The 57295-nt window shown below is 55.9% G+C and carries 53 protein-coding genes (2 of these 53 only partly in view); 33 read left to right on the top strand and 20 right to left on the bottom strand.

Annotated elements, in window-relative coordinates; translation table 11 throughout:
• The 11 genes from mutL to rlmB form a co-directional block, all read left to right on the top strand.
• On the top strand, positions 1-1823 hold the 3' portion of the coding sequence (gene mutL, locus FOY96_RS19715; RefSeq protein ID WP_094935124.1) for a DNA mismatch repair endonuclease MutL. It extends 22 nt beyond the left edge of the window; the window shows 1823 of its 1845 coding nt (coding positions 23-1845); its start codon lies beyond the left edge, outside the window; its stop codon occupies positions 1821-1823.
• Entirely contained in the window at positions 1816-2766 is a 951-nt protein-coding gene (miaA, locus tag FOY96_RS19710; RefSeq protein WP_023310135.1) for a tRNA (adenosine(37)-N6)-dimethylallyltransferase MiaA, read from the top strand. Before mutL ends, miaA begins: the two co-directional genes overlap by 8 nt.
• Before the next feature lie 85 nt (positions 2767-2851).
• Positions 2852-3163, top strand: a complete 312-nt coding sequence (hfq, locus tag FOY96_RS19705; protein ID WP_023334248.1) for an RNA chaperone Hfq — start codon at positions 2852-2854, stop codon at positions 3161-3163.
• Positions 3164-3237: 74 nt separating this feature from the next.
• The gene (gene hflX / locus FOY96_RS19700) at positions 3238-4518 is read left to right on the top strand and encodes a ribosome rescue GTPase HflX (protein WP_023310136.1); all 1281 of its coding nucleotides are present in this window, start codon (positions 3238-3240) and stop codon (positions 4516-4518) included.
• 56 nt (positions 4519-4574) lie between these two features.
• Positions 4575-5834: an FtsH protease activity modulator HflK gene (hflK, locus tag FOY96_RS19695; protein WP_094935126.1), complete on the top strand. Its 1260-nt coding sequence runs from the start codon at positions 4575-4577 to the stop codon at positions 5832-5834.
• A 2-nt stretch (positions 5835-5836) separates the two neighbouring features.
• On the top strand, positions 5837-6841 hold the full coding sequence (gene hflC, locus FOY96_RS19690) for a protease modulator HflC (RefSeq protein WP_023334250.1): 1005 nt from the start codon (positions 5837-5839) through the stop codon (positions 6839-6841).
• A 71-nt stretch (positions 6842-6912) separates the two neighbouring features.
• Positions 6913-7110 carry a DUF2065 domain-containing protein gene (locus FOY96_RS19685; RefSeq protein ID WP_003855996.1) on the top strand — a complete coding sequence of 66 codons (198 nt, stop codon included), beginning with the start codon at positions 6913-6915 and terminating at the stop codon, positions 7108-7110.
• Positions 7111-7214: 104 nt separating this feature from the next.
• Positions 7215-8513 (top strand): adenylosuccinate synthase, encoded by a 1299-nt coding sequence (locus FOY96_RS19680; protein ID WP_024907332.1) that lies wholly within the window; start codon positions 7215-7217, stop codon positions 8511-8513.
• A gap of 192 nt (positions 8514-8705) precedes the next feature.
• Entirely contained in the window at positions 8706-9131 is a 426-nt protein-coding gene (gene nsrR, locus FOY96_RS19675; RefSeq protein ID WP_023334253.1) for a nitric oxide-sensing transcriptional repressor NsrR, read from the top strand.
• A 38-nt stretch (positions 9132-9169) separates the two neighbouring features.
• Positions 9170-11614, top strand: coding sequence for a ribonuclease R (rnr, locus tag FOY96_RS19670; RefSeq protein WP_087823502.1), 2445 nt, complete (start codon positions 9170-9172; stop codon positions 11612-11614).
• Positions 11615-11680: 66 nt separating this feature from the next.
• Positions 11681-12415: a 23S rRNA (guanosine(2251)-2'-O)-methyltransferase RlmB gene (gene rlmB, locus FOY96_RS19665; protein WP_010427468.1), complete on the top strand. Its 735-nt coding sequence runs from the start codon at positions 11681-11683 to the stop codon at positions 12413-12415.
• Between the two features lie 90 nt (positions 12416-12505).
• Here rlmB and FOY96_RS19660 read toward each other — a convergent pair whose 3' ends face one another.
• Positions 12506-13780: an MFS transporter gene (locus FOY96_RS19660; protein WP_143347625.1), complete on the bottom strand. Its 1275-nt coding sequence runs from the start codon at positions 13778-13780 to the stop codon at positions 12506-12508.
• A gap of 192 nt (positions 13781-13972) precedes the next feature.
• Here FOY96_RS19660 and FOY96_RS19655 point away from each other — a divergent pair, with 192 nt between their 5' ends.
• On the top strand, positions 13973-15595 hold the full coding sequence (locus FOY96_RS19655; protein ID WP_143347624.1) for an isovaleryl-CoA dehydrogenase: 1623 nt from the start codon (positions 13973-13975) through the stop codon (positions 15593-15595).
• Here FOY96_RS19655 and FOY96_RS19650 read toward each other — a convergent pair.
• The 3 genes from FOY96_RS19650 to bsmA all read right to left on the bottom strand — a co-directional run bounded on the left by FOY96_RS19650 (position 15592) and on the right by bsmA (position 18449).
• The gene (locus FOY96_RS19650) at positions 15592-17523 is read right to left on the bottom strand and encodes a methyl-accepting chemotaxis protein (RefSeq protein WP_143347623.1); all 1932 of its coding nucleotides are present in this window, start codon (positions 17521-17523) and stop codon (positions 15592-15594) included. The two genes, FOY96_RS19655 and FOY96_RS19650, sit on opposite strands and share 4 nt — an antisense overlap.
• Before the next feature lie 172 nt (positions 17524-17695).
• Complete coding sequence (gene yjfN / locus FOY96_RS19645) at positions 17696-17983, bottom strand: DUF1471 family protease activator YjfN (RefSeq protein ID WP_032645202.1); 288 nt, start codon at positions 17981-17983, stop codon at positions 17696-17698.
• Between the two features lie 136 nt (positions 17984-18119).
• Positions 18120-18449: a biofilm peroxide resistance protein BsmA gene (gene bsmA / locus FOY96_RS19640; protein ID WP_029740376.1), complete on the bottom strand. Its 330-nt coding sequence runs from the start codon at positions 18447-18449 to the stop codon at positions 18120-18122.
• A gap of 137 nt (positions 18450-18586) precedes the next feature.
• Between bsmA and yjfP the strand changes: the two genes are divergently transcribed.
• The gene (yjfP, locus tag FOY96_RS19635; protein WP_143347622.1) at positions 18587-19309 is read left to right on the top strand and encodes an esterase; all 723 of its coding nucleotides are present in this window, start codon (positions 18587-18589) and stop codon (positions 19307-19309) included.
• A gap of 164 nt (positions 19310-19473) precedes the next feature.
• Here yjfP and yjfY read toward each other — a convergent pair whose 3' ends face one another.
• A complete protein-coding gene (yjfY, locus tag FOY96_RS19630) occupies positions 19474-19749 on the bottom strand; it encodes a DUF1471 family protein YjfY (RefSeq protein WP_010427445.1) in 276 nt (91 codons plus the stop codon).
• Between the two features lie 341 nt (positions 19750-20090).
• On the opposite strand from yjfY, the gene rpsF reads away from it, so the two are divergent.
• The 4 genes from rpsF to rplI are packed head-to-tail and all read left to right on the top strand — an operon-like array spanning position 20091 to position 21530.
• Complete coding sequence (rpsF, locus tag FOY96_RS19625; RefSeq protein ID WP_014068637.1) at positions 20091-20486, top strand: 30S ribosomal protein S6; 396 nt, start codon at positions 20091-20093, stop codon at positions 20484-20486.
• Between the two features lie 6 nt (positions 20487-20492).
• Positions 20493-20807, top strand: a complete 315-nt coding sequence (gene priB / locus FOY96_RS19620; protein ID WP_008502895.1) for a primosomal replication protein N — start codon at positions 20493-20495, stop codon at positions 20805-20807.
• A gap of 4 nt (positions 20808-20811) precedes the next feature.
• The gene (gene rpsR / locus FOY96_RS19615; protein ID WP_000135199.1) at positions 20812-21039 is read left to right on the top strand and encodes a 30S ribosomal protein S18; all 228 of its coding nucleotides are present in this window, start codon (positions 20812-20814) and stop codon (positions 21037-21039) included.
• A 41-nt stretch (positions 21040-21080) separates the two neighbouring features.
• Positions 21081-21530: a 50S ribosomal protein L9 gene (gene rplI, locus FOY96_RS19610; RefSeq protein WP_023310148.1), complete on the top strand. Its 450-nt coding sequence runs from the start codon at positions 21081-21083 to the stop codon at positions 21528-21530.
• A 67-nt stretch (positions 21531-21597) separates the two neighbouring features.
• Here the strand turns inward: rplI and FOY96_RS19605 are convergent, their stop codons facing one another.
• On the bottom strand, positions 21598-22242 hold the full coding sequence (locus FOY96_RS19605) for an OapA family protein (protein ID WP_143347621.1): 645 nt from the start codon (positions 22240-22242) through the stop codon (positions 21598-21600).
• Between the two features lie 233 nt (positions 22243-22475).
• Between FOY96_RS19605 and bamJ the strand changes: the two genes are divergently transcribed.
• Both bamJ and cycA read left to right on the top strand, forming a co-directional pair.
• Complete coding sequence (gene bamJ, locus FOY96_RS19600; protein WP_008502892.1) at positions 22476-23096, top strand: BamJ family beta-barrel-assembly machinery protein; 621 nt, start codon at positions 22476-22478, stop codon at positions 23094-23096.
• A gap of 311 nt (positions 23097-23407) precedes the next feature.
• Positions 23408-24817 (top strand): D-serine/D-alanine/glycine transporter, encoded by a 1410-nt coding sequence (gene cycA, locus FOY96_RS19595; RefSeq protein ID WP_048977313.1) that lies wholly within the window; start codon positions 23408-23410, stop codon positions 24815-24817.
• 96 nt (positions 24818-24913) lie between these two features.
• On the opposite strand, the gene ytfE is transcribed toward cycA, so the two are convergent.
• The gene (ytfE, locus tag FOY96_RS19590) at positions 24914-25576 is read right to left on the bottom strand and encodes an iron-sulfur cluster repair protein YtfE (RefSeq protein ID WP_143347620.1); all 663 of its coding nucleotides are present in this window, start codon (positions 25574-25576) and stop codon (positions 24914-24916) included.
• A 244-nt stretch (positions 25577-25820) separates the two neighbouring features.
• Here ytfE and FOY96_RS19585 point away from each other — a divergent pair, with 244 nt between their 5' ends.
• Positions 25821-27470, top strand: coding sequence for a methyl-accepting chemotaxis protein (locus tag FOY96_RS19585; protein ID WP_045888470.1), 1650 nt, complete (start codon positions 25821-25823; stop codon positions 27468-27470).
• 87 nt (positions 27471-27557) lie between these two features.
• Here FOY96_RS19585 and FOY96_RS19580 read toward each other — a convergent pair whose 3' ends face one another.
• The 3 genes from FOY96_RS19580 to FOY96_RS19570 all read right to left on the bottom strand — a co-directional run bounded on the left by FOY96_RS19580 (position 27558) and on the right by FOY96_RS19570 (position 30515).
• A complete protein-coding gene (locus FOY96_RS19580) occupies positions 27558-28523 on the bottom strand; it encodes a DMT family transporter (protein ID WP_143347619.1) in 966 nt (321 codons plus the stop codon).
• Positions 28524-28598: 75 nt separating this feature from the next.
• On the bottom strand, positions 28599-29423 hold the full coding sequence (locus FOY96_RS19575) for an AraC family transcriptional regulator (protein WP_039261043.1): 825 nt from the start codon (positions 29421-29423) through the stop codon (positions 28599-28601).
• A 48-nt stretch (positions 29424-29471) separates the two neighbouring features.
• The gene (locus FOY96_RS19570) at positions 29472-30515 is read right to left on the bottom strand and encodes a GlxA family transcriptional regulator (protein ID WP_269473761.1); all 1044 of its coding nucleotides are present in this window, start codon (positions 30513-30515) and stop codon (positions 29472-29474) included.
• 620 nt (positions 30516-31135) lie between these two features.
• Between FOY96_RS19570 and FOY96_RS19565 the strand changes: the two genes are divergently transcribed.
• Positions 31136-32590, top strand: coding sequence for a beta-ketoacyl synthase (locus tag FOY96_RS19565; RefSeq protein ID WP_269473760.1), 1455 nt, complete (start codon positions 31136-31138; stop codon positions 32588-32590).
• An 85-nt stretch (positions 32591-32675) separates the two neighbouring features.
• On the opposite strand, the gene FOY96_RS19560 is transcribed toward FOY96_RS19565, so the two are convergent.
• The gene (locus FOY96_RS19560; protein WP_033144480.1) at positions 32676-33524 is read right to left on the bottom strand and encodes an SDR family oxidoreductase; all 849 of its coding nucleotides are present in this window, start codon (positions 33522-33524) and stop codon (positions 32676-32678) included.
• An 84-nt stretch (positions 33525-33608) separates the two neighbouring features.
• On the opposite strand from FOY96_RS19560, the gene FOY96_RS19555 reads away from it, so the two are divergent.
• On the top strand, positions 33609-33995 hold the full coding sequence (locus tag FOY96_RS19555; protein WP_143347617.1) for a winged helix-turn-helix transcriptional regulator: 387 nt from the start codon (positions 33609-33611) through the stop codon (positions 33993-33995).
• A gap of 91 nt (positions 33996-34086) precedes the next feature.
• Here the strand turns inward: FOY96_RS19555 and FOY96_RS19550 are convergent, their stop codons facing one another.
• Entirely contained in the window at positions 34087-36030 is a 1944-nt protein-coding gene (locus FOY96_RS19550) for a bifunctional 2',3'-cyclic-nucleotide 2'-phosphodiesterase/3'-nucleotidase (RefSeq protein ID WP_143347616.1), read from the bottom strand.
• A gap of 190 nt (positions 36031-36220) precedes the next feature.
• On the opposite strand from FOY96_RS19550, the gene cysQ reads away from it, so the two are divergent.
• Complete coding sequence (cysQ, locus tag FOY96_RS19545; RefSeq protein WP_023310160.1) at positions 36221-36961, top strand: 3'(2'),5'-bisphosphate nucleotidase CysQ; 741 nt, start codon at positions 36221-36223, stop codon at positions 36959-36961.
• Here the strand turns inward: cysQ and FOY96_RS19540 are convergent.
• Positions 36955-37512 carry a YtfJ family protein gene (locus FOY96_RS19540; RefSeq protein ID WP_143347615.1) on the bottom strand — a complete coding sequence of 186 codons (558 nt, stop codon included), beginning with the start codon at positions 37510-37512 and terminating at the stop codon, positions 36955-36957. The two genes, cysQ and FOY96_RS19540, sit on opposite strands and share 7 nt — an antisense overlap.
• Before the next feature lie 324 nt (positions 37513-37836).
• On the opposite strand from FOY96_RS19540, the gene FOY96_RS19535 reads away from it, so the two are divergent.
• A complete protein-coding gene (locus FOY96_RS19535) occupies positions 37837-38043 on the top strand; it encodes a DUF1107 domain-containing protein (RefSeq protein WP_008501430.1) in 207 nt (68 codons plus the stop codon).
• 72 nt (positions 38044-38115) lie between these two features.
• On the opposite strand, the gene paeA is transcribed toward FOY96_RS19535, so the two are convergent.
• Positions 38116-39453 carry a polyamine export protein PaeA gene (paeA, locus tag FOY96_RS19530; protein WP_032662457.1) on the bottom strand — a complete coding sequence of 446 codons (1338 nt, stop codon included), beginning with the start codon at positions 39451-39453 and terminating at the stop codon, positions 38116-38118.
• 254 nt (positions 39454-39707) lie between these two features.
• Positions 39708-40349, bottom strand: coding sequence for a peptide-methionine (S)-S-oxide reductase MsrA (gene msrA / locus FOY96_RS19525; RefSeq protein ID WP_029741954.1), 642 nt, complete (start codon positions 40347-40349; stop codon positions 39708-39710).
• 224 nt (positions 40350-40573) lie between these two features.
• Here msrA and tamA point away from each other — a divergent pair, with 224 nt between their 5' ends.
• Genes tamA through FOY96_RS19510 form a run of 3 tightly spaced genes read left to right on the top strand, consistent with a single transcriptional unit; the run spans position 40574 to position 46427 of the window.
• The gene (tamA, locus tag FOY96_RS19520) at positions 40574-42307 is read left to right on the top strand and encodes an autotransporter assembly complex protein TamA (protein ID WP_033144487.1); all 1734 of its coding nucleotides are present in this window, start codon (positions 40574-40576) and stop codon (positions 42305-42307) included.
• Positions 42304-46080, top strand: coding sequence for an autotransporter assembly complex protein TamB (tamB, locus tag FOY96_RS19515; RefSeq protein ID WP_143347614.1), 3777 nt, complete (start codon positions 42304-42306; stop codon positions 46078-46080). The genes tamA and tamB overlap by 4 nt, the downstream gene beginning before the upstream one ends.
• Before the next feature lie 2 nt (positions 46081-46082).
• Positions 46083-46427 (top strand): gamma-glutamylcyclotransferase family protein, encoded by a 345-nt coding sequence (locus FOY96_RS19510; RefSeq protein ID WP_014830431.1) that lies wholly within the window; start codon positions 46083-46085, stop codon positions 46425-46427.
• 315 nt (positions 46428-46742) lie between these two features.
• Here FOY96_RS19510 and FOY96_RS19500 read toward each other — a convergent pair whose 3' ends face one another.
• The 3 genes from FOY96_RS19500 to ppa form a co-directional block, all read right to left on the bottom strand.
• Positions 46743-47213 (bottom strand): hypothetical protein, encoded by a 471-nt coding sequence (locus FOY96_RS19500; RefSeq protein WP_048977042.1) that lies wholly within the window; start codon positions 47211-47213, stop codon positions 46743-46745.
• Positions 47210-47794: a hypothetical protein gene (locus tag FOY96_RS19495; protein ID WP_032662463.1), complete on the bottom strand. Its 585-nt coding sequence runs from the start codon at positions 47792-47794 to the stop codon at positions 47210-47212. Before FOY96_RS19495 ends, FOY96_RS19500 begins: the two co-directional genes overlap by 4 nt.
• A gap of 223 nt (positions 47795-48017) precedes the next feature.
• Entirely contained in the window at positions 48018-48548 is a 531-nt protein-coding gene (ppa, locus tag FOY96_RS19490; protein WP_010427397.1) for an inorganic diphosphatase, read from the bottom strand.
• A 309-nt stretch (positions 48549-48857) separates the two neighbouring features.
• Here ppa and ytfQ point away from each other — a divergent pair, with 309 nt between their 5' ends.
• The 5 genes from ytfQ (at position 48858) to FOY96_RS19465 (ending at position 55138) form a co-directional block, all read left to right on the top strand.
• Complete coding sequence (gene ytfQ, locus FOY96_RS19485; RefSeq protein WP_014882271.1) at positions 48858-49814, top strand: galactofuranose ABC transporter substrate-binding protein YtfQ; 957 nt, start codon at positions 48858-48860, stop codon at positions 49812-49814.
• 132 nt (positions 49815-49946) lie between these two features.
• The gene (gene ytfR / locus FOY96_RS19480) at positions 49947-51449 is read left to right on the top strand and encodes a galactofuranose ABC transporter, ATP-binding protein YtfR (protein ID WP_008501421.1); all 1503 of its coding nucleotides are present in this window, start codon (positions 49947-49949) and stop codon (positions 51447-51449) included.
• Between the two features lie 10 nt (positions 51450-51459).
• Positions 51460-52485: a galactofuranose ABC transporter, ATP-binding protein YtfT gene (gene ytfT / locus FOY96_RS19475; protein WP_165356711.1), complete on the top strand. Its 1026-nt coding sequence runs from the start codon at positions 51460-51462 to the stop codon at positions 52483-52485.
• Positions 52472-53473 (top strand): galactofuranose ABC transporter, permease protein YjfF, encoded by a 1002-nt coding sequence (yjfF, locus tag FOY96_RS19470; protein WP_023293434.1) that lies wholly within the window; start codon positions 52472-52474, stop codon positions 53471-53473. The genes ytfT and yjfF overlap by 14 nt, the downstream gene beginning before the upstream one ends.
• 93 nt (positions 53474-53566) lie before the next feature.
• Positions 53567-55138, top strand: a complete 1572-nt coding sequence (locus tag FOY96_RS19465; protein WP_143347613.1) for a methyl-accepting chemotaxis protein — start codon at positions 53567-53569, stop codon at positions 55136-55138.
• On the opposite strand, the gene FOY96_RS19460 is transcribed toward FOY96_RS19465, so the two are convergent.
• Together FOY96_RS19460 and fbp are read right to left on the bottom strand one after the other, a co-directional pair.
• Positions 55110-55466, bottom strand: coding sequence for a helix-turn-helix domain-containing protein (locus tag FOY96_RS19460; RefSeq protein ID WP_033144492.1), 357 nt, complete (start codon positions 55464-55466; stop codon positions 55110-55112). The genes FOY96_RS19465 and FOY96_RS19460 overlap by 29 nt on opposite strands.
• A gap of 150 nt (positions 55467-55616) precedes the next feature.
• The gene (gene fbp, locus FOY96_RS19455; protein WP_023310178.1) at positions 55617-56615 is read right to left on the bottom strand and encodes a class 1 fructose-bisphosphatase; all 999 of its coding nucleotides are present in this window, start codon (positions 56613-56615) and stop codon (positions 55617-55619) included.
• A gap of 197 nt (positions 56616-56812) precedes the next feature.
• On the opposite strand from fbp, the gene mpl reads away from it, so the two are divergent.
• On the top strand, positions 56813-57295 hold the 5' portion of the coding sequence (gene mpl / locus FOY96_RS19450; RefSeq protein ID WP_029739256.1) for a UDP-N-acetylmuramate:L-alanyl-gamma-D-glutamyl-meso-diaminopimelate ligase. Its footprint extends 897 nt past the window's final position; only the first 483 of its 1380 coding nucleotides appear in the window; its start codon is at positions 56813-56815; its stop codon lies off the right edge, out of view.

The following is a 57295-nucleotide window of genomic DNA, read 5'->3' as shown; positions in this document are numbered from 1 at the left end:
CGCAGCTCGCGAACCAAATCGCCGCCGGTGAGGTGGTGGAACGCCCTGCGTCGGTGGTGAAGGAGCTGGTGGAAAACAGCCTCGATGCGGGCGCAACCCGCATCGATATTGATATCGAACGCGGTGGCGCGAAGCTTATCCGCATTCGCGACAACGGCTGTGGCATTAAAAAAGAGGAGCTGGCGCTGGCGCTGGCTCGTCACGCCACCAGTAAAATCGCCTCTCTGGACGATCTGGAAGCGATTATTAGCCTCGGTTTTCGCGGCGAAGCGCTGGCCAGTATTAGCTCCGTTTCGCGCTTAACGCTGACCTCCCGTACCGCTGAACAGCAGGAAGCCTGGCAGGCTTACGCCGAAGGGCGCGATATGGATGTGACGGTCAAACCCGCGGCGCACCCTGTCGGCACGACGCTGGAAGTCCTGGATCTGTTCTACAACACCCCCGCCCGACGCAAGTTTATGCGTACCGAGAAGACCGAGTTCGGCCATATCGACGAGATCATTCGCCGTATTGCGCTCGCCCGATTCGATGTCGCCATCAACCTCAGCCATAACGGTAAGGTGATGCGCCAGTACCGCGCGGTGGCGGAAGGTGGACAGAAAGAGCGTCGCCTGGGCGCTATCTGCGGGACGCCGTTTCTGGAACAGGCTCTGGCCATTGAGTGGCAGCACGGCGATCTGGCTTTACGCGGCTGGGTTGCCGATCCAAACGCGAGCAGTGCTGCGTTCTCTGAAATTCAGTATTGCTACGTGAACGGGCGCATGATGCGCGATCGTCTCATCAATCACGCGATTCGCCAGGCCTGCGAAGACAAACTCGGGGCCGATCAGCAGCCAGCTTTCGTCCTTTATCTGGAAATCGACCCCCATCAGGTGGATGTAAACGTTCATCCTGCCAAGCATGAGGTGCGTTTCCACCAGTCGCGTCTGGTTCACGACTTCATTTATCAGGGCGTGGCCGCCGTGTTGCAGCAGCAGGCAGCGCCAACGCTGCCGCTGGAGAACGACGCCCCTGCGCCGCGTCCGCTGCCTGAAAACCGTGTAGCGGCAGGGCGCAACCATTTTGCTGAGCCTGCCGTCGCGCGTGAACCGGAAGCTCCGCGTTTCTCCCCGACCGGGAGCGCACCGCGTCCAACGGGCGCGAACTACCCGAATGCCCAGCCGGGCTATCAGAAGCAGCAGGGAGCGTTGTACCGCAAGCTGCTGGAAACGCCCGCCGTGGAGCGTAAAGAGCACATTCCGCCCGCTCAGCCTTCTCTGGACGGCCATAGCCAGAGTTTTGGCCGGGTGCTGACGATTATCGCGCCGGATATGGCGCTGCTTGAGCGTGACGGCAAACTGATGCTTCTGGCCCTGCCGGTCGCCGAACGCTGGCTCAAGCAGGTGCAGCTTACGCCAGGCGAAAATGCAGCCTGCGCGCAGCCGTTATTAATTCCGGTTCGCCTGAAAATATCCCCTGATGAAACGAGGGTATTGCAGCGCGCAGAGCCGCAGCTGGCGCAAATGGGTATTGAAACTGTGCTCGAACCACAACATGTGACAATTCGTGCAGTGCCTTTACCCTTACGCCAACAAAATTTACAAAACTTGATTCCTGAACTGATAGGCTACCTGGCGCAGCAAACGTCGTTTGATGCCGCCAACACCGCGCAGTGGATCGCCCGCCATCTGGCAAGCGAACACGCGCCGTGGAGTATGGCGCAGGCCATTAGCGTGCTGGCGGAGGTAGAACGCCTCTGTCCGCATCTGGTGAAAACGCCGCCGGGTGGGTTATTACAACCTGTTGATTTACAAACGGCGATGAACGCCCTGAAACATGATTGACGCAAGTAAGGCGAGCCTGCCTAAGGCAATTTTTTTAATGGGCCCAACGGCCTCCGGCAAAACGGCGCTAGCCATTGAGTTGCGTAAAGTTTTGCCTGTAGAGTTGATTAGCGTCGACTCCGCCCTCATCTACCGGGGGATGGACATCGGCACGGCGAAGCCTGACGCAGAAGAGTTGCGTGCGGCGCCGCACCGTTTGCTCGATATTCTCGACCCGGCTCAGGCCTATTCCGCAGCGGATTTCCGCCGGGATGCCTTAGCCGAGATGGCCGAGATAACGGCGGCGGGACGTATACCGCTGTTGGTTGGCGGAACCATGCTCTATTTCAAGGCGTTGCTGGAAGGGTTGTCACCTCTGCCATCCGCGGATCCGGAAATAAGAGCGAAAATTGAGCAGCAGGCGGCAGAGCAAGGTTGGGACGTTTTGCATCAGCAACTGGCGGAGATTGACCCGGTTGCTGCAGCACGGATCCATCCAAATGATCCGCAAAGGCTTTCCCGGGCACTGGAAGTTTTTTTCATTTCGGGTAAAACTTTAACGGAACTGACGCAAACGTCAGGAGACGCTCTGCCGTATCAGGTGCATCAGTTCGCCATCGCCCCGGCGAGCCGTGAACTGCTCCATCAGCGAATTGAGCAGCGTTTTCATCAGATGTTAGCTTCAGATTTTGAAGCAGAAGTGCGGGCGCTATTTGCCCGTGGAGATTTGCATACGGACATGCCTTCCATTCGTTGTGTGGGATACCGCCAGATGTGGTCGTATCTTGAAGGTGAGATTTCATACGATGAAATGGTTTATAGAGGTGTTTGCGCCACGAGACAGCTAGCGAAGCGCCAGATCACCTGGTTGCGCGGTTGGGAGGGGGTTCACTGGTTAGACAGTGAAAAACCGCAACAGGCGTTAAACGAAGTGATTGAGGTTGTTGGTGATATCGCTCACTGAATGTGTACAATTGAGACGTATCGTGCGCAATTTTTCAGAATCGCAAGGTTCTAAGTACAAAACAAGCATATAAGGAAAAGATAGAATGGCTAAGGGGCAATCTTTACAAGATCCGTTCCTGAACGCATTGCGTCGGGAACGTGTTCCAGTTTCTATTTATTTGGTGAATGGTATTAAGCTGCAAGGTCAGATTGAGTCTTTCGATCAGTTTGTGATTCTGTTGAAAAACACGGTCAGTCAGATGGTCTACAAGCACGCTATTTCTACTGTTGTTCCGTCCCGTCCGGTATCTCATCACAGCAATAACGCTGGCGGCGGCACTGGTAGTAACTACCATCATGGCAGCAGCGCGCAGGGTTCTTCAACGCCGGCGCAGGACAGCGACGAGACCGAATAAGGTTTCGCACTGTTATCCACACGGGGAGCCAGGGATCCTGCGTTCCCCGCTGATCTTTTTAGAGAGGTTTACGCTTGTTTGACCGTTATGATGCCGGTGAGCAGGCGGTGCTGGTACACATCTATTTTTCGCAAGACAAAGATATGGAAGACCTCCAGGAGTTTGAATCTCTGGTCTCTTCCGCCGGTGTCGAAGCAATGCAGGTGATTACCGGTAGCCGTAAAGCGCCGCACCCAAAGTATTTTGTTGGTGAAGGTAAAGCAGTCGAAATTGCGGATGCCGTAAAAGCAACCGGCGCGTCAGTCGTGTTGTTTGATCATGCGCTGTCTCCAGCCCAGGAGCGCAACCTGGAAGCCCTTTGCGAATGCCGTGTTATCGATCGCACGGGTTTGATTTTAGATATTTTTGCTCAGCGTGCACGTACCCACGAAGGGAAACTGCAGGTTGAGCTGGCGCAGCTGCGCCATCTGGCAACGCGTCTGGTGCGTGGCTGGACACACCTTGAAAGACAAAAAGGCGGGATTGGTTTGCGCGGCCCGGGTGAAACCCAGCTCGAAACCGACCGTCGTTTGCTGCGTGGCCGAATTACCCAGATCCTTTCACGTCTGGAACGTGTAGAGAAACAGCGCGAACAGGGGCGTCGGGCGCGAACCAAAGCCGACATCCCAACGGTGTCGCTGGTGGGCTATACCAACGCCGGTAAATCCACCCTGTTTAACCAGATAACCGAGGCCCAGGTGTATGCCGCAGACCAGCTGTTTGCGACCCTGGACCCTACGCTGCGCCGTATTGACGTTGCAGACGTCGGTGAAACGGTGCTGGCGGATACCGTAGGGTTTATCCGCCACCTGCCGCATGACCTGGTGGCGGCGTTTAAAGCCACCCTGCAGGAGACGCGACAGGCGACTCTGCTGCTGCACGTGATTGATGCGGCAGACGTGCGCGTGCAGGAGAACATCGACGCGGTCAACGTGGTGCTCGAAGAGATCGACGCCCACGAGATCCCAACGCTGTTGGTCATGAACAAGATCGATATGCTGGACGATTTCGAACCGCGTATCGACAGAGATGAAGAAAACAAACCGATTCGGGTCTGGCTTTCTGCCCAGACCGGTATTGGTGTGCCACTGCTTTTCCAGGCTTTGACAGAACGTCTTTCCGGTGAGGTAGCTCAGCACACGCTGCGACTGCCGCCACAGGAAGGCAGGCTGCGCAGCCGGTTTTATCAGCTTCAGGCGATAGAAAAAGAGTGGATGGAGGATGACGGCAGCGTGGGGATGCAGGTGCGTATGCCGATCGTTGACTGGCGTCGCCTCTGTAAACAAGAACCTGCCCTGGTCGACTATATCGTCTGATCAGAAAGGGGATGCCTGAATAATTCGCCCTTGCATAACAAATATGGAGCATATACATGGCGTGGAATCAGCCCGGTAATAACGGACAAGACCGCGACCCGTGGGGAAGCAGCAAACCTGGCGGCAACTCTGAGGGAAATGGCAACAAAGGTGGTCGCGAGCAGGGGCCGCCGGATCTGGATGATATCTTCCGCAAACTGAGCAAGAAGCTTGGTGGCCTTGGCGGAGGAAAAGGTTCTGGCTCGGGTGGCAATTCCACTCAGAGCTCGCGCCCGCCAATGGGTGGCCGCGTAGTGGGCATCGTGGCCGCTGCGGTAGTCATCATCTGGGCAGCCAGCGGGTTCTACACCATTAAAGAAGCAGAACGCGGCGTAGTCACCCGTTTCGGTAAGTTCAGCCATCTGGTTGAGCCGGGTCTGAACTGGAAGCCGACCTTCATTGACGATGTGACCGCGGTAAACGTGGAATCTGTCCGTGAACTGGCCGCCTCTGGCGTGATGCTGACCTCTGACGAAAACGTGGTGCGCGTTGAGATGAACGTGCAGTACCGCGTGACCGATCCTGAGCGTTATCTGTTTAGCGTGACCAGCGCCGATGACAGCCTGCGTCAGGCGACCGACAGCGCCCTGCGTGGCGTGATCGGTAAATACACCATGGACCGTATTCTGACCGAAGGTCGTACCGTTATTCGTAGCGATACCCAGCGCGAGCTGGAAGAGACCATTCGTCCGTACAACATGGGTATTACCCTGCTGGACGTTAACTTCCAGGCTGCACGTCCGCCGGAAGAGGTGAAAGCCGCATTTGACGATGCGATTGCTGCCCGTGAAAACGAACAGCAGTACATCCGTGAAGCAGAAGCGTACACCAACGAAGTTCAGCCACGCGCTAACGGTCAGGCGCAGCGTATTCTGGAAGAAGCGCGCGCGTATAAGACGCAGACCATCCTGGAAGCTCAGGGTGAAGTGGCCCGCTTCGCGAAGATCCTGCCGGAATATAAAGCTGCACCGGAAATTACCCGTGAGCGTCTCTATATCGAGACCATGGAAAAAGTGCTGAGCCACACCCGCAAAGTGTTGGTTAACGACAATAAAGGCGGGAACCTGATGGTTCTGCCGCTGGATCAGATGCTGAAAGGCAGTTCTGCGCCAGCAGCGAAAGGCGACACCAGCGGCGCGAACAACCTGCTGCGTCTGCCGCCAGCCTCATCAGGCAGCGCCAGCACGAACACAACGCCTTCTTCGAACGATGGTGACATTATGGACCAACGCCGTGCTAACGCGCAGCGTAACGACTACCAGCGTCAGGGGGAATAAGGATGCGTAAGTCAGTTATTGCGATCATCGTCATCGTACTGGTCGCGCTTTATACCTCGATCTTTGTGGTGAAAGAAGGCGAGCGTGGGATTAAGTTCCAGTTCAGCAGCGTCGTGCGTGACGGCGACAAACGCCCGGTGATTTACGAGCCGGGTCTGCACTTCAAGGTGCCGTTTATTCAGTCCGTGAAAACGCTTGATGCGCGTATCCAGACCATGGATAACCAGGCCGACCGTTTCGTGACCAAAGAGAAGAAAGACCTGATCGTTGATTCCTATATCAAATGGCGCATCAGCGATTTCAGCCGTTACTTCCTGGCAACGGGCGGCGGTGACGTTTCTCAGGCAGAAGTGCTGCTGAAACGTAAGTTCTCTGACCGCCTGCGTTCCGAGATTGGTCGTCTGGATGTGAAAGACATCGTGACCGACTCCCGTGGTCGTCTGACCCTGGAAGTTCGCGATGCGCTGAACTCCGGTACAGCGGGCACTGAAGACGAAGTTTCAACGCCGGCAGCAGATGATGCGATTGCCAAAGCGGCTGAACGCGTTCAGGCGGAGACCAACGGTAAAGTGCCGGTGATCAACCCGAACAGTATGGCTGCGCTGGGTATCGAAGTCGTTGACGTGCGTATTAAGCAGATCAACCTGCCAGTAGAAGTGTCCGAGGCGATTTACAACCGTATGCGCGCCGAGCGTGAAGCGGTAGCCCGTCGTCACCGTTCACAGGGCCAGGAAGAGGCTGAGAAGCTGCGTGCTGCAGCGGACTACGAAGTCACCAAGACGCTGGCGGAATCTGAGCGCCAGGGCCGTATCCTGCGCGGTGAAGGCGATGCCGAAGCGGCGAAGCTGTTCGCGGATGCCTTCAGCCAGGATCCTGACTTCTACGCCTTTATCCGTAGCCTGCGCGCTTACGAGAATAGCTTCCAGAGCAACCAGGATGTGATGGTGCTCAGCCCGGACAGCGATTTCTTCCGTTATATGAAGACGCCGACTAACGCAACGCGATAAACTCAGGCCCGTTTGAGTATTCAAACCACCGCTCCCAACGGAGCGGTGGTTTTCTTTTATAAGGAATAAAAATGAATTCAACGATCTGGCTCGCACTGGCTTTGGTCCTTGTGCTGGAAGGTCTTGGACCGATGCTTTATCCGCGTGCCTGGCGCCGAATGATCGCCACGATGAGTCAGCTGCCGGATAATATTTTGCGTCGTTTTGGCGGCGGTCTTGTGGTTGCGGGCATCGTGATCTACTACATGTTGAGGAAAACGATTGGCTGATCAAAAAGTAGGCGCAATCGGCGTATTTTGAGGTCAAAAAGTGCTGTATATCTGAAAAAGCGATGGTAGAATCCATTTTTAAGCAAACGGTGATTTTGAAAAAAATGGGTAACAACGTCGTCGTACTGGGCACCCAATGGGGTGACGAAGGTAAAGGGAAGATTGTTGATCTTCTGACTGAACGGGCTAAATATGTTGTACGCTACCAGGGCGGTCACAACGCAGGCCATACTCTCGTAATCAACGGTGAAAAAACCGTCCTCCATCTTATTCCATCAGGCATTCTTCGTGATAACGTCACCAGCATCATCGGTAACGGCGTTGTGCTGTCTCCTGCTGCGCTGATGAAAGAGATGAAAGGTCTGGAAGACCGTGGTATCCCTGTTCGTGAGCGTCTGCTGCTCTCCGAAGCCTGCCCGCTGATCCTGGATTATCACGTGGCGCTGGACGTAGCGCGTGAGAAAGCGCGCGGCGCGAAAGCGATCGGCACCACCGGTCGTGGTATCGGTCCGGCTTACGAAGATAAAGTTGCACGTCGCGGTCTGCGCGTGGGCGACCTCTTCGACAAAGCAACCTTCGCTGAAAAACTGAAAGAAGTGATGGAATATCACAACTTCCAGCTGGTGAACTTCTACAAAGCTGACGCTGTTGACTACCAGAAAGTGCTGGATGACGTCATGGCGATCGCTGACATTCTGACCGGTATGGTTGTTGACGTATCCGATCTGCTGGACCAGGCGCGCAAGCGTGGCGATTTCGTCATGTTCGAAGGTGCGCAGGGTACGCTGCTGGACATCGACCACGGTACCTATCCGTACGTAACGTCCTCTAACACCACTGCAGGTGGCGTGGCGACCGGCTCTGGCCTGGGTCCACGTTATGTGGATTACGTACTGGGCATCATCAAAGCGTACTCCACTCGCGTGGGTGCGGGTCCATTCCCGACCGAGCTGTTTGATGAAACCGGCGAGTTCCTGTGCAAGCAGGGTAACGAGTTTGGCGCGACCACCGGTCGTCGTCGTCGTACCGGCTGGCTGGATGCGGTTGCAGTGCGTCGTGCGGTGCAGATCAACTCCCTGTCTGGCTTCTGCCTGACCAAGCTGGACGTACTGGACGGCCTGAAAGAAGTGAAAATCTGCGTAGGCTACCGTATGCCAGATGGCCGCGAAGTGACCACCACTCCGCTGGCTGCTGACGACTGGGAAGGCATTGAGCCAATCTACGAAACCATGCCGGGCTGGTCTGAGACCACTTTCGGTGTGAAAGAGCGTAGCGGCCTGCCGCAGGCGGCGCTGGATTACATCAAGCGTATTGAAGAACTGACCGAAGTGCCGATCGATATTATTTCTACCGGCCCGGATCGTACTGAAACGATGATCCTGCGCGACCCGTTCGACGCATAATCTTCGTGACTGCTGGCCTGCGGGGAGACCCGTAGGCCGGATAAGCGTAGCGCCATCCGGCGACCGCTCCTGGATCTCCGCTTTTTCGCCCCGTCTGTCAAATAAATTAGCCGCTAACTATCTGGCTGGTTTATCATCATTAATGAATATCTCTGCGGTTTGACCGCGTTTTCCCTTTTTCCTGAGGTTGATGTGCAGTTAACAAGTTTCACCGATTACGGCTTACGTGCGCTGATTTACATGGCGTCGTTACCCGAGGGGAAGATGACCAGTATCTCTGAAGTGACAGAGGTCTACGGCGTATCCCGTAATCATATGGTCAAAATAATCAATCAACTTAGTCGTGCCGGATACGTTGCTGCCGTCCGCGGGAAGAATGGTGGGATCCGTCTCGGTAAACCGGCACAGAGTATTCGTGTGGGCGATGTGGTACGTGAACTGGAGCCGCTGTCTCTGGTGAACTGCAGCAGCGAGTTCTGCCACATCACGCCCGCTTGCCGCCTGAAAAAGGCGCTTTCAAAGGCCGTGCAAAGTTTTCTCATGGAACTGGATAACTACACGCTGGCCGATTTGGTTGAAGAGAATCAACCGCTTTATAAATTATTGCTGGTGGAATGAAGAAAATTTCCACCGGAGCTGACAACGGAGGAACCGACATGTCACATGATCCTTTCCAGGAACGCGAAGCCGAAAAATACGCGAATCCTATTCCCAGCCGCGAGTTCATCATTGAACACTTAACAAAACGCGAAAAACCCGCCAATCGTGAAGAACTTGCCGTTGAATTAAACATTGAAGGTGAAGAGCAAATTGAAGCCCTTCGCCGCCGCCTGCGCGCGATGGAGCGTGACGGGCAGCTGGTCTTTACCCGCCGCCAGTGCTACGCGCTGCCAGAACGCCTCGATCTGCTGAAAGGGACCGTCATTGGTCACCGCGATGGCTTCGGCTTCCTGCGCGTGGAAGGCCGTAAGGACGATCTGTACCTCTCATCTGAACAGATGAAAATGTGCATCCACGGCGACCAGATCCTGGCGCAGCCGCTGGGCGCTGACCGTAAAGGCCGCCGCGAAGCGCGCGTGGTACGCGTTCTGGTGCCAAAAACCAGCCAGATCGTCGGCCGCTACTTTACCGACGCGGGCGTGGGCTTCGTGGTGCCGGACGACAGCCGTCTGAGCTTCGACATTCTGATCCCACCTGAAGAGGTGATGGGCGCCCGCATGGGCTTTGTGGTGGTGGTGGAACTCACCCAGCGCCCAACCCGTCGCACCAAAGCGGTAGGTAAAATCGTCGAAGTACTGGGCGATAACATGGGCACCACGATGGCCGTTGATATGGCATTGCGTACCCATGAAATTCCGTACATCTGGCCGAAAGCGGTTGAAGATCAGATCGAAAGCCTGCGCGAAGAAGTGCCGGAAGAGTCCAAAGTGGGCCGCGTGGATCTGCGCTCCCTGCCGCTGGTCACTATCGACGGCGAAGACGCCCGCGACTTTGATGACGCCGTCTACTGCGAGAAAAAACGCGGTGGTGGCTGGCGCCTGTGGGTCGCTATCGCTGACGTAAGCTATTACGTCCGTCCGCACACCCCGCTGGATAACGAAGCCCGCAGCCGCGGTACCTCGGTCTACTTCCCGTCCCAGGTCGTGCCGATGCTGCCGGAAGTGCTGTCTAACGGCCTGTGCTCCCTGAACCCGCAGGTTGACCGCCTCTGTATGGTTTGCGAGATGACCATCTCCACCAAAGGGCGCTTAACCGGCTACAAGTTCTACGAAGCGGTGATGAGCTCGCACGCGCGTCTGACCTATACCAAGGTCTGGCATATGCTGCAGGGCGACCAGGATCTGCGCGAACAGTACGCGCCGCTGGTCAAACATATCGAAGAGCTGCATAACCTCTACAAAACGCTGGATCAGGCGCGCGAAGAGCGCGGCGGGATCTCGTTTGAGAGTGAAGAGGCGAAATTCATTTTCAACGCCGAACGCCGCATTGAGCGTATCGAGCAGACCCAGCGTAACGACGCGCACAAGCTGATCGAAGAGTGTATGATCCTGGCGAATATCTCGGCGGCACGTTTCGTCGAGAAAGCCAAAGAGCCAGCGCTGTTCCGTATTCACGATAAGCCGACCACGGAAGCCATTACGTCGTTCCGCTCCGTGCTGGCTGAACTGGGTCTGGAACTGCCCGGAGGCAACAAGCCAGAGCCGCGCGATTACGCCGAGCTGCTGGAATCCATTAGCGATCGTCCGGATGCAGAAATGCTGCAGACGATGCTGCTGCGCTCTATGAAGCAGGCGATTTACGATCCGGAAAACCGCGGCCACTTCGGCCTGGCGCTGCAGTCTTACGCCCACTTTACGTCGCCGATCCGTCGTTATCCTGACCTCTCTCTGCACCGTGCGATCAAGTATCTGCTGGCGCAGGAGCAGGGCCATAAAGGGAACACCACCGAAACCGGTGGCTACCATTATTCGATGGAAGAGATGCTGCAGCTGGGTCAGCACTGCTCCATGGCCGAACGTCGTGCCGATGAAGCAACACGTGACGTGGCGGACTGGCTGAAGTGTGACTTTATGCTCGATCAGGTCGGTAACGTCTTTAAAGGCGTGATTGCCAGCGTGACCGGCTTTGGTTTCTTCGTTCGTCTGGACGAGCTGTTCATCGACGGTCTGGTGCACGTCTCCAGCCTGGATAACGACTACTACCGCTTCGACCAGGTCGGCCAGCGCCTGATTGGCGAGTCTGGCGGCCAGACCTATCGTCTGGGCGACCGTGTGGAAGTGAAGGTCGAAGCCGTGAATATGGACGACCGTAAGATCGACTTCAGCCTGATCTCCAGCGAGCGCGCGCCGCGTAACGTCGGTAAAACCGAGCGTGAAAGGGCGAAAAAAACCGGTAACGGTAAACCGGGCGGCGGTAAACGTCGTCAGGCGGGCAAGAAGGTAAACTTCGAGCCGGACAGCGCGTTCCGCGGCGAGAAGAAACAGAAGCCGAAGGCGGCGAAGAAAGAAGCTCGTTCAGCGAAAAAACCTTCCGCGAAAACGCAGAAAATCGCTGCCGCCACCAAAGCGAAGCGCGCGGCCAAGAAAAAGCAGGCGGAGTAAATTCTCCCCTCAACCTGACCCTCTCCCCAGCGGGGGGAGGGGAAATACTTATTACGAGAACCATCAATGAGTGAAATGATTTACGGCATCCACGCGGTGCAGGCCCTTCTCGAGCGCGCACCGGAGCGTTTTCAGGAAGTGTTTATTCTGAAAGGGCGTGAAGATAAGCGTCTGATGCCGCTGATCCACGCCCTGGAAGCGCAGGGCGTGGTGATCCAGCTGGCGAATCGCCAGTTCCTGGATGAGAAAAGCGAAGGCGCGGTCCACCAGGGGATCATTGCCCGCGTGAAGCCGGGTCGTCAGTATCAGGAAAACGATCTGCCGGATCTGATTGCCGAGCTGGATAACCCGTTCTTCCTGATCCTCGACGGCGTTACCGATCCGCACAACCTCGGCGCGTGCCTGCGCAGCGCCGATGCTGCGGGCGTGCATGCGGTGATCGTGCCGAAAGATCGCTCCGCGCAGCTGAACGCGACGGCGAAGAAGGTGGCCTGCGGCGCGGCGGAAAACGTTCCGCTGATCCGCGTGACTAACCTGGCGCGCACTATGCGTCTGCTGCAGGAAGAGAATATCTGGATCGTCGGTACCGCCGGTGAAGCGGATCATACTCTGTACCAGAGCAAAATGACCGGCCGTCTGGCGCTGGTGATGGGTGCGGAAGGCGAAGGCATGCGTCGTCTCACCCGCGAGCACTGCGACGAGCTGATCAGCATCCCGATGGCGGGCAGCGTGTCGTCCCTGAACGTTTCCGTTGCGACGGGCATCTGCCTGTTTGAAGCGGTGCGTCAGCGCGGAGAATAAACAGCAAGGCCGTCCACAGGACGGCCTTTTGTGTTTTCTCCCTCTCCCCGTTGGAGAGGGGCGGGGTGAGGGCACCTGACGGTGACAACCTCACTCCTCCAGTGACCGCAAATGGTCGTCCTTCCTCAGCGTCATCAGCGCGAAAATACTCACTACCGCCGTCGCCATCACGTAATACGCCGGAATATCCAGGTTGCCCGTCTGCTTAATCAGCCCGGTAATAATTAACCCTGCGCATCCCGAGAAAATCGCGTTCGACAACGAGTAGGCCAGCCCCAGCCCCGTATAGCGCACGCGCGTCGGGAACATCTCAGACAGCATCGCCGGGCCCGGACCCGCCAGCATGCCCACCAGACCGCCCGCAATCAGTACCACAACAGCCTTCACCGCCAGCGTGCTCGACTCCTCCTGCAGGATTTTCAGCAGCGGAAGGGCGAGGATCAGCAGCAGCGCGGTGGCGATAATCATCACCGTGCGGCGTCCGATCCGGTCACTCAGGATCCCCGACGGAATGATGGTCAGCGCAAAACCAATATTCGAAATCACCGCTATCAACAGCGCCTGGTTGAACCCGGTGTGCAGCGCCGACTGAAGATAGGTCGGCATAATCACCAGGTAGGTATACCCCGCCGCAGACCAGACCATGACGCGCCCAATTCCCATCACGATGGCCCGGAGCGTGGCGGCAGTATCCGCCTGAGCGACAGCCGGTTTATCCTGCTGCTGCACAAAGCTGGGCGTCTCCTCCATGCTGACGCGAAGCCACAGCGCAACGACGCCCATGGGCAGCGCCAGGAAGAACGGAATGCGCCAGCCCCAGTCGTGCAATGCCTCTGGCGTGAGAAGGGTGGAGAGCAGCGCCACGATGCCTGCGCCCGCCAGCAGCCCCAGCGCCACGGTAAAGGACTGCCACGCGCCATAGAGCCCACGCTTGCCGCGCGGGGCGAACTCCGTCATCAGCGAGACCGCGCCGCCGTACTCGCCGCCCGCGAACAGCCCCTGCAGGATGCGCAGCAGCGTAATAATCAGCGGCGCGGCAATCCCGATGCTGGCGTAGACCGGCACAACGCCGATGGCGGCGGTAGCGAGCGTCATCAGCACCAGCACGATGATGAGCGTCGGCTTACGGCCAATCCGGTCGCCGATGCGGCCAAACACCACCGCACCCAGCGGGCGGAAGAAGAAGGCGATGGCAAACGAGGCGTAGGTGAGGATCAGGCTGGTCAGCCCCGCCTCTCCTTCAAGCTGGAAGAAGTTTTTCGCAATGACGGTCGCCAGAAAACCGTAGACCGCAAACTCATACCACTCGATAAAGTTACCAATGGAGCCTGCAATTAATGCTCGCTTGTGCGCGTCCGGTTGCATAACGATCCTCACTTAAGGTGTAAGAATAAATTATTCAACAAAAGCGGAGTCATGAAATAGTTTATTCTTATGTTCTGTGAGCTATTTCACGAATGATATCAGCGGGATCGTGAACGTGTGACTCCCCTCCCATGCAGCGTGCGCGCGGTCTGTCCATACTTATCGTCATTGCCACTGAAGGAGGGAGACAGCATGCACTGGCAGACCCATACCGTTTTCAATCAACCTGCACCGCTTTCCAACAGCAACCTTTTCCTCTCGGACTGCGCCCTGCGCGATGCGGTCGTGCGTGAAGGAGCCGAGTGGGATTTTGAGCTGCTCGCCAGCATCGGGCAGCAGTTGGGCACCGCGGAGTCGCTGGAGCTGGGCAGGCTGGCTAACGTCAACCCGCCCGAGCTGTTACGCTATGACGCCACCGGGGAGCGGCTGGACGACGTGCGTTTTCATCCGGCATGGCACTTGCTGATGCAGGGGCTTTGTGCCAACCGCGTGCATAACCTGGCGTGGGAAGAGGAGGCGCGTAAAGGGTCGTTTGTCGCTCGGGCCGCACGCTTTGTGCTTCATGCTCAGGTAGAGGCAGGCACGCTTTGCCCGGTCACTATGACGTTTGCCGCCACGCCGCTGTTGCAGCAGGCGCTCCCCAAAGCATTTCACGACTGGCTGACGCCGCTGCTCAGCGATCGCTACGATCCGCACCTTGCCCCCGGTGCGCAAAAGCGCGGCCTGCTGATTGGCATGGGGATGACGGAAAAGCAGGGCGGCTCGGACGTGCTTAGCAACACCACCAAAGCGGAAAAATGCAGTGACGGCAGCTACAGGCTGGTGGGGCATAAATGGTTTTTCTCCGTCCCGCAAAGCGATGCGCACCTGGTGCTGGCCCAGGCGAAGGGCGGGCTGTCCTGCTTTTTTGTGCCGCGCTTTTTGCCTGACGGACAGCGCAACGCCGTGCGTCTTGAGCGCCTCAAGGACAAGCTCGGAAACCGCTCCAACGCCAGCAGCGAGGCGGAGTTCCTTGATGCCTCTGGCTGGCTGCTGGGGGAAGAGGGCGAAGGGGTACGGCAGATCCTCAAAATGGGCGGGCTGACGCGCTTTGACTGCGCGCTGGGCAGCCACGGACTGATGCGTCGGGCGCTCTCGGTGGCGCTGTACCATGCCCACCAGCGTCAGACCTTCGGCAAAAACCTCATCGATCAGCCTTTAATGCGGGAAGCATTAAGCCGGATGGCGCTGGTGCTGGAGGGGCACACGGCGCTGCTGTTCCGCCTGGCCCGGGCGTGGGACAAGCGTGCCGATCCGCAAGAGGCCGCCTGGGCGCGGCTGTTTACCCCGGCGGCGAAATTTAGCGTCTGTAAAGCAGGCATCCCGTTTGTGGCTGAGGCGATGGAGGTGCTGGGTGGGAATGGATATTGCGAAGAGAGCGAACTTCCCCGCCTTTACCGCGAGATGCCGGTGAACAGCATCTGGGAAGGGTCAGGAAATATTATGTGCCTGGACGTTCTGCGCGTGCTGGCGAAGCAGCCGGGTATTCACGACCTGCTTGCCGACGAGTTTGCGCAGGTGAAAGGGCAGGACAGACACTTCGACCGCAGCTGGCGACAGCTTCAGCAAAAACTGCGTAAACCGCAGGAGGCGCAGGGGCGAGAGATCGCGCAGCAGCTTTTCTTGCTGGGTGCCGGAAGCCAGATGCTGCGGCACGCATCGCCCCCGGTGGCGCAGGCGTGGTGCAGCATGATGCTGGACACCCGTGGCGGCACGCTGATGAGCGAGCAGGTACAAAGCGACCTGCTGCTGCGTGCGACGGGCAGAGTTGGCTAGCCTTTTAGCTGGAACAGGCTCACCAGCTGAGTCAGGTGTGAACCCTTCTCGCGCAGCGTTTGAGCGGTTTGCTCGCTGCGTGAGATGCGGTCGGCATTGATATGCGACGCTTCGCCAATATGGGTCATGGCGAGGTTCACCTGGCCGATCCCGGCGGACTGCTCGCGTGAGGCATGGTTAATCTCGGTGACCAGCTGGCTGATGTTATCGATATGAATGATGATGTCATCCATCGCCAGGCGCGTCCGTTCAGACAGCGCATGACCCTCACTCACTTTTCTGAGCGTATCGCCAATCAGCTGTTCAATCTCCTTCACCGCATTAGCGCTGCGTCCCGCCAGCGCGCGAACTTCCTGGGCGACTACCGCAAACCCTTTTCCGTGCTCGCCTGCGCGTGCCGCTTCCACTGCCGCATTCAGCGCCAGAATATTGGTCTGGAAAGCGATGGATTCGATCACGCGCGTGATGTCTTCGATGCGTTTTGACGCTTCGCGAATATCGTCCATGGTCGACACCGCATGGGTGACCGTCTCACCGCCCTGATGGACCGCGAGCGAGGTTTCACCCACCAGCTGCTGCGTTTGCTCCATGTTGGCGGCATTTTGCTGCACGGTGGCGGCCAGCTGCTCCATGCTGGCGGACGTCTCCTCCACGCTGCTGGCCTGCTTGTTGATCTGCTCTGAAATCTCGCCAGTGTCGGCGGCCAGCGCGTTGGTGCCCAAATGGATCTCGCCTGCGGCCTCACGAACCTGCAGGACAATTTTTTGCAGGCCGCCGCCGATGCCGTTGATAGCATCGATCAGCTGGCCGACTTCGTCCTGGCGGGTCACGGGCAGGCTGGAACGGAGATCCCCTGCGGCATATTGTCGGGCAAGATGGATCACGTTGCGCAGCGGTCGGGTCAGCACGCGGCGAATAATGACCACGAACAGGCCAGCAAAAAGGATGGATAAGACCACGCCGGCCAGCAGGAAGCGATCGCGCATGGCGGTAACGCTTGAGAGCAGCACCGATTTATCCACTTCGCCCACGATAGTCCAGTTCCAGCCCGGCAGCGGGGTATACGCCATTTTCAGTGTCCGGCCGTCGTCGCTTGTACGCTCCAGCGTGCCGGGTTTGTCACCCAGAAGCTGCTGCTGCGTCGCGCCGTCCCACTTCGGCTGTTTTCCCTCTTCGCTGGCATGGAACAGGTATTGCCCGCGCGTTTTGCCGTTGCTGCGATCTAGCACGAAGAAGCGACCGCTCTCGCCCAGGCGGCGGTTGAGGATTTTCTCGCGCATGACGTTCCAGGAGTGGGTGATGTCCACCCCGACAAAGACAATCGCAATGACCTGCCCTTCGGCGTTTTTAACGGGCTGGTACTGGGTGATGTAGTGTTTGCCGAACAGCAGCGCCAGGCCGCGGTACACTTCACCTTTGTTGACGGCGGCAAAGGCCGGGCTGGCGTTATCCAGAACGGTACCCATTGCCCGATCGCCATTCTCTTTGCGCAGGGAAGTGGCTACGCGAACAAAGTCGTTACCGCTGCGTACAAACAGCGTCGAAATGGCTCCCGTACGGTTCAGGAACTCGTCCGAAAGGGTGTTATTTTCATGCAGCCCGGTTTCTCCACCTTTCAGAAGCGGAACGCTAAGTCCGTTAATCGTCTGGGGTTGGGAATTATCAATGTTCAGGGGCTGCGGTAAGAAGGTGGTAAACAGGCGGGTATAGCTCTCAACCTCTTCACTCAGGCTGGTATTAAACATCTGCACCATGTCGACCATGCCGGTGGACTGATTATGCAGATCTTCTACCGCAAGGGCTTCAAGCTGCTGGCTGGCTTTTTGGCTGAGCAGAAAAGTGAATAGCAGAAACAGCGTGGCGACACTGACGCCAGTCAGCAGCGAGAGTTTCGACCCCAGGCCCGCACGGCGGAAAAAGTTGATCATAAATTGCTCATCATTGAAAAGTTATGGTTCTTCAACGGCAGAGCGGAGATTACGTTTACTGTTTTAATGTAACAAAATGTTATTTAATTGTTCTTTATTGGTTTTATATAAGATAAAAAATTTGCAAAAACGAAAAGCCACTAAAAATAAGTGGCTTTTATCAGGAGGGAGTTTACACGTAGAGAATGGCCTGTACCCGCCAGTGGTCGATATGGTTATCTTCCTGCATCTGGATGATGCGATACCATGAAGCACCCTGCTCATCGGCCTTTAATGCCACGACACGTTCAACGTCTTGCGGGCTCCCCGAGATATTATTCACGGAGATCTGGCCAATTTCATTCAGGCCAGTCACACAATCAGCACTGGCGAATTCTGCTGACTGCGCGGTGGTGCTCAGCAGGCCTGCTGAGAGCAACAGTGAGGTCAAAGCAAGAGTTCGTTTCATCGTCAGCTCCATTTCACATATATCCGGTATCCGCCGGGCAATCCTTCGCTAATAAACTCCCTTCCATTAACGCGGGCTTGGAGTTTATTGTGGACAGGAAAATGTCTATGGACGCAAAGCAGTGTAAATCTCGTTCAAAGGAAAACCATTATTTACGGTACAAAATGGCCTGTGAATACCACTGTCCCGTTATGATGGTTTCGTCGATCATAATGATGACGTAATAATCTGCTTTGGCGGCGACGGCCTGTGCTTTTATTGCCGATTCTGCGTCATCCGGAGAACCGCGAACCAGCGCGGAGATGGTGCCCATTCGTTGTAATCCTTCCGTCTGATTACGACGAATCTCCTGTGGATGATCGGCGACCGGTGGAGCGGGTTGCGGTGTTCCCTGCAGCGCGCTACAGCCACTCAGCAGAAACACCAGCAATAAAGCAGCAAACCTGCGCATAACCATATCTCGTTTCCTGATAGCCATAGTGTAGTTGGCTGTGAATTTAGTTTTGGGGGAATGTTCCCGAAGTGTTATCTGGGACGTATATTTCGAATGAAAATGACGCGAAAGCGTAACCCAGTTCTCAACATTATGAATCATAGATTCGCACAGGGTCGACAATGATTGAAATTGAAATACGCCACCTCGGCGACCATGAAATTTTACACGCGATGCCGGCGGGTAAACGTGATAAACCGCTGCCTGTTGTCGTTTTTTATCACGGGTTTACCTCATCGAAGCTGGTTTACAGTTATTTTGCGGTAGCGCTGGCGCAGGCGGGTTTTCGCGTGGTGATGCCAGATGCACCCGACCACGGCGCACGCTTTACGGGTAATGAACAGGCGCGGCTGGGTCAGTTCTGGCAGATTCTGCACGGGAGTCTGACCGAGTTTGCCGGGCTGCGCGATGCGCTTTATGGGGCAGGGCTGGTGGCCGACAATCGTCTGGCGGTAGCCGGGGCATCGATGGGCGGTATGACGGCGCTGGGGATTATGACGCATCATCCTGAAGTGAAGTCTGTCGCCTGTCTGATGGGCTCAGGCTACTTTACTTCGCTGGCGAAGACCCTTTTCCCCCCTCAGAATTTAGCGGAAATGACGGCGACGCTGGCAGAGTGGGAAGTGACCCGGGCATTGCCGCGCGTGGCCGATCGTCCGCTGCTGCTGTGGCACGGTGACGCGGATGATGTGGTCCCGCCCGAGGGAACCTTCCGTCTGCAGCAGGCGTTAATGAATGAAGGGCTGGACGCTAATCTGACCTGCCTGTGGGAACCGGGCGTCCGCCACCGCATTACGCCAACGGCGCTGGACGCCACGGTGGCGTTTTTCCGCCAGCACCTGTAACGCGCGGGACTTTGACGCCCTTATCTTCCCGCTTCGGGAGGATCTCTGGGGGCTCTTTTACCGGGAGTATTCCGGAGCCATTCAAAAAAAGCCCCCGGGCAGGGGGCAACGTCAACTATGGCTATGTTCTCGTTGTTGGCTTTCCTGGTGCTAGCGTTAAAGCGTTATCGGTAAATATCTGCACTGGCGTGCATGTTGCCGTTGCTGCCGGGCTCACGGGTTAACATCACGTGGTAATAGGTTGCGCCCTGCGCATCGGTTTCTTCGTTTAATGCCTGATCTGCTTCACTTTCCGTGGCGAAATTATGATTGATGTAAATTACGCCCAAGCTTTGCACATCATCCATGTTTCTGGCCTGTCGGCTGTCTATCTTGATGGCTGCCATCGCGTTTGCACTGAGCAAAAGCGCCGCCATTATGGCTAATGCGATTTTTTTCATGATATGCGCTCCACGACTACGTGCTGCGAGAGGGGGGATGCTCCTTCTTTAATTCAGGCGATCTCTGATTAAAGTGTAATCACTCATCCGGCGGGGATGCGTGACCATTTCTGATGCAGTTGTTCAAAAAAACAACGCTTCCGGGTGTGACCAATTTTAAATCACCCACTTAGACCCGCTTCGCGCTTTGTGCGAATTATTTGTGCAATCAGCTTGAGTTTCCAGGGGCGCGCAAGTATTATGACGCGTCAATTTTTCAGCCGACCTTTAACACGTTCCTTGCCTCCCCGGGCCTCGGCTGACCCAGACAGGAGGCTGAATAATCCGTAAGGAGCAATTCGATGCGTCATTACGAAATCGTTTTTATGGTCCATCCTGACCAGAGCGAACAGGTTCCGGGTATGATCGAGCGTTACTCTGCTGCCATCACTGGTGCAGAAGGTACGATCCACCGTCTGGAAGACTGGGGCCGCCGTCAGCTGGCTTACCCGATCAACAAACTGCACAAAGCACACTACGTTCTGATGAACGTTGAAGCGCCGCAGGAAGTGATCGATGAGCTGGAAACTACCTTCCGCTTCAACGATGCCGTTATCCGCAGCATGGTTATGCGTACCAAAAACGCAGTTACCGAAGCATCTCCGATGGTTAAAGCGAAAGACGAGCGCCGTGAGCGTCGCGATGATTTCGCAAACGAAACCGCAGATGATTCTGATGCTGGGGATTCTGAAGAGTAATTTCTGATGACCAACCGTCTGGCGTTGTCCGGCATCGTATGCAGGGCTCCCCTTCGAAAGGTCAGTCCATCAGGAATTCCGCATTGCCAGTTCGTGCTTGAGCATCGTTCTGTGCAAGAGGAAGCCGGGTTTCACCGGCAGGCGTGGTGCCAAATGCCCGTTATTATTAGCGGACACGAAAACCAGGCCATTACTCACAGTTTAACGGTCGGTAGCGCAGTAATCGTTCAGGGGTTCATCTCTTGCCACAAGGCAAAGAACGGCCTGAGCAAAATGGTTCTGCATGCCGAGCAGATTGATTTGATAGATTCTGGAGACTAGCCATATGGCACGTTATTTCCGTCGTCGCAAGTTCTGCCGTTTCACCGCGGAAGGCGTTCAAGAGATCGACTATAAAGATATCGCAACGCTGAAAAACTACATCACCGAAAGCGGTAAGATTGTCCCAAGCCGTATCACCGGTACTCGTGCAAAATACCAGCGTCAGCTGGCTCGCGCTATCAAACGCGCTCGCTACCTGTCCCTGCTGCCGTACACTGATCGTCATCAGTAATCGGGCACGGTCCATTAATACGACTTTAAGAGGATAAGGTAATGCAAGTTATTCTGCTTGATAAAGTAGCAAACCTGGGCAGCCTGGGTGATCAGGTTAACGTTAAAGCGGGTTACGCACGTAACTTCCTGGTTCCACAGGGTAAAGCTGTTCCAGCTACCAAGAAAAACGTAGAGTTTTTCGAAGCACGTCGCGCTGAACTGGAAGCCAAACTGGCTGACGTTCTGGCGGCTGCTAACGCTCGCGCTGAAGCAATCAACGCACTGGGCACCGTTACCATCGCGTCTAAATCAGGCGACGAAGGTAAACTGTTCGGTTCCATCGGTACCCGCGATATCGCTGATGCAGTTTCTGCAGCAGGCGTTAAAGTGGCTAAGAGCGAAGTTCGTCTGCCGAACGGCGTTCTGCGTACCACTGGTGAGCACGAAGTTGACTTCCAGGTTCACAGCGAAGTGTTCGCTAAACTGGTTGTTAACGTTGTAGCTGAGTAATTTTTTACTCTGCTCACGTTGAAACGCCGGCCTTGTGCCGGCGTTTTGCTTTTTACAGATCCGGGTCTTAACGCGCCCTGATGAAACTGCCGTCTGGCTGGCGGGTAAACAGTACCTGTTGTCCACTTCCCGTATCAATCGTTAACCCTGTCACCACCCCGCTGGCATTCTGGCGAACCTGTACCATCTGTCCATTCTGCAGGTTACTGAGCGGTTTACCCGCACCTTCCACCTTCGCCATGGCATACACGTCGGTTGGCGGCAGGTTGTGGTCGCGGAACAGCTGTGCCAGCGTTTTACCCGGCTCTACGCGATAGGAACGCCACTGTTGCTCAATGCCGGTAGGCTGTTGCGTCTGAGGCTGAGACGGGGCGGCGGCTTGATCCTGCGGCTGTTCATCCTGAATAGGTTCTGGCTCAACCGGCGCGACCTGACCCGGATCGTTAGACGGGGTCACAAGCTGCGTCTGCATCGGCTGTGCGTCAGGCTGTGGCCGCGTCTGCGACTGAATATCCAGCTGAGCATTGCGGGTGACGGGTGCGGTATCGACATCATCGCCCCCGGAAGGAAGCAGGAAGCCCACGATCACCATCAGCGCGCCAATGATGATCCCTCTGCGATGCAGAGGAGGCAGCGGGTCCATGATGCGAAAATTGTCCGGCGCCTGCCAGATTTTCGCCAGGGTAGGTTTCAGTTCAAATCGCCCGGGCATGGCACTCCTCCTGCTCCGCGTATTTTTTATCCTGTGCCCCGAAGTATAGTTTGCTAACTGCCTGAACGGCGTAGTAAACCCGACATCCGTGACATCAGTTCGGGATTAATCCTGGTTATCTCTATTGTTTCTGTTTCGTCGCGGTTTGTCACCTTAACTTCAGACAAAGTTTTACCCATAAGGGCATGGCTGATATGCTGCCCGCTACTTTAAATGTGATGGAAGGAAAACCCATGACCACCCCGACTTTTGACACTATCGAAGCGCAGGCAAGTTACGGTATCGGCTTGCAGGTAGGACAGCAGCTGAGCGAATCCGGCCTGGAAGGTCTGTTACCTGAAGCGCTGGTGGCGGGTATCGCTGACGCGCTGGAAGGCAAACAGCCTGCCGTTCCGGTAGACGTTGTGCACCGTGCGCTGCGTGAAATCCACGAACGTGCTGACGCCGTGCGTCGCGCGCGCTTCGAAGAGATGGCAGCCGAAGGTGTGAAATATCTGGAAGAGAACCGTGAGCGTGAAGGCGTGAACAGCACCGAATCCGGTCTGCAGTTCCGCGTGATCAATCAGGGCGACGGCGCAATCCCGGCGCGTACCGACCACGTTCGCGTGCATTACACCGGTAAACTGATCGACGGTACCGTGTTCGACAGCTCCGTGGCGCGCGGCGAACCGGCTGAATTCCCGGTCAACGGCGTGATCGCAGGCTGGATCGAAGCTCTGACCCTGATGCCGGTCGGTTCCAAATGGGAACTGACTATCCCGCATAACCTGGCCTACGGCGAGCGCGGCGCTGGCGCGTCCATCCCGCCATTCAGCACCTTGGTCTTTGAAGTCGAGCTGCTGGAAATTCTGTAATCGAATTTTCTTATTTCCTCTCCCCGGTTGGGGAGAGGAAAATAGTGTAAAAACCTATAGTTACGGTGCTATCAACATTTTATCTTGCAAACGAAACTGTTGCGTGTATTTTTGTGAGCTGTTTCGCGCTGTATGAGTGATATGACACTCACTTTCAACATATTATTAACATAATATCTAAATCATAGTATTCATCCCGCCGATTCTTACCTAATATCGATTAGCCCTTACAAGGGAACGTCATCTTTTGACGTATTTAAAGGCCAGAAGAGCCTTAACAACACAGACAGGCATAAACAGGAAAATATCACATGGTAGATCAGGTCAAAGTCGTCGCCGACGAAGAGGCGTCGTCTGAACAGTCGCTACGGCGCAATCTCACAAACCGTCATATTCAGCTTATTGCGATTGGGGGTGCCATCGGTACCGGGCTGTTTATGGGGTCAGGCAAAACCATCAGTCTCGCCGGGCCGTCGATCATATTCGTTTATATGATCATCGGTTTTATGCTCTTCTTCGTGATGCGTGCAATGGGTGAACTGCTGCTCTCGAACCTCGAATACAAATCCTTTAGCGACTTCGCTTCTGACCTGCTCGGGCCGTGGGCGGGCTATTTTACCGGCTGGACCTACTGGTTCTGCTGGGTCGTCACCGGTATGGCGGACGTCGTGGCGATTACCGCCTACGCGCAGTTCTGGTTCCCGGGGCTGTCGGACTGGGTCGCCTCGCTGGCGGTCATTGTTCTGCTGCTGAGCCTGAACCTCGCCACCGTTAAAATGTTCGGTGAGATGGAGTTCTGGTTCGCGATGATCAAAATCGTGGCGATTGTCGGGCTTATCGTCGTGGGTCTGGTGATGGTGCTCACCCACTTCCAGTCGCCAACGGGCGTTCAGGCGTCGTTTACCCATCTGTGGAATGACGGCGGCTGGTTCCCGAAAGGCATTAGCGGCTTCTTTGCCGGCTTCCAGATCGCGGTTTTTGCTTTCGTGGGCATTGAGCTGGTGGGCACGACGGCAGCGGAGACCAAAGATCCCGAGAAGTCTCTCCCGCGCGCGATTAACTCTATTCCGCTGCGTATCATCATGTTCTACGTCTTCGCGCTGATCGTCATTATGTCCGTGACGCCGTGGAGCTCCGTGGTGCCAACCAAGAGCCCGTTCGTTGAGCTGTTCGTGCTGGTAGGCCTGCCTGCTGCCGCGAGCCTGATTAACTTCGTGGTGCTGACCTCTGCTGCCTCGTCTGCCAACAGCGGCGTATTCTCCACCAGCCGTATGCTGTTTGGTCTGGCGCAGGAAGGCGTGGCGCCGAGCGCGTTCGCCAAGCTGTCGAAGCGCGCGGTACCGGCAAAAGGGTTGACCTTCTCCTGCATGTGCCTGCTGGGCGGCGTGGTGATGCTCTACGTGAACCCAAGCGTGATTGGCGCGTTCACCATGATTACCACGGTCTCTGCGATCCTCTTTATGTTCGTCTGGACCATCATCCTCTGTTCATACCTGGTGTACCGCAAGCAGCGCCCGCACCTGCATGAAAAATCGATCTACAAGATGCCGCTGGGCAAGCTGATGTGCTGGGTGTGCATGGCGTTCTTCGTCTTCGTGCTGGTTCTGCTGACGCTGGAAGATGATACCCGTCAGGCACTCATCGTCACGCCGCTGTGGTTTATCGCGCTGGGGCTGGGCTGGGTGTTTATCGGTAAGAAACGTATGGCAGGCGTAAGGTAAAAGCAAAACGGCAACTTCGGTTGCCGTTTTTAGTTTTTGCACCCTCTCCCCGTGGGAGAGGGCCGGGGTGAGGGCATCAGGCCGCAGCGGCCTTTTTTATTCCCCAGCTAATGCCCGCGGGAACAGAACGTTGTTCTCAAGACTGATGTGTTCCATCAGGTCGTCAATCATCTCGTTAATGCCGTTGTACATCGCTTTCCACGTTGTGCACGCTTCTGGCGGCGGCGTGACGTTGTGGGTGGTGTGTTTGATCACTTCCAGCAGCTCACCCGCATCATCGTGCTCGCTTTCCATTACGCTGATAGGCCCCATCGCCTGGCTTCCCATTCCCTGTTTAATCATCGGGAAGAGGATCTGCTCTTCTTTCATCATGTGGCTGGAAAGCTCTTCATGCAGCAGGGTCAGGTATTTCGCCAGACCGCGCGGTACGGAAGGTTTGTCGGCATGAACGCGCTCAACTTTGGTCGCCTGCAGGATCAGTTCCGGCAGCTGCTCACGGTGACGGTCATGGTAACGCACGATGATATGGTCGATGATTTCAGCGAGCGGGGCGGTTCGCCAGTCTTTGTCGACGGGCTGCCCGGCCAGCAGCGCCAGCTCTGCTTCAATCACCTCAACATCCAGCTCCTTGCGTGAGGCCGCTCGCGCCAGGGTTTGCTTACCGCCGCAGCAGTAATCCATATCGTATTTACGGAACAGCGCAGAAGCGCGAGGAATGGAGAGCGCCAGCTCGCCAAGGGGTTGGTCGCGAAAGGCCATAGCAGTTACCTCGTCATCAATAATATAAGGTGCATATTAAATACATCTTTAGAGCAGCGCTATAACCCTTTAGAGGGAAGGGGAAAAGTGAGATACAGATCACAAAAAAATACCCCATTTAACTCTCTGAATGGACTTAGGAAAGTGGTTTAGAAACTTTTTAAAGGTGTAGAAACAGTAAACAACCCGCCGCGCCTGCCGATATATCCACGTCAGACAAACCTGCATATAACAAAGGCAACGCATGTTTAAACGTATAAAAGTCATTACCCTTCTGATTTCGGTGCTGCTTGTGCTCGGCATCATGCAAGTGATTTCCGCGGGTATCTTTATCAACGCGCTGAATAACGATAAAGACAACTTCACCGTGTCGCAGCTCTCCAGCAAGAACGTGGCGGAGTTTACCGATGCGTGGATCAGCCTGAACCAGGCGCGCGTGACGCTGAACCGCGGGATGCTGCGTCTGCAAAGCAGCATGGCCTCTCAGATTAACGGTGGGCAGCTCAATGAGCTGGTCAACACGGCGAAAAATCTGCTCGCCGATGCGCAGGTCCATTACGATAAATACTATGCCTTGCCAAATACGCCGGGCCTGGACGAGAACCTGGCCAAGCGTCTGGAAGAGCAGTACCGCATTTACTCCTCAACGCTGACGCAAATGAACGTTCTGCTGAGCCAGGGCAATCTGGAAGACATGTTCAAGCAGAACGCGGAGCAAAAGCAGACCGCGATGCAGGCGGTTTACCGTGAATGGCGTGAAGCGCAGGCAACGCTTACCGATAAAGGCATCCAGGACAATGAAAGCGACTACAGGCGCATCCTGTGGATCCTCTCTGCGGTTATGCTGCTGGTGATTGTGGTGATTATCTCCAGCTGGGTAGCCATGCGCCGCGTGCTGCTGCTGCCTCTGGAAGAGGTGATTAACCATATTCGCGCCATTGCGGCGGGGGATTTAACCCAGCCGATTCAGGCTGAAGGTAAGAACGAAATGGCTATCCTGGCGCGCAACGTCCAGGAGATGCAGACCTCGCTGGCGAACACCGTGGGCGTGGTGCGTGAAGGTGCGGATACCATCTACACCGGTGCCGGTGAGATTTCTGCCGGCAGCAACGACCTCTCTTCCCGTACCGAGCAGCAGGCCGCGTCTCTGGAAGAGACGGCAGCCAGCATGGAACAGCTGACGGCAACCGTGAAGCAGAACGCCGATAACGCGCGTCAGGCTTCCCGTCTGGCGCTGGACGCCTCCTCTACGGCGAAGAAGGGCGGTAACGTGGTTGAAGGCGTGGTACGTACGATGGACGAAATCGCCACCAGCTCCAGTAAAATCGCGCAAATTACTAACGTGATCGACGGTATTGCCTTCCAGACTAACATCCTGGCGCTGAACGCGGCGGTGGAAGCGGCGCGTGCAGGCGAGCAGGGCCGTGGTTTTGCGGTGGTGGCAGGAGAAGTGCGTACTCTCGCCCAGCGCAGCGCCCAGGCGGCGAAAGAGATCAAAGCGCTGATCGATGATTCCGGCGAGCGCGTGAACGCGGGCTCCCAGCTGGTTAACGAAGCCGGGGAGACGATGGCAGAGATCGTCAATGCGGTCACCCGCGTGACGGACATCATGGGCGAAATTGCCTCGGCCTCTGACGAGCAGAGCCGCGGTATCGACCAGGTGGGCCAGGCGGTAGCCGAGATGGACCGCGTGACCCAGCAGAACGCCTCGCTGGTAGAGGAATCTGCGGCCGCGGCGGCGGCGCTGGAAGATCAGGCTGCCCGCCTGAACGAAGCGGTGGCGGTGTTCAAAATCACCCGCAACCAGGCGGTCAAAGCGGCGCCGGTGAAAACCTACGTGCCCAAAGCGCAGCCCGTAGCGGCGGCGTCTGAAGGGAACTGGGAAACGTTTTAACATCATGCCGGGTGGCGCTGGCGCTTACCCGGCCTACGAAACGGCTTCTTGTAGGCCGGGTAAGGCGGAGCCGCCACCCGGCAAAAATCACGCCTCCGACGCCGGAACGACCCTCGGTTTTTCCGGCTTCGCTCTTACCGCCATCACCACCCCCACCACCAGCAGCGCGATCCCGCAGGCCGTGAATAGCGGCGGCACGCTCTGGCGCATCAGGAAGGTATAAAGCAGTCCGGCCAGGGTTTCGAAGACAATCAGCGGCCCTAAAATCACCGTCGGCAGATTCTGGCTGGCAATGTTCCAGCACAGCGCGCCCACCCATGAGCACAGCACCGCAATCGCAACCATCAGGCCAATAAACACCCACGGTCTTGGCCCGAAGGGCTGGGCGAAGTCTGGCTGTTGTTGGCCTAACCAGATGCACGCCCCGGCATAGCCCACCAGCGAGACGGGCAGCGTGACCAGCGCCTGCGCCGTCGCCCACATCATCGGGTGCTTGTCCGGGTTCTCCCGCAGCCAGCGCGCGTTGCGCAGGGCATACCATGCCCAGCACGCCACGGAAATGAACGCCAGCACAATGCCAGAACCGTAACGCCACAGGTCAACATCCGCCTGCCCGTGACGCAGCTCGGCAATATTGACGCATACCAGCCCCACGGCGGTGCATACCAGCGCCGGCGCCATTTTTGACCACGCCAGTTTGCCATCGCGGTGGCTGTAGAGCAGGTTAGCAAAGACGGGGATGACGACCGGCAGCGTGCCGATAATCATGGTAGATACCGGCGCACCGGTACGCTGAATGGCACTCGCAAGGCAAACGTAGTAGATAAGATTGCCCATCATGGTCAGCGCCAGCGCGGTGCCCCAGTCCTGACGGCTGAGCTGACGCAAGCGCGCGCGTCCCAGCCACGCCAGGGGCAGAGCAATCAGCCCGAGCGCCAGATAGCGTCCGGTCGACTGCAGTATTGCCGGATACTCGGGCACGATCAGCGGGCCGACAAAAATAAGCCCCCACATCATCCCGGCCAGAAGGGCATACAACACTCCACTAATCATTTTTCCATCCACAGGTATTTACGCTGCATGCAGTGTAGGAGGGGAAAATGCGTGCGTATTGTATGAGATTGCGCATTAGCGCCGGGTGACCTGCTTCTGGTAGCGCACGGGCGTAATGCCGTAGCGGCGGGTAAACGCGCGGGTTAAGTGGGACTGGTCGGTCAGCCCGGTCGCGGCTGCCACTTCGGCGGCTGGCATGCCGTGGGTGAGGAACGCTTTAGCGCGCCAGAGGCGAATGGCCATCAGCATCTGGTGCGGCGTAACGTGAAAATGGGCTTTGAACTGGCGCTGGAAATGGTACGGGCTCAGCGAAACGACGCTGGCCAGCTCGTCCAGCGTCAGGGAGTGCATGTAGTTGTCGTGCAGGTACTCGCGCACGCGTTCGAAGCGGTGCGCGCCTTCCTGAATCACCGGCGCGTGATGGGCCAGCGGCTGGAAGGTCTCAATCAGATCCAGCAGTAATCCTTTTTGCGCAAGCGGATCGTCCGTATGCCACAATCCGTAAATCAGCCTGCCGATTTGCTGCGAGCGCAGCGGGTCATGACGCGTGACATCGCTAAACCACCAGTGCCGGAGGCCGGTCACCTCTTCCAGCAGATCGGGTTCGATATAGACCATCCGGTAGCGCCAGCCGCCTTCGGTGGCGGATTCGCCGGTATGGATCTCGTCCGGGTTCATGGTGACGACGGATTTTTCCGCCGCGAGATGCTGGGTACCGCGATAGCGAAAGCGTTCGGCACCGGTTTCAATCGTGCCGATCCCGAAGGCTTCATGGGTGTGCGGCTCAAAGGCGTAGTCAGAAATATGCGCGTGATAAAGCTCCAGGCCCGGCAGCTGCGCCAGATGGCGAAAGCGCGCGCTGTCTCTTTCATCATTAAACTGTTCAGGTACGCCTTGCACGTTGAGCCTCCTCGTGGTCATCTTTTCATTATCAGAGATGACCGCAGTTTATGCACTAAACATCTTTGCCCGGACGGTCTTACGGTAATCCCCCGGTGAAACCGTTGTTTTATGCTTAAACTGGCGATTAAAGTGCGCAATATCCTGATATCCAACCGCATTTGCAATCTCCTGAATACACAGATTGGTGGATTGCAGCATTGTCATGGCGGATTCAATTCTGGCGGTTAATAAATACTGCAGTGGGGACATGTCGGTGGCATTTTTAAAGCGGCGATTAAAGTTGCGCAAACTCATGCCAGCCATATCTGCAAGATTCTGCATGGATATATCCGAGGCGCAGTTGTCTTTTATCCAGATTTGAATTTGAACAATATCTTCATCCGGATGGGGTTTGTTTTCTTCACTGTAACATTGGCGTTCAAACTGGCTACGAATTTCATGGAAAAATGTCCGTTGAGTATGTGTGGCTACACGTTTCCCGTATATCGTTTCTATAAAATGGATCGTCAGATCTGACAGGGCCTTAACGCTTGCGGCGCAGAAAATATTATCGGCCTGAGTGAGAAAATGTTTTGTCTGTAATTTTACGCTGGGGTAGTCGCGCGAGAATTGTTTGAAGTAGTGCCAGTGGGTGGTGGCAGGCTTTCCGTTGAGCAATCCCGACTCCGCCAGAAAACAGCAGCCCGTTCCGACGGCGGCGATGCGGGTTCCTCGCGCGGCCTGCTCGGTCAGCCATTCCAGAAGTTCAGGCTGTTGTCTGACCACCGCGCGAGGGTTGCGCCACAGGGCAGGAAGATAGATAACGTCATAGTGCCTGTCTGCGGCAAGGGTGGTATCGGCGGTAATGCTAAAGCCGCTGTGCGTCAGGATGGGCTCGCTGTTTATGCCAATGGTATTCACCTTCAGAATATTCTCCGGGCGACAGAGCCTGAAGGGCGACTTCTCCGGTTTGTGCGTGCCTGCGTGGGATGTTGTTTTTTGCTCAGCTAAATAGCTACTGGCTGCCGCTTTCCACATTTCAATCGGAAGACTGAGACCGGAACTTAGCATGCGTTCACATAACACAAATCCTATTTGTGTATTTGTCATTTTTGATTAATACCTGTTTTGACTATTATTTTTGGTAGCTCATCGTTGCCGTGGCCAAAAAAGTCAGCGTTTTGGCTGGATTTTCATATTAGCTTTTGTTGGTGATTTGTAAACTAATATCTGAAATTATCGCACTTGCTTAATAAAATAAATCCACGACCACGAGAGGATAAATTATGGTGAAATTACCCGTAATAACGGCTTTTGGCGGCTATAGTCCAGCTGGTCGTAGTTCTTCACATCATGCATTTCGTCGAATGATTATTGAGTCATTATCGGAAGAGGAACGGCAGGATACGTTATTATCGTTAGCCATCCTGATGGGCGTACTTAAATATGATGAAGGTGGGTATTACGATATTTCCGGTAAAAGATTTACACCTGCTCAGGCTGCCGCGAGGATAAAAGACGAGGCGCTAGAGGGAACCCTTATCAGAAAAATTACGCGCGACTATTTTGATGTCGATGCTATTGCCAGCCATGCAAAATTGAATATGGCTTCAGGCGAAGAGGGATTCAGTTTTAATATATCTGCCAGGCAATTACCTCAACCCTTACCGGCGGGATGGTACGTTGAAGAATTAGCGGATCGGCGTGTCCGTATTACCGTTCAGGGAGAGATGGACTGTAAAATTGAGGCGTTGCTGCGCACGGAGGTTCAGGCTGCAGGGCTTTTGCCGCAGGGATTCCGCCCGGGCGACCATTACAATTCGCAGTTCCATCCGCGGGCGTTACAAATGGCGATTGTCGGAGCGTCAGACGCCATCAACGCGCTGGGGATCCCGTGGCGAGAGGTACAGGCCAAAATCACGCCGGATCGGCTCGGCGTCTATTCGGGCAATATCATGGGGCAGCTCGACGATTATGGCTTTGGCGGAATGCTGCAGTCGCGCCTGAAAGGCCATCGCGTCAGCGCAAAACAGTGCCCGCTGGGCCTGAACAGCATGTGCGCCGATTTCCTCAATGCGTATGTGCTGGGTAGCGTCGGTCATACCAGCGCCACGCTGGGGGCGTGCGCCACGTTTCTGTATAACCTGAATGCGGCAGTTGAGGATATCAAAGCGGGGCGCATTCGCGTAGCCGTCGTTGGCAGCGCCGAAGCGCCGGTCATCTCAGAAGTGATTGAAGGATTCGATGCCATGGGCGCCCTGGCAACGGAGAGCAAGCTTAAGCACATTGATGAAACGGAAACGGCCGACTGGCGCAACAGCAGCCGCCCGTTTGGCAACAGCTGCGGTTTTGTTATCGCAGAATCCAGCCAGTATGTCGTGTTAATGGACGACGAGCTGGCGCTGCAGCTTGGCGCAGAGATCCACGGTTCGGTGGGGAATGTCTTCATCAACGCTGACGGCTTTAAACGCTCTATTGCGTCACCGGGGCCGGGGAATTACATCACCATGGCGAAAGCCGTAGCCTCTGCGGTATCGATGACCGGGATAGAGACGGTGCAGAAGGGATCGTTTATTCAGGCGCACGGCTCAAGCACGCCGAAGAATTGCGTCTCCGAGGCGGATATTTTTGACCGCGTTGCGCAAGCTTTTTCGATTCGCGACTGGCCGGTGACGGCGGTGAAATCGTACCTCGGTCACTCCCTGGGCCCCGCCAGCGGCGACCAGCTGATCGGCTGCCTCGGCGTCTTCCGCTATGGTATTTTGCCGGGAATTAAAAGCGTGTCCCACATCGCGCCGCAGGTGAACAATGCGCGCTTAACCATTCCTCTTCAGGACTGCAAATTAGAGGAAGGCCAGGGACAAATCGCCTTTATTAATTCAAAAGGCTTTGGCGGTAATAATGCCACGGGGGTGGTTTACTCGCCAAAGCTTACCCATCAATGGTTGCGCAAACGCTATGGGGACGCGGTGTTTGCGGATTATCAGCAGCGTAATCGGCAGGTGCGACGTCAGGCTAACGCCTACGACGAGGCTGCGTCGCAGGGTGAACTCAATGTCATTTATCTTTTCGGCCAGCAGGGGATAAATGAGGAAGATATTAAGATTGATATGAATGGCATCACCATTCCCGGATTTGAAAAACCGATAACGTACGCGACGGATAAAGAATACCCGGACTTTTAATCGTTATATCTGTTTTTATTATTAATAAATATGAGCGGGCCGGGTAAGGGAAATCACCCGGCCGCAGGAAAGAACGGTGACACTGTTAAAGAATGGCTTTAATACTCTGCGCCAGCGGCGTCGTTGCGCGCCCGATCAGTTTGCTCAGCGTATGGCTATCGTCAAAGAGTCCCCCTTTGGACGCACCCACATCCGAGTCCGCCAGCATATCTGCCAGCCCTGCAGGCAGGCCGACGCTTTTCAGGGCGGCGGCAAAATCCGCTTCACTGAGATTCTGATAGGTTACCGGCTTCCCGCTCTGTTTGCTGAGTTCAGCCGCCAGTTCGCTCAGCGTCCAGCCGTGGTCGCCCGCCAGTTCGTAGACCTTGCCCGCGTGGCCCTCTTCAGCAATCACTTTGGCGGCTGCCGCGGCATAGTCGGCGCGGGTGGCAGAGGCAATTTTGCCTTCGCCTGCCGCACCAATAAACACGCCGTGTTCCAGCGCAGGCGGCGCGCTCGCCAGGTAGTTTTCGGTATACCAGCCATTGCGCAGCAGGGCATAAGGGATGCCGGACGCCGCCAGCGCTTTTTCAGTGGCAACATGTTCAACATGCAGACCCAGCGGTGAGTTGTCCGCATGCAGCAGGCTGGTGTAGGCGATAAATTTCACGCCTGCCGTTTTGGCGGCGTTAATCACGTTCTGGTGCTGGGTCGCGCGCTGGCCGACTTCGCTGGAAGAGATCAGCAGCAGCTTATCCACGCCGCTCAGCGCGGCGGTGAATGCGGCTTCATCCGTGTAGTCCGCCTGGCGAACGACAATTCCCTGCTGGCTTAAGGCCTGCGCTTTCGCCGGGTTACGTACGATGGCCACAATCTGGCTGGCCGGTACGGTTTTCAACAGCTGTTCGATAACGAGATGGCCAAGCTGGCCGGTAGCACCGGTAATCGCGATCATGATGAATCTCCTTCGTGTTTGTCTGGTGTTGTGGCACACTAGCACCATAGCTAACTTTTAGTAAGTACGTACAAAAAGGTAAGTATGAAAACATCGATACCGACGCTCAGCGAACAAATGCGCGATGGCAATCTTTTCGCGGAACAGTGCCCTTCACGCGAGGTGCTCAAACACGTGACCAGCCGCTGGGGTGTCCTGATTCTGCTGGCCCTGCGCCAGGGAACGCATCGCTTTAGCGATCTGCGCCGTAAAATGGGCGGGGTGAGCGAAAAGATGCTGTCCCAGTCACTCCAGGCGCTGGAGCTGGACGGGTTTGTCGATCGCGTGTCGTATCCGGTGGTGCCGCCGCACGTAGAGTATAGCCTGACGCCGCTGGGGATTGAGGTCAGCGAGAAAGTCGCTGCGCTGGCGGACTGGATTGAGGTGAATACCCCGAAGGTGATGGCGAACAGGGACGATCGTGCGGCGTAAAAGCCGGGTGGCGGCTTCGCCTTATCCGGCCTACCTGTAATCTTCCATCCCGTAGGCCGGGTAAGCGAAGCGCCACCCGGCACAATCACCGCTACTTGCTCAAATCCACCTGATAAATCGCGAACCCGATATCATCCGTTGCGACCTTCTTCATCGGATACTGGGCTTTATCCTTGATAAACGCGGCTGCCTTATCGGACGGCGACGTTTCTATGCGGATATCCAGCTTCGTATCGCTGTGGATCGGCGCGAGGCGCCAGTTGTTGTCCACCGCCGGATGAATTTCGCCCGCCTTCTTCGACTCCGCGCTGATCCACGCCGCCAGCACCGAGCGGTTCTCGTCCGGCGAGGCAAAGGCGATGTGGCTATCTCCCGTACCGGCAAACTTACCGCCGTAGGCGCGGTAGTTATTGGTCACCACCAGGAAGGTGGCATTCGGGTCGATCGCCTTGCCGTTGAAGGTCAGGTTTTTGATGCGCTCCGCCTGCGGGTTAATCGCCTGACACTCGCCGTCATATTTCGCCGGCTGGGTGACGTCAATCTGGTAGTTTACGCCGTCGATCACGTCGAAGTTATAGGTACGGAAGCCGTCCCAGTTAATCAGCGACTGCGGTTTACTGCTGTGAGGATCAATCTGGTTGAACTGTCCGGCAGAGCACTCCAGCCACTCTTTCACCTCCTGGCCCGTCGCTTTTACCACCACCAGCGTGTTCGGGTAGAGGTAGAGATCGGCGGCGTTACGGAAGGTCAGCTGGCCCTTTTCGACTTCAACATAGCTTGCCGGGTCGTTCTTACGCCCGCCCACCTTGAATGGCGCAGCCGCTGACAGGACCGGCAGTTTTGCCAGATCCGGATCGCCCTGCACAAAGTGTTCCGCATAGGCTTTCTGCGCCATGTTGACGACCTGAACGGTCGGGTCGTCCTGCACCAGCGCCAGGAAGCTGTACATGTTATCGGCGGATTTGCCGATCGGCTTGCTGACGAATTCGCGCGTGGCGTCGTGATCGTGCTTCAGCACGTAGACCAGTTTTTTATCTTCCGCCGCCAGAGATTTTTTAGCCGCAGCGTCGTAAATCGGGCGCGCTTCGGCTTTTGACTGCGTCACCTTCCAGCTGCCGCCGTCGTTATTCAGCACCAGATCCACCACGCCAAGATGGTCGCCCCACATGCCCGGCATCACCGAAGGCACGCCGTTGAGCGTCCCTTTCTCAATGTCCGCTCCTTTGATGCTGGCGAAATCTTTGCCCGGGAAGACCGCGTGGGCGTGGCCGAACAGGATCGCGTCGACGCCTGGGACTTCACTCAGATAGTAAACGGAGTTTTCTGCCATGGCCTGATACGGATCGGCGGAGAGACCCGAGTGGGCGACAACGACCACCAGATCGGCGCCTTTTTCGCGCATTTCGGGCACGTATTTCCGCGCGGTTTCGGTGATGTCGTTAACGGTCACTTTACCGTCGAGGTTGGCTTTATCCCACGTCATGATCTGCGGCGGCACAAAGCCGATATAGCCGATTTTCAGCGTCTGTTTTTTACCGTCCTGGTCGACGACGTTTGTCTCTTTAATCAGGTAAGGGGTAAAGAGCGGCTTTTGCGTCTTAACGTCGATGATATTGGCGTTAACGTACGGGAATTTCGCACCGGCGAGCGCATCGTGCAGGTATGTCAGACCGTAGTTGAATTCGTGGTTACCGAGGTTGCCGACGGTATAGTCCAGGGTGTTCATCGCTTTATAAACAGGATGGATCTCGCCTTTTTTCAGCCCCCTGGTCGCCATGTAATCCCCGAGCGGACTGCCCTGAATGAGATCGCCATTGTCGACCAGCACGCTGTTTTTCACTTCGCCACGCGCCGCATCGATCAGGCTTGCCGTGCGTACCAGGCCGAATTTTTCCGTCGGGGTATCTTTGTAGTAATCGAAGTCCATCATGTTGCTGTGCAGATCGGTCGTTTCCAGAATACGCAGATCTACCGTCGCCGCCTGTACGCTTGCTGCAATCAGCGTCGCCAGAAGCGTTGCACTAAACTTAATCATCAGAGGAGTCCTTTTTTCGATGCAGAGCACAAAAGAGTATGTATCTATAGCTTGTTGCTTACAGAAATGTGAATCCTGACAGAAAAAAGTAACCTGAAACCGGAATTGCTTCACAGATAGCGGAATTGTTCACATTACGATATAACTAAAACAAAGAGTTAACCTCACTGCGTTAACAAAGAGGTGGAAAATGCTAGATAAAATTTGTCAGCTCGCACGGGATGCGGGAGATGCCATCATGCAGGTATATGACGGCAGTAAACCTATGGAGGTGGTCAGCAAAGCCGACGACTCTCCGGTCACGGCGGCGGATATCGCGGCGCATAAGGTGATCCTGAAAGGATTACAGGCTTTAACGCCGGACATCCCCGTTCTGTCAGAAGAAGCGCCGCAAAGCTGGGACGAGCGCCAGCACTGGCAGCGTTACTGGCTGGTCGATCCGCTGGACGGGACAAAAGAGTTCATCAAGCGCAACGGTGAATTCACCGTCAATATCGCCCTGATTGAGAAGGGCAAAGCGGTGCTGGGCGTGGTCTACGCGCCGGTAATGAAGGTGATGTACAGCGCTGCAGAAGGGAAGGCGTGGAAGGAAGAGTGCGGCGTGCGCAAGCAGATCCAGGTGCGCGATGCGCGTCCACCGCTGGTGGTGATTAGCCGCTCGCACAGCGACAGCGAGCTGCAGGAGTACCTGCAGCAGCTGGGTGAACACCAGACCACCTCGATTGGCTCATCGCTGAAATTCTGCCTGGTGGCGGAAGGCCATGCGCAGCTCTACCCTCGTTTTGGGCCAACCAACGTCTGGGATACCGCGGCAGGTCATGCCGTTGCCGCGGCCGCCGGGGCGCATGTTCATGACTGGCAGGGCAAGCCGCTTGACTATACCCCGCGCGAATCCTTCCTCAACCCCGGCTTCCGCGTCTCTATTTACTGAGCCAGCAGCTTATGCAGCAGGTCGACAACCTGCTGCACCTCTTCCTGGGTTAACGCGCCGTCTTTCGCCCACTGTACGCGGCCCTCTTTATCCAGCACGATAATCGCGGAGCTTTCTTCTTCCAGCTGCCAGGCCTTACGGGTTACGCCGTTGCTGTCGACGATAAACTGCGACCACGGGTAGAGCTTTTTATTGCTCTCAAGGCTTGAGCGTACAAACATCCCGGAGCCCGGAATGGCGTCGTCGGTGTTAACAATGGTGGTCGTCTGGTAGCGGTCGTGAGGGAATTTTGCGGCCTTGATCGCTTCCACCAGGGTAGCATTTTTCTCTTTTGCGGATGTACGACCGGCAATATGTTGTACAACTCTCACTTTGCCCGCGAGCTGCGCGCTATTCCAGGGTTTGTAGCTAAACTTATCATTGTCGAGAATCAATTCTCCCCGGTCAGCAATGCCGACTGGCGGTACACGTTCTCCTTTTTCAATGTTGTGAGCGGAAGCCCACAGCGGCAGCAGCAGGCAGGCTGCTGCAAGGATATTACGTAGGGTCATGGCGTTTCCTTATTGTTTGCAGGTGATCCGACCACTTGGTCTTGCGCTTTTAATCATAAGTGCGATCAATGGGGTTTTCCCGCAATCCCGATGCCAGTTTGCGGGCGAACGCACATATCCATGAAAAAACGACGGCTTATACTGCGCCCGGTCACGCTTTGCAAAGATTATTCTGAATAATTGTAATCAAACGGTAAATAAACTTATGCACACTGGGTAACACCGTAGTTCTGGTCTATAGTCATTGGGCATTAAAATTTGCGCTCAGGACAGTCGGGCCGATTGTGGCACCGCAAGAGCGTATGATTCGCAGGAGATACAAGAATGAAAATTTTCCAACGCTACAACCCGCTTCAGGTGGCGAAGTACGTGAAGATCCTGTTCCGTGGACGGTTGTATATCAAGGATGTTGGCGCTTTTGAGTTTGATAAGGGCAAGATCCTTGTCCCAAAAGTGAAGGACAAACAGCACCTGTCTGTGATGTCCGAAGTCAACCGTCAGGTTATGCGTCTGCAGACTGAGATGGCTTAACCAACGTGCTATGCAGTAGTTAAAAAAAACGGCTCCCAATGGGAGCCGTTGATGTTTGTAGAGGCTGGCGCTTTACGCCGACACCTTCTCTTCCGCGTCCGGCAGCTTCGGTACCAGTACGGTCGGTTTATTGTCGATGCGGGTCACGAGCAGCTGGTCGATGCGGTAGTTATCAATATCCACCACTTCAAACTTGTAGCCGGAGAACTTCACCGAGTCGGTACGTTTCGGGATCTTACGCAGCATAAACATCATAAAGCCGCCAATGGTCTCGTAGTTACCGGACTGCGGGAACTCGTCGATATCCAGCACGCGCATCACGTCTTCAATCGGTGTGCCGCCATCAATCAGCCATGAATTATCGTCACGCTGAACAATCTGCTCTTCCAGCCCCTGGCCAACCAGGTCGCCCATCAGTGTGGTCATCACGTCGTTCAGGGTGATAATACCCACCACCAGCGCGTATTCGTTCATGATAACCGCGAAGTCTTCCCCGGCGGTTTTGAAACTTTCCAGCGCTTCTGAGAGCGTCAGGGTGTCCGGCACAATCAGGGTATTGCGGATCTGCACGCCGCTGTTGAGCGCCAGGCTCTGGTTTGCCAGCACGCGGTTCAGCAGGTCTTTGGAGTCGACGTAACCGATGATGTGGTCGATATCTTCATTACAGACCAGGAACTTAGAGTGCGGATGCTGCGCTACTTTGTTCTTCAGGCTCTGCTCATCTTCATGCAAATCGAACCAGATAATGTTTTCACGGCCCGTCATGGAAGACGGCACGGTACGGGATTCCAGCTCGAACACGTTCTCAATCAGCTCGTGCTCCTGCTTGCGCAGCACCCCGGCCAGCGCGCCGGCTTCCACCACCGCATAAATGTCGTCAGAGGTGATGTCGTCTTTACGCACCATTGGCAGCTTAAAGATGCGGAAAATCACGTTCGCCAGACCGTTGAAGAACCACACCAGCGGACGAAACACGTACAGACAGAAGCGCATCGGGTTGATGATACGCAAAGCCACAGCTTCTGGCGCAATCATACCGATGCGTTTCGGGGTCAGGTCTGCAAAGAGGATGAACAGGCCGGTTACCAGCGAGAAGGAGAGGATAAAGCTCAGCTGTTCGGCCAGTTCAACGGACATGTACTTAACAAACAGACTATAAAACGCTGGAGAAAACGCAGCATCACCCACGATACCGCCGAGAATGGCGACCGCGTTGAGGCCAATTTGCACCACGGTGAAGAACATCCCGGGATTTTCCTGCATTTTCAGGATGCGGGTGGCATTGATGTTGCCTTCATCGGCAAGCAGCTTCAGTTTGATTTTACGGGACGCGGCCAGCGAGATCTCAGATATCGAGAAAAACGCGCTGACGGCAATCAGACAAAGTATTACTAAAATACTGTTTAACATAGTTTATCCGGCTTCTCGCCAGATCCTCAGAAGGGGAGTTGATACCATTTGTGTGAAAACACATTGAAAATCAGCTCGTAGCGTTGAGCCGATTATTTCAGCGGGTAGTATAGCGTAAAGAGATGTAAATCTGCCAGAGGTCACAATTTGGTGAAGATGGCCGGCGGGGGCGGCTGGTGGATGAATGTTAAGCTGTGAGACAACGCTGTCGCTTCTTTGAGCGCCACGCGGCTCGCGTGGCGCTGGGTCGATAATCAGGCCAGCTGTGGCGGCAGGCAGACGCCGATGCCCCCGATACCGCAGTAGCCGTACGGGTTTTTATGCAGATACTGCTGGTGATCGTCCTCGGCATAGTAGAACGGTTTCGCGGTGGTGATTTCCGTCGTCACCTCGCGCGTATCGCCCGCTTCACGCATGGCCTGCTGGAAACGCTCAAGGCTGGCGCGCGCGGCGGCATCCTGCTCGGGCGTGAGCGGATAAATGGCCGAACGGTACTGTGTGCCGTGGTCGTTGCCCTGACGCATGCCCTGCGCCGGGTCGTGGTTTTCCCAGAAGACCTGCAGGAGCTGCTCGTAGCTGATGACTGCAGGGTCATAGACCACGCGTACCGCTTCCGCATGCCCGGTTTCGCCGGAGCAGACTTCGCGATAGGTAGGATTCGGCGTGTAGCCGCCCGTGTAGCCAGCCGCCGTGCTGTAAACGCCGGGCAGCTGCCAGAAGAGGCGCTCAACGCCCCAGAAGCAGCCCATGGCGAACAGGGCGATTTCCATTCCCTCCGGCACGTTTGTCATGGAATGGTTATTGACGGCGTGTAAGGTCGCCACAGGCATAGGGGTGTTGCGTCCCGGTAATGCATCAGTTTGTGAAACCAGATGCTTTTTGTCGAATAAACTCACGATGGGGCCTCCCGGGGTGCGATGTTTCGGTTAAGGTTGTCACGAAGCGTTTAATTGAACACAATAAATGCGCTGAATGAGTCTAGATTTAATCATAAGAAATATTTGGGTGTTACACCCGTTTTCAACCCGTGATTTGGGTTTTTGGCCAACAGGCCGTATTTTGCCGCGGAGCGGTACTTCATTTGCTTCCAGGGTGGAAACAGGGATATTCAGGAGAAAACGTGACAAAAATCCGCCAGTTATGTTTAGTCAGTGTGTTGCTGACAAGCGGGATTGCCAGCGCGGCGAATGTCCGTTTGCAGGTTGAGGGGTTATCCGGGGCGCTGGAAAAAAACGTGCGTGCGCAGTTGTCGACCATCCAGAGTGATGAGGTGACGCCGGACCGGCGTTTTCGCGCGCGCGTGGATGACGCTATCCGTGAAGGGCTGAAAGCGCTGGGGTATTACGAACCCACCATTGATTTCGATCTTCGCCCGCCGCCAAAGAAGGGGCGCCAGGTTCTTATTGCCCGCGTTTCGCCGGGGGAGCCGGTATTGATTGGCGGCACGAACGTTATCCTGCGCGGCGGGGCGCGTACCGACCGGGATTACCTGGACCTGCTCAGCACGCGGCCGAAAATCGGTACCGTGCTTAACCACGGTGACTACGACCATTTCAAAAAAGAGCTGACGAACGTTTCCCTGCGTAAGGGCTACTTCGACAGCCAGTTCAATAAAAGCCAGCTGGGGATTGCGCTGGATCGGCGTCAGGCCTTCTGGGATATCGACTACGACAGCGGAGAACGCTACCGCTTTGGCGATGTGACGTTTGAAGGTTCGCAAATTCGTGAAGAGTATCTGCAAAACCTCGTGCCGTTCAAAAAAGGGGATTACTACCAGTCGAGAGACCTGGCGGAACTGAACCGTCGTCTTTCCGCTACCGGCTGGTTTAACTCCGTGGTTGTCGCACCGGAATTTGATAAGTCTCGCAAAACGAAGGTGTTGCCGCTGCATGGCGTTGTCTCGCCGCGCACCGAGAACACCATTGAGACCGGTGTTGGCTACTCGACGGATGTTGGACCACGCGTGAGAACCTCGTGGAAAAAGCCGTGGATGAACTCGTACGGTCACAGCCTGACCACCAGCCTGAGCCTCTCTGCGCCCGAGCAGCAGCTGGATTTCAGCTACAAAATGCCGCTGCTGAAAAACCCGCTTGAGCAATATTACCTTGTGCAGGGCGGTTTTAAGCGCACCGACTTGAACGACACCAAGCAGGATTCTACGACCCTTGCGGTCTCCCGCTTCTGGGATCTCTCCAGCGGCTGGCAGCGCGCCATTAACCTGCGCTGGAGCCTGGACCACTTTACCCAGGCCAACGTCACCAATACCACCATGCTGCTTTATCCGGGCGTGATGATCAGCCGTACCCGCTCGCGCGGCGGCCTGATGCCGACCTGGGGCGACTCACAGCGCTACTCCATCGATTATTCCAACTCCGCCTGGGGCTCCGACGTGGATTTCTCGGTGATTCAGGCGCAAAACGTCTGGATCCGCACGCTGTACGACAAACACCGCTTTGTGATGCGCGGCAATCTCGGCTGGATTGAAACGGGCGACTTCGAGCGCGTTCCGCCGGATCTGCGCTTCTTCGCCGGGGGCGACCGCAGCATTCGTGGGTATAAGTACAAATCGATCTCACCTGAGAACGAGAAAGGCCAACTGACCGGTGCATCAAAACTGGCGACCGGATCGCTGGAGTATCAGTACAACGTCAGCGGAAAGTGGTGGGGCGCTATGTTTGTTGACGGCGGTGAGGCGGTGAACGATATCCGCCGCAGCGACTTTAAAACCGGCGCGGGCGTGGGCGTACGCTGGCAGTCACCCGTCGGGCCCATCAAGCTCGACTTCGCCGTGCCTGTCGGTGACAAAGAAGAGCACGGATTACAGTTTTACATCGGTCTGGGGCCTGAATTATGAGTTTATGGAAGAAAATAAGCCTCGGGGTGCTGATTTTTATCGTGCTGCTGCTCGGTACGGTGGCGTTTCTGGTGGGAACGACGACCGGGCTGCATCTGCTGTTTAACGCTGCGAACCGCTGGGTGCCGGGGCTGGAGATTGGCCAGGTAACGGGCGGCTGGCGCGATCTGCGTCTGAAGAATATCCGCTACGAGCAGCCGGGCGTGGCGGTGAACGCCGGGGAGTTCCACCTGGCGGTGAAGCTGGGCTGCCTGCGCGACAGCAAGCTCTGCGTCAACGATCTGTCGCTTAAAGACGTCAACGTGGCGATAGATTCGAAAAAAATGCCGAAGTCTGCGCCGGTCGAGGAAGAGGACAGCGGCCCGCTGAATCTCTCCACGCCGTACCCGATCGCGCTCTATCGGGTCGCGCTCGATAACGTCAATATCAAAATCGACGACACTACCGTGTCCGTGATGGATTTCACCTCCGGCCTGCGCTGGCAGGAGAAAAACCTCACCCTGACGCCGACGTCCCTGCAGGGCTTGCTGATCGCGTTGCCGAAGGTGGCCGACGTGGCGCAGGAAGAGATCGTCGAGCCGAAGATCCAGAACCCGCAGCCGGAAGAAAAGCCGCTGGGCGAAACGCTGAAAGATCTCTTCTCGAAGCCTGTCCTGCCGGAAATGACCGACGTTCATCTGCCGCTGAACCTTAATATCGAGGAGTTCAAAGGTGAGCAGCTGCGCCTGACCGGCGATACCGATCTGACGGTCTACACCATGCTGCTGAAAGTCAGCAGCATTGACGGCAACATGAAGCTCGACGCGCTGGATATCGACACCAACCAGGGCTCGGTGAATGCGTCGGGGAATGCCCTGCTGCGCGACAACTGGCCGGTGGACATCACGCTTAACAGTGCCCTCAACATCGATCCGCTGAAAGGCGAAAAGGTGAAGGTCAAAGTGGGCGGTGCGCTGCGCGATAAGCTGGATGTCGGGGTCAACCTCTCCGGCCCGGTGGACATGGTCCTGCGCGCGCAAACGCAGCTGGCGGAAGCCGGGCTGCCGCTCAATCTTGAGGTTGTCAGCAAGCAGCTTTACTGGCCGTTCACCGGCGAAAAACAGTTCCAGGCCGATGACCTGAAGCTGAAGCTGAGCGGCAAGATGACCGACTACGCGCTCTCGTTCCGCACCGCCGTGAAGGGGCAGGGCGTACCGCCCGCGAACATCACGCTGGATGCGAAGGGCAACGAACAGCAGGTCAACCTCGACAAGCTGACCGTCGCGGCGCTGGAAGGTAAAACCGAGCTGACCGCGCTGCTCGACTGGCAGCAGGCGATCAGCTGGCGCGGCGAGCTGAAGCTGACGGGCATTAACACCGCCAAAGAGGTGCCGGACTGGCCGTCGAAGCTGGATGGCCTGATTAAAACCCGCGGCAGCCTGTACGGCGGTACGTGGCAGATGGACGTGCCGGAAATCAAGCTCACCGGGAACGTGAAGCAGAACAAGGTTAACGTTGAAGGTTCGGTAAAAGGCAACAGCTATCTGCAGTGGGTTATCCCGGGGCTGCACGTGGCGCTGGGCCGCAACACGGCGGATATCAAAGGCGAGCTGGGGGTGAAAGATCTCAATCTGGACGCCACCATCGACGCGCCGAATCTGGATAACGCCCTGCCGGGGCTGGGCGGCACGGCGAAGGGCCTCGTGAAAGTGCGCGGTACGGTGGAGGCGCCGCAGCTGCTGGCGGACATTACCGCCAATAACCTGCGCTGGCAGGAGCTGAGCGTTGCCCGCGTCCGCGTGGAAGGGGATGTGAAATCCACCGATCAGATCGGCGGTAGCCTGAACCTGCGCGTGGAGCGCATTTCTCAGCCGGACGTGAACATTAACCTGGTCACCCTGGACGCCAAAGGGAACGAGAAGCAGCACGACCTCGAGCTGCGCGTGCAGGGCGAGCCGGTCTCCGGCCAGCTTCACCTTACCGGCAGCTTTGACCGCAAGGAAGAACGCTGGAAAGGGACGCTGGATAACACGCGCTTCAGTACGCCGGTCGGGCCGCTGGCGCTCTCGCGCGCCATTGCCCTCGACTACCGCAACGCTGAGCAGAAGATAAGCATTGGGCCACACTGCTGGACCAACCCGAATGCGGAGCTGTGCGTGCCGCAGACCATCGATGCGGGTGCGGAAGGGCGCGCGCAGATCAACCTCAACCGCTTCGATCTGGCGATGCTGAAGCCGTTTATGCCGGACACGACCCAGGCCAGCGGCGTCTTCAGCGGGAAAGCCGATGTGGCCTGGGACACCACCAAAGAGGGGCTGCCGCAGGGCAGCGTCACGCTGTCCGGGCGTAACGTGAAGGTGACGCAGGAGGTCAACGACGCGCTGCTGCCGGTGGCGTTCGACACCCTGAACCTGAGTGCCGATCTGCATAACAATCGCGCACAGCTGGGGTGGACGATCCGCCTGACCAACAACGGTCAGCTGGACGGGCAGGTCCAGATTACCGATCCGCAGGGACGGCGTAATCTGGGCGGCAACGTCAACATCCGTAACTTCAACCTGGCGATGGTGAACCCGATTTTCGCGCGCGGGGAAAAAGCGGAGGGCATGCTGAACGCTAACCTGCGCCTGGCCGGTAACGTGCAAAGCCCGCAGCTGTTCGGTCAGATGCGGCTCAGCGGCGTGGATATCGACGGTAACTTCATGCCGTTTGACATGCAGCCCAGCCAGATCGCGATGAACTTCAACGGCATGAGCTCGACGCTGAGCGGCTCGGTATTGACGCAGCAAGGGCAAATCAACCTGAGCGGCGACGCGGACTGGAGCCAGCTCGACAACTGGCGCGCCCGAATTGCCGCGAAGGGCAGCAAGGTGCGCATCACCGTACCGCCGATGGTGCGCCTGGACGTCTCGCCTGATGTGGTCTTTGAAGCCACGCCAAGTCTCTTCACGCTTGACGGACGCGTCGACGTGCCGTGGGCGCGCATCGTGGTTCACGACGTGCCGGAAAGCGCGGTCGGCGTCTCAAGTGATGAAGTGATGCTCAATGAAAATCTGAAACCTGTCGAACAGAAGAGCGCGGGCATACCGATCAATAGTAACCTCATCGTGCACGTGGGGAATAACGTGCGGTTGAATGCGTTTGGGCTGAAGGCGAGGCTCACGGGCGACCTGAAAGTCGCGCAGGATAAACAGGGGCTTGGCCTGAACGGGCAGATCACTATCCCTGAAGGGCGTTTCCACGCCTATGGTCAGGATCTGATTGTGCGCAAAGGCGAGCTGCTGTTCTCCGGTCCACCGGATCAGCCCCTGCTGAACATCGAGGCGATTCGTAACCCGGAAGCGACGGAAGATGACGTCATTGCTGGCGTTCGCGTCACCGGTTCCGCCGACGAACCGAAGGCGGAGATCTTCTCTGACCCGGCGATGTCGCAGCAGGAAGCCCTCTCTTATCTGCTGCGTGGACAAGGTCTGAACAGCGGACAAAGCGACAGTGCGGCGATGACCTCGATGTTAGTGGGTCTGGGGGTTGCACAAAGTGGGCAGGTTGTGGGTAAAATCGGCGAGACGTTCGGCGTAAGCAATCTGGCGCTGGACACCCAGGGCGTGGGTGACTCCTCGCAGGTGGTGGTCAGCGGCTATGTATTGCCGGGTCTGCAGGTAAAATATGGTGTGGGGATCTTTGACTCACTGGCAACTCTCACGTTACGCTATCGCCTGATGCCCAAGCTATATCTGGAAGCAGTGTCCGGCGTAGACCAGGCACTTGATCTGCTCTATCAGTTTGAGTTTTAGCAATGCGAATATTTGTCTACGGCAGTTTACGAACCAAGCAAGGCAACAGTCACTGGATGACCAATGCCCTGCTGCTGGGGAATTACAATATCGAGAACTACCAGTTGTACAGCCTGGGCCACTATCCAGGCGCGGTTCCGGGCGAAGGAACAGTACAGGGTGAAGTCTATCGTATTGATAACGCGACGCTTGCCGAACTTGATGCCTTGCGCACCAGGGGCGGTGAATACGCACGCCAGTTGATCCAGACGCCGTACGGAAGTGCGTGGATGTACGTCTACCAGCGTCCGGTCGAAGGGTTAACGCGGATTGTAAGCGGTAACTGGTTAGACAGAGACCAGTACTGAAAAAAACAACGCCACCGTGAGGTGGCGTTGTTTTTTTTATTCCTTCAACTCTCTTCTGTATCCCGGCGTCGGGTTAAAAACAGAGGAACGAACAGCATGATGTACGGGGCAATAAGCCATAAAAAACACAAGGCGCGTGAACGGCCATAGTAGTTTATGCACCGCGTATTGCTTGAAATGACGGGCAGGAAAAACAGTAAAAACAGCAGAATCACATAATCGCTTCGATAAGGGATCCATAAGTAAAACAAAAACCAGGCAAGCTGGAATGTCATGATGCAGAGATACTGCCATTTACTGTCTTTACCGTAACAGTCAAACGCCTTTATGTAGCCCATCTTTATGCTTTGAAGAAAGAAACTTAGCATGTATAACGCTCACGATCGCGACGGTCAGGAGTGTGCTCATCAGCAACGCCCCTAAAAAATAGCTTTGGGTGATATCAGTAGCACCCGAGCCTAAAGTATGCAATTTACTATAACCTCTATCTACTGCAACAAAAAGCGTATATAGCCCTATGTTAATAAAGAATTGCAGAAGACAAGAAAAAAAGATATTTCTGGGAATTGTTTTTAATAGAGTGAGTAACGCATAAATAATGCTTGATGATAGCGCGAAGTAAAGTCCGTTAAGTAAACCAGATAGTAATGCGCTATTTATTTGACTGAATATTAAATGATCGCTTCCATAGTACCATGACAGATATTCAACATAAGTACTTCTGCCAAAGACAAAGGAAGCAATAATAAGGACGAATAGGCTTATGACATGGCTTTTCTTACTCATAATTTTGCTCCCTTAGATAGCAGCTCCTTCATCGTTTTACTGGCTTCTAGCTGATCTTTGATTATGGCAAGGTCACGAGTATTGTGGTTATATTTTGCAATAGCGGTTGGTGTACCCTTACCACCATTATCCATAAAGAAGACTATATCCTTACGACCATAAAGAAGGACTTGTGGGATGGGATCACGCCCATAACTCACCGCCTGTGGAAGGGAGTGGATAGACTCTGTCGTGAGGAAGCGAGGAATATTTTCATGCTCAATATTACCTAAAGGCGTGGTGGCAACAAGGGAGCCGATAAAATCGGTCGTATACACTAACGCATCTGTATCCTTGGTCGTTACTTTTGAACCCGTAATATATTTTATCTGTTGCCAAAGGGTAATATCTTTAGGGGTAACCTTAACACCATCCATAAACATATCCTGCTTGCGTTTTAGCTGAATGACAGTACGGTGCACCTGTGTCAAAGAGGGGCTGATTTCCCCAATAGAAGGCATATAACCATCGCGGGAATACAACCGTTCAATGATAAAATAAATTCCAGTTGGGCGGGCAACATCAATGTTAATGGATGACATATGAATCCTGTAATGAATGGGGATTAATGATCATCATGACAGTATGTTGTGAACAGCCAGGCTATTCAACCACTCCCACTATAAATGATAGGGAGTCTTTTTTTGTTTTTAATATCCAAAACAAAAGGAATGGGATTATTCTTAAAAGTTAAGTTTGTACTACTCTCAACCAGGGAAATAAAAAAGCCCCGACTCGCGGGGCCTTCATTAACAGCAGTAAGAATTACTTCTTAGCAGCGCGTTCGAAGGAGGCGATGATTTCTGCTTTCGCCGCTTCTGCGTTGTCCCAGCCGTCAACTTTAACCCACTTGCCTTTTTCGAGGTCTTTGTAATGCTCGAAGAAGTGAGTGATCTGCGCTTTCAGCAGCTCTGGCAGGTCATTCACATCTTTGATGTGATCGTATTCTTTGCTCAGCTTGGTGTGCGGTACCGCAACCAGCTTCGCATCTTCACCGGATTCGTCGGTCATTTTCAGCACGCCAACTGGACGGCAGCGAATGACGGAGCCTGGCTCCAGTGGGTATGGCGTTGGGACCAGCACGTCAACCGGGTCACCGTCCAGAGACAGGGTGTGGTTGATGTAACCGTAGTTGCACGGATAGAACATCGCGGTAGACATGAAACGGTCTACGAACAGGGCGCCGCTCTCTTTGTCCACTTCGTATTTGATCGGATCTGCGTTAGCCGGGATTTCGATAACTACGTAGATGTCTTCTGGCAGTTCTTTACCCGCTGGGACGTTGAGTAAGCTCATGTCGGTGTCCTTTAAAATGGATGGTAAACAAGTGGCAGGTATTATAGCCAACTCGCGCTGAATGTCTCCGCCTGTTTTCGCTTTCTCTCCCCGCTTTTCCCACTTTTCAGACCCTTTCCATGACAGAAAAATCCATAAACTCAGCCGCATTTTTCATGGTGAAATGAAAGCGATTACAAACTTGTGATTAACGTTTTATTCACTTTTCTGAAGTGTGATGTAACGCAATTCGTTACATATTTCATGGGCTATAGTCATTTCGCAGAACATCTTTTAACCAACAATAAACACCCCTACGAGGACGCTCATATGTGGAAGCGCTTACTTCTTGTCACAGCAGTTTCGGCAGCCATGTCGTCTATGGCGATGGCCGCTCCCTTAACCGTAGGTTTTTCGCAGGTCGGCTCCGAATCTGGCTGGCGAGCGGCAGAAACCAACGTTGCGAAAAGCGAGGCTCAGAAACGCGGCATTACCCTGAAAATCGCCGATGGTCAGCAAAAACAAGAGAATCAGATCAAAGCCGTGCGCTCCTTTATCGCCCAGGGCGTGGATGCCATCTTTATTGCACCCGTCGTGGCGACCGGCTGGGAACCCGTCCTGAAGGAAGCGAAAGACGCTGAGATCCCTGTCTTCCTGCTCGACCGTTCCATCGACGTCAAAGACAAATCCCTCTATATGACCACCGTGACCGCCAACAACGTGCTTGAAGGGCAATTGATTGGCGACTGGCTGGTGAAACAGGTCGACGGCAAGCCGTGTAACGTCGTTGAGCTGCAGGGCACTGTCGGCGCGAGCGTGGCCATCGACCGTAAAAAAGGCTTTGCTGAGGCCATCGCTAAAGCGCCAAACATCAAGATTATCCGCTCTCAGTCCGGCGACTTTACGCGCAGTAAAGGTAAAGAGGTCATGGAGAGCTTCATCAAGGCTGAAAACAACGGCAAGAACATCTGCATGGTTTACGCCCACAACGATGACATGGTGATCGGTGCGATTCAGGCAATTAAAGAAGCGGGCCTGAAGCCGGGCAAAGATATCCTCACCGGCTCTATCGACGGCGTGCCGGACATCTACAAAGCGATGATCGACGGCGAAGCCAACGCCAGCGTGGAGCTGACGCCAAACATGGCTGGCCCGGCATTCGACGCGCTGGAGAAATTCAAGAAGGACGGCACGATGCCTGAGAAGGTGACGGTCACTAAGTCCACGCTCTACCTGCCTGATACGGCGAAAGAAGAGTTAGAGAAGAAGAAGAATATGGGCTACTAAGAACCGCGCCCCTCACCCCAGCCCTCTCCCCGGAGGGGAGAGGGAAAAGGCAGGGCGGAGCTGGATATTAACAATTGGCACGATCAATCCCCTCTCCCCTCCGGGGAGAGGGTCAGGGTGAGGGGGAAAACCATGACCACTGAACAACACCAGGAAATCCTCCGCACAGAGGGCTTAAGCAAATTCTTCCCCGGCGTAAAGGCGCTGGATAACGTTGATTTCAGCCTGCGGCGCGGTGAGATCATGGCGCTGCTGGGCGAGAACGGCGCGGGAAAATCGACGCTGATTAAATCCCTCACCGGCGTTTATCACGCCGATCGCGGCACCATCTGGCTGGAAGGCAACGCCATTTCGCCGAAAAATACCGCCCATGCCCAACAGCTGGGGATCGGGACGGTGTACCAGGAAGTAAACCTGCTGCCGAATATGTCGGTGGCGGATAATCTGTTTATTGGCCGTGAGCCGCGACGTTTTGGCCTGCTGCGCCGCAAAGAGATGGAGGCGCGGGCGACAAAGCTGATGGAATCGTACGGCTTCTCCCTTGACGTCCGCGAGCCGCTGAACCGCTTTTCCGTGGCGATGCAGCAGATCGTCGCCATTTGTCGCGCGATCGATCTCTCGGCAAAGGTGCTGATCCTCGACGAACCCACCGCCAGCCTCGATACCCAGGAAGTGGAGATGCTCTTTACCCTGATGCGCCAGCTGCGCGATCAGGGCGTCAGCCTGATCTTCGTTACCCACTTCCTCGATCAGGTATATGAGGTAAGCGATCGCATCACGGTGCTGCGCAACGGCAGCTTTGTCGGCTGCCGCGAAACCCGCGAGCTGCCGCAGATCGAGCTGGTGAAAATGATGCTGGGCCGCGAGCTGGAAACCAACGCCCTTCAGCGCGCCGGGCGCACGCTGCTCAGCGAGAAACCGGTCGCCGCGTTCAGCGATTACGGCAAGAAAGGCGTGATATCGCCGTTTAATCTGGAAGTCCGCCCGGGCGAAATTGTCGGGCTGGCGGGCCTGTTAGGATCCGGACGAACCGAAACCGCCGAGGTGATCTTCGGGATCAAGCCGGCCGACAGCGGCAGCGCGCTGATCAAGGGCAAACCGCAAACCTTACGATCCCCGCATCAGGCCTCCTGTCTGGGCGTCGGCTTCTGCCCGGAAGACCGAAAAACGGACGGCATTATTGCCGCGGCCTCGGTGCGGGAAAATATCATTCTGGCGCTGCAGGCCCAGCGCGGCTGGCTGCGCCCGATCCCCCGTAAAGAGCAAAACGCCATTGCCGAGCGCTTTATCCGTCAGCTGGGTATTCGTACCCCGAGCGCGGAACAGCCTATCGAGTTCCTCTCCGGCGGCAACCAGCAGAAGGTGCTGCTCTCCCGCTGGCTGCTGACCAAACCCCAGTTCCTGATCCTCGACGAACCGACCCGCGGCATTGACGTGGGGGCGCACGCCGAAATTATCCGGCTTATCGAAACCCTGTGCGCGGACGGTCTGGCGCTGCTGGTTATTTCGTCCGAGCTGGAGGAGCTGGTGGGATATGCCGATCGCGTCATCATCATGCGCGATCGCAAACAGGTGGCAGAGATCCCGCTGGATAAGCTGTCCGTTCCGGCGATCATGAATGCCATCGCGGCATAAGGAGTAAATCGTGATGCCCCGTTCGCTTTCGCAAACCGGTGAGTCAAAGCGCCGATTCAGCTGGCCAACCGGCACGCCGCAAATCGCAGCGCTGCTGGTGGTTCTGCTGGTTGATAGCCTGGTCGCGCCGCATTTCTTCCAGATTATCGTGCAGGATGGTCGCCTGTTTGGCAGCCCGATAGACATTCTAAACCGTGCCGCGCCGGTGGCGCTGCTGGCTATCGGGATGACGCTGGTCATCGCCACCGGCGGGATTGACCTCTCCGTCGGCGCGGTGATGGCCATCGCCGGGGCCACGGCAGCTTCCATGACCGTGTCCGGACACAGCCTGCCGGTGGTACTGCTGGCGGCCTTAGGCACCGGCGTGCTGGCCGGATTATGGAACGGCATTCTGGTGGCGGTGCTGAAAATTCAGCCCTTTGTCGCCACCCTTATCTTAATGGTGGCCGGGCGCGGCGTGGCGCAGCTGATTACCTCCGGGCAGATTGTCACCTTTAACTCGCCGAGCCTGGCGTGGATCGGGAGCGGCAACCTTCTGTTCTTCCCGACGCCGGTGATCGTTGCCCTGGTCACGCTCGTTGTCTTCTGGCTTTTCACCCGCAAAACGGCGCTGGGCATGTTCATTGAAGCCGTCGGGATCAACATCCGCGCCGCGCGCAACGCCGGGGTCAACACCCGGCTGATGGTGATGCTGACCTACGTGCTGAGCGGCGTCTGCGCCGCCATCGCCGGGGTCATCGTCGCGGCGGATATTCGCGGGGCCGATGCCAACAACGCGGGGCTCTGGCTGGAGCTGGACGCGATCCTCGCGGTGGTGATCGGCGGTGGATCGCTGATGGGCGGGCGCTTTAACCTGCTGCTCTCGGTGATTGGCGCGCTGATCATTCAGGGAATGAACACCGGGATCCTGCTTTCGGGGTTCCAGCCGGAACTCAACCAGGTGGTGAAAGCGGTGGTCGTGCTCTGCGTGCTGATCGTCCAGTCGCCGCGCTTTGTCAGCATCATTAAGGGGATCCGTGGCCATGATAAAACGTAATTTACCGTTGATGATCACGCTGGGCGTGTTTGTGCTGGGGTATCTCTACTGCCTCACCCAATTCCCCGGTTTTGCCTCGACCCGCGTGATTTGCAATATCCTGACCGATAACGCCTTTTTAGGCATCATCGCCGTCGGGATGACCTTTGTGATCCTCTCCGGCGGGATCGATCTCTCCGTTGGCTCGGTGATCGCGTTTACGGGCGTGTTCCTCGCGAAGGCGATCGGCTTCTGGGGCATCTCTCCGCTGGTGGCGTTTCCGCTGGTGCTGGCGATGGGCTGCGCGTTTGGTGCCTTTATGGGGCTGCTGATCGACGCGTTAAAAATCCCGGCGTTTATCATTACTCTCGCCGGGATGTTCTTCCTGCGCGGGGTGAGCTACCTGGTGTCGGAAGAGTCGATTCCGATTAACCATCCGGTGTACGACACGCTCTCCAGCCTGGCGTGGAAAATTCCCGGCGGCGGCCGCCTGAGCGCGATGGGGCTGCTGATGCTGGGCGTGGTGGTGATTGGCATCTTCCTCGCCCACCGTACCCGGTTTGGCAACCAGGTTTACGCCATCGGCGGTAACGCCACGTCGGCAAACCTGATGGGGATCTCCACCCGCAGCACCACCATCCGCATCTATATGCTCTCGACCGGCCTGGCGACGCTGGCGGGGATCGTCTTCTCGGTGTATACCCAGGCGGGCTATGCCCTTGCAGGCGTGGGCGTTGAGCTGGATGCGATTGCTTCTGTGGTCATTGGCGGCACGCTGCTCAGCGGCGGGGTGGGGACGGTGCTGGGAACGCTGTTCGGCGTGGCGATCCAGGGGCTGATACAAACCTATATCAACTTTGACGGCACGCTCAGCTCCTGGTGGACGAAGATCGCCATCGGCATTCTGCTGTTTATTTTTATTGCCCTGCAGCGTGGCCTGACGGTGCTCTGGGAGAACCGCCAAAGCTCACCTGTTACCCGCGTAAACACATCGGTAACAGAGCGATAACACGCTGAATTTGCTTAAAGTCTAAACATTTTCCGGTAGCGGCCGATACTCTTTTTTTATGCCCAGAAATATCTCGCTACCGGAAATAATATCATGCTTAAAACGCTATCGATTCGTACCGGCTTGCTCTCTTTACTGGCCGTTATGACCCTTCTGCTGCTGATTGTCAGCGGCATTGGCATTTATGCCCTCACACAGAGTTCTTCTTCACTGCAGCGTATTAATCACCTTCAGGGTGAGCAGATGGTGCAGCTTAATTCAGGCTATACGCTGATCCTGCGCGCGCGCAATGAGGCGGGCCAGGCCGTCCGCCTGATGGAAATCGGCATGCTGGACGATGCGGCCAAAGCGGTTAAAAACATCAATCAGGAAGTTGCCCTGGCCCAGAAAACGCTGAAAGGCGTGATCGACGGCGGCGTGGCTGACGAGCAGGGACAACAGCTGCTCGATAAAGTGGCGGCCAGCCTGGCGACGTATAGCCAGCAGGGGATCAACCCGATGCTGAAAACCCTGAATGATCAGAGCGCGGACGGGTACTACGATCTTCTGGAGAAGACGCTGATTCCGGTGGCGAAGCAGTTTGATAACGACATGCAGGCGTTTCAGAAATGGAGCGAAGCGCGTGGTCAGGCGGAAGTGAGCGCCGTGCAGGCGAGTAAAACCCGCGTACTGATCCTGATTATCGTCGCAGCGCTGCTGACGGCGGGCATTATCGTGCTCGCGTGGCTGGTGCTGCGCCATATGCTGCTCAAGCCGCTCTCTGCATCGATCGCTCAGCTGGAGAACGTGGCGGCGGGGGATTTAACCCATACGCTGAATGCACCCGCGAGCCAGGAGTTTAACCGCCTCAATGCGGTGATAGAGGAGATGCGGCAGTCGCTGATGAACTCGGTTATGCGGGTACGCGATGCCAGCTCGCAAATTGACACCGGTAGCCGCGAGCTGACGCTGGGAAACCGCGATCTTGCCGAGCGTACGGAATCCACCGCCACGTCGCTGGAGCAGACGGCGGCCAGCATGGAACAGATCACCGCGACGGTGAAGCTCAACGCCGATAACGCCGAGCAGGCGCACCAGCTGGCGAAGTCGGTGTCCGACACGGCCGATCACGGCAGCGAAATGGTCTGCTACGTAATTGAAAAAATGCGCGATATCTCCGGCAGTTCGGCGCGCATCGCCGACATCCTGAGCGTGATCGACGGTATTGCCTTCCAGACCAATATTCTGGCGCTTAACGCCTCCGTGGAAGCGGCGCGCGCGGGCGAGCAGGGGCGCGGGTTTGCCGTCGTCGCGGGCGAAGTGCGAAACCTCGCCAGCCGCAGCGCCGACGCGGCGAAAGAGATCCGATCGCTTATCAGTGATTCGCAGACCCACGTTAACGAGGGCAGCGAGCTGGCCCAGCAGGCTGGCGAAACGATGGACGAGATCGCAACAGAAGTGCTGCGCATGACCAAACTGATGCGTGAGATTGCGACCGCGTCTCAGGAGCAGAGCCGCGGCATTGAGCAGGTGAATATTGCGGTGAATCAGATGGACGAAACCGCGCAGCAGAATGCCGCGCTGGTGCAGCAATCCTCCGCCGCGACCCGCTCTCTTGAGGAGCAGTCGCGTCAGCTGATGGAAGCCATGTCATCATTCAAAGTGACGACTCAGACCGCTGCATAATATTACCCAGCCCCGGTACGTTCTGTGCCGGGGTTTTATTTTTTCCGGAATTAACTGCCGCAATATTATCGTGAATTTCACCCATTAATATTTCCAGTGAGCTGGTTAAAGCTAACGCTTTTTCCGTCGGTTCAAGATATAAACCTTTGCGGAAAAATAACGGTTCATCAAAGAGTTGATTAAAGCGCTTTAAGGCCAGGCTCACCGCCGGACGTGACATCTCCAGACGCAAAGAGGCTTTTGCCATGCTGCCGCAGCGGACGATTTCAATAAATACAGGGATAAGATTTAAATCAATGCCGGTATTAGCACGGGAATAATTGTTCATTGCGATTCTGCTCCACGAAATATCTGTCAAACTGTTATGGAAATAATGCAGGAGCAGTGGTGAATATTAAAGCCTGTTTTTTATAAACACTTATACGGTAAAACATATAAATGACCAGGGGAGCCAGAACAGCTCCCCTGTAGAGAGGCATTACGCGTCCGGATACTCACGGATAAAACGTTCAACGTCTTCAACCATGTGGTTGTTGCCGACGAAGAATGAACGGCGCTGGTGAAGGCTTTCCGGCACGATATCCAGAATACGCTCTTTACCGTCGCTCGCCTTGCCGCCCGCCTGTTCGGCGAGGAACGCCATCGGGTTGCACTCGTACAGCAGGCGCAGCTTCCCGTCCGGGTGGCTGGCGGTGCTTGGGTAGAGGTAGATACCGCCTTTCAGCAGGTTACGGTGGAAATCCGCGACCAGAGAGCCAATATAGCGGGACGTGTACGGGCGCTGGGTCGCTTTATCTTCTTCCTGGCAGAATTTAATGTACTTCTTCACGCCGTTCGGGAAGCGGATGTAGTTGCCTTCGTTGATGGAGTAGGTGTTGCCCTTCTCCGGGAAGCGCATGCGTTCCTGGCTCAGGCAGAAAACGCCCAGTGAAGGATCGTACGTAAAGGCGTGAACTCCGCAGCCGGTGGTGTACACCAGCATGGTGGAGGAGCCATAAACGACGTAACCGGCAGCAACCTGGTTAATGCCCGGCTGCAGGAAATCTTCTTCGGTCACCGGCGTGCCAACAGGCGTGACGCGGCGGTAGATGGAGAAAATGGTACCGACAGAAACGTTAACGTCGATGTTTGAGGAGCCGTCGAGCGGATCCATCAGAACAACGTATTTAGCGTGTTCACACCCTTCGAAAACAACAATTTCATCTTCTTCTTCAGAGGCGATACCCGCAACGATGTCGCGCGCGCGCAGTGCAGCTTTCAATTTTTCATTTGCGAACAGATCGAGCTTCTGTTGAACCTCGCCCTGAACGTTCTCGGCACCGCTGGCACCCAGGATATCGACCAGACCGGCCTTGTTGATATCGCGGTGGATGATCTTAGCGCCCAGCTTTATTGCCGACAGCAAAGCAGTGAGTTCACCGGTAGCATGAGAGAACTCGTGCTGCTTTTCGACAATAAATTCACCTAACGTTTTCATAACACTTTCCCTGCATCTTTGTGAGTAGAGCGATTGTATGTTCACTAAAACGACTAAAGCCCAACAATCTTAACAAACATTCAAATATTAGCGCAGAGGTGAATCGCGCCAGCAACATACGGATTTACCTGAAATGCGTTTCACAGCCGCTAACATGTGAGTAAAATGTGCGCCACATTGAAGAAGGATAGTGACGTATGCGCATTCATATATTGGGGATTTGTGGCACTTTCATGGGCGGACTGGCAATGCTGGCGCGCTCGCTGGGCCATGAAGTGACAGGTTCGGACGCCAATGTGTATCCGCCAATGAGCACACTTCTGGAGAAACAGGGCATCTCGTTAATTCAGGGCTACGATGCCAGCCAGCTGGATCCCGAGCCGGACCTGGTGATCATCGGCAACGCCATGACCCGCGGCAATCCGTGCGTCGAGGCGGTTCTGGAACGCAATATTCCGTTCATGTCCGGCCCGCAGTGGCTGCATGACTTCGTCCTGCGCGACCGCTGGGTGGTTGCCGTTGCCGGTACCCATGGCAAAACCACGACCGCGGGCATGGCGACCTGGATCCTCGAAGCCTGCGGCTACAAGCCGGGCTTCGTGATTGGCGGCGTACCGGGTAATTTCGACGTTTCTGCGCGTCTGGGTGACAGCCCGTTCTTCGTGATCGAAGCCGACGAA

The sequence above is a fragment of the Enterobacter asburiae genome (assembly GCF_007035645.1).
In the GTDB taxonomy this organism is placed as follows: domain Bacteria; phylum Pseudomonadota; class Gammaproteobacteria; order Enterobacterales; family Enterobacteriaceae; genus Enterobacter; species Enterobacter asburiae_B.
The sequence above is the reverse complement of the archived record's forward strand: the minus strand, read 5'-3'. Positions and strand labels throughout refer to the sequence as shown.

Coding starts and splice junctions, on each gene's coding strand:
- miaA (WP_023310135.1), top strand. CDS start 1,816: ATGATTGACGCAAGTAAGGCGAGCCTGCCTAAGGCAATTTTTTTAATG.
- hfq (WP_023334248.1), top strand. CDS start 2,852: ATGGCTAAGGGGCAATCTTTACAAGATCCGTTCCTGAACGCATTGCGT.
- hflK (WP_094935126.1), top strand. CDS start 4,575: ATGGCGTGGAATCAGCCCGGTAATAACGGACAAGACCGCGACCCGTGG.
- hflC (WP_023334250.1), top strand. CDS start 5,837: ATGCGTAAGTCAGTTATTGCGATCATCGTCATCGTACTGGTCGCGCTT.
- FOY96_RS19685 (WP_003855996.1), top strand. CDS start 6,913: ATGAATTCAACGATCTGGCTCGCACTGGCTTTGGTCCTTGTGCTGGAA.
- FOY96_RS19680 (WP_024907332.1), top strand. CDS start 7,215: ATGGGTAACAACGTCGTCGTACTGGGCACCCAATGGGGTGACGAAGGT.
- rnr (WP_087823502.1), top strand. CDS start 9,170: ATGTCACATGATCCTTTCCAGGAACGCGAAGCCGAAAAATACGCGAAT.
- rlmB (WP_010427468.1), top strand. CDS start 11,681: ATGAGTGAAATGATTTACGGCATCCACGCGGTGCAGGCCCTTCTCGAG.
- FOY96_RS19660 (WP_143347625.1), bottom strand. CDS start 13,780: ATGCAACCGGACGCGCACAAGCGAGCATTAATTGCAGGCTCCATTGGT.
- FOY96_RS19655 (WP_143347624.1), top strand. CDS start 13,973: ATGCACTGGCAGACCCATACCGTTTTCAATCAACCTGCACCGCTTTCC.
- FOY96_RS19650 (WP_143347623.1), bottom strand. CDS start 17,523: ATGATCAACTTTTTCCGCCGTGCGGGCCTGGGGTCGAAACTCTCGCTG.
- yjfN (WP_032645202.1), bottom strand. CDS start 17,983: ATGGAGCTGACGATGAAACGAACTCTTGCTTTGACCTCACTGTTGCTC.
- bsmA (WP_029740376.1), bottom strand. CDS start 18,449: ATGGCTATCAGGAAACGAGATATGGTTATGCGCAGGTTTGCTGCTTTA.
- yjfP (WP_143347622.1), top strand. CDS start 18,587: ATGATTGAAATTGAAATACGCCACCTCGGCGACCATGAAATTTTACAC.
- yjfY (WP_010427445.1), bottom strand. CDS start 19,749: ATGAAAAAAATCGCATTAGCCATAATGGCGGCGCTTTTGCTCAGTGCA.
- rpsF (WP_014068637.1), top strand. CDS start 20,091: ATGCGTCATTACGAAATCGTTTTTATGGTCCATCCTGACCAGAGCGAA.
- priB (WP_008502895.1), top strand. CDS start 20,493: ATGACCAACCGTCTGGCGTTGTCCGGCATCGTATGCAGGGCTCCCCTT.
- rpsR (WP_000135199.1), top strand. CDS start 20,812: ATGGCACGTTATTTCCGTCGTCGCAAGTTCTGCCGTTTCACCGCGGAA.
- rplI (WP_023310148.1), top strand. CDS start 21,081: ATGCAAGTTATTCTGCTTGATAAAGTAGCAAACCTGGGCAGCCTGGGT.
- FOY96_RS19605 (WP_143347621.1), bottom strand. CDS start 22,242: ATGCCCGGGCGATTTGAACTGAAACCTACCCTGGCGAAAATCTGGCAG.
- bamJ (WP_008502892.1), top strand. CDS start 22,476: ATGACCACCCCGACTTTTGACACTATCGAAGCGCAGGCAAGTTACGGT.
- cycA (WP_048977313.1), top strand. CDS start 23,408: ATGGTAGATCAGGTCAAAGTCGTCGCCGACGAAGAGGCGTCGTCTGAA.
- ytfE (WP_143347620.1), bottom strand. CDS start 25,576: ATGGCCTTTCGCGACCAACCCCTTGGCGAGCTGGCGCTCTCCATTCCT.
- FOY96_RS19585 (WP_045888470.1), top strand. CDS start 25,821: ATGTTTAAACGTATAAAAGTCATTACCCTTCTGATTTCGGTGCTGCTT.
- FOY96_RS19580 (WP_143347619.1), bottom strand. CDS start 28,523: ATGATTAGTGGAGTGTTGTATGCCCTTCTGGCCGGGATGATGTGGGGG.
- FOY96_RS19570 (WP_269473761.1), bottom strand. CDS start 30,515: ATGACAAATACACAAATAGGATTTGTGTTATGTGAACGCATGCTAAGT.
- FOY96_RS19565 (WP_269473760.1), top strand. CDS start 31,136: ATGGACTGTAAAATTGAGGCGTTGCTGCGCACGGAGGTTCAGGCTGCA.
- FOY96_RS19560 (WP_033144480.1), bottom strand. CDS start 33,524: ATGATCGCGATTACCGGTGCTACCGGCCAGCTTGGCCATCTCGTTATC.
- FOY96_RS19555 (WP_143347617.1), top strand. CDS start 33,609: ATGAAAACATCGATACCGACGCTCAGCGAACAAATGCGCGATGGCAAT.
- FOY96_RS19550 (WP_143347616.1), bottom strand. CDS start 36,030: ATGATTAAGTTTAGTGCAACGCTTCTGGCGACGCTGATTGCAGCAAGC.
- cysQ (WP_023310160.1), top strand. CDS start 36,221: ATGCTAGATAAAATTTGTCAGCTCGCACGGGATGCGGGAGATGCCATC.
- FOY96_RS19540 (WP_143347615.1), bottom strand. CDS start 37,512: ATGACCCTACGTAATATCCTTGCAGCAGCCTGCCTGCTGCTGCCGCTG.
- FOY96_RS19535 (WP_008501430.1), top strand. CDS start 37,837: ATGAAAATTTTCCAACGCTACAACCCGCTTCAGGTGGCGAAGTACGTG.
- paeA (WP_032662457.1), bottom strand. CDS start 39,453: ATGTTAAACAGTATTTTAGTAATACTTTGTCTGATTGCCGTCAGCGCG.
- tamB (WP_143347614.1), top strand. CDS start 42,304: ATGAGTTTATGGAAGAAAATAAGCCTCGGGGTGCTGATTTTTATCGTG.
- FOY96_RS19510 (WP_014830431.1), top strand. CDS start 46,083: ATGCGAATATTTGTCTACGGCAGTTTACGAACCAAGCAAGGCAACAGT.
- FOY96_RS19500 (WP_048977042.1), bottom strand. CDS start 47,213: ATGAGTAAGAAAAGCCATGTCATAAGCCTATTCGTCCTTATTATTGCT.
- FOY96_RS19495 (WP_032662463.1), bottom strand. CDS start 47,794: ATGTCATCCATTAACATTGATGTTGCCCGCCCAACTGGAATTTATTTT.
- ppa (WP_010427397.1), bottom strand. CDS start 48,548: ATGAGCTTACTCAACGTCCCAGCGGGTAAAGAACTGCCAGAAGACATC.
- ytfQ (WP_014882271.1), top strand. CDS start 48,858: ATGTGGAAGCGCTTACTTCTTGTCACAGCAGTTTCGGCAGCCATGTCG.
- ytfR (WP_008501421.1), top strand. CDS start 49,947: ATGACCACTGAACAACACCAGGAAATCCTCCGCACAGAGGGCTTAAGC.
- yjfF (WP_023293434.1), top strand. CDS start 52,472: ATGATAAAACGTAATTTACCGTTGATGATCACGCTGGGCGTGTTTGTG.
- FOY96_RS19465 (WP_143347613.1), top strand. CDS start 53,567: ATGCTTAAAACGCTATCGATTCGTACCGGCTTGCTCTCTTTACTGGCC.
- FOY96_RS19460 (WP_033144492.1), bottom strand. CDS start 55,466: ATGAACAATTATTCCCGTGCTAATACCGGCATTGATTTAAATCTTATC.
- fbp (WP_023310178.1), bottom strand. CDS start 56,615: ATGAAAACGTTAGGTGAATTTATTGTCGAAAAGCAGCACGAGTTCTCT.